Source organism: Bradyrhizobium sp. SZCCHNRI2009 (assembly GCF_032485115.1).
Classification (GTDB): Bacteria; Pseudomonadota; Alphaproteobacteria; order Rhizobiales; family Xanthobacteraceae; genus Bradyrhizobium.
In genome coordinates, this window is sequence record NZ_JAUEUH010000002.1 from 915,854 (window position 1) to 972,838 (window position 56,985).

51 protein-coding genes and 1 tRNA gene (2 of these 52 only partly in view) are annotated in these 56,985 nt (G+C 64.4%); 40 read left to right on the forward strand and 12 right to left on the reverse strand.

Features of this window, described 5'->3' with window-relative positions:
• From QX041_RS11785 to QX041_RS11795, 3 genes are all read left to right on the forward strand, one after another.
• Positions 1-417: the end of a S49 family peptidase gene (locus QX041_RS11785; protein WP_316165391.1), read on the forward strand. It extends 438 nt beyond the left edge of the window; only the last 417 of its 855 coding nucleotides appear in the window; its start codon lies beyond the left edge, outside the window; it ends in the stop codon at positions 415-417.
• Between the two features lie 127 nt (positions 418-544).
• On the forward strand, positions 545-1,855 hold the full coding sequence (locus QX041_RS11790) for a phage major capsid protein (RefSeq protein WP_316165392.1): 1,311 nt from the start codon (positions 545-547) through the stop codon (positions 1,853-1,855).
• A 72-nt stretch (positions 1,856-1,927) separates the two neighbouring features.
• On the forward strand, positions 1,928-2,380 hold the full coding sequence (locus tag QX041_RS11795) for a hypothetical protein (protein ID WP_316165394.1): 453 nt from the start codon (positions 1,928-1,930) through the stop codon (positions 2,378-2,380).
• Positions 2,381-2,451: 71 nt separating this feature from the next.
• On the opposite strand, the gene QX041_RS11800 is transcribed toward QX041_RS11795, so the two are convergent.
• The gene (locus QX041_RS11800) at positions 2,452-2,652 is read right to left on the reverse strand and encodes a hypothetical protein (protein ID WP_316165395.1); all 201 of its coding nucleotides are present in this window, start codon (positions 2,650-2,652) and stop codon (positions 2,452-2,454) included.
• 206 nt (positions 2,653-2,858) lie between these two features.
• Between QX041_RS11800 and QX041_RS11805 the strand changes: the two genes are divergently transcribed.
• From QX041_RS11805 to QX041_RS11875, 15 genes are all read left to right on the forward strand, one after another.
• Positions 2,859-3,434, forward strand: a complete 576-nt coding sequence (locus QX041_RS11805) for a head-tail connector protein (protein ID WP_316165397.1) — start codon at positions 2,859-2,861, stop codon at positions 3,432-3,434.
• 6 nt (positions 3,435-3,440) lie between these two features.
• Positions 3,441-3,800, forward strand: a complete 360-nt coding sequence (locus QX041_RS11810; protein WP_316165398.1) for a head-tail adaptor protein — start codon at positions 3,441-3,443, stop codon at positions 3,798-3,800.
• Entirely contained in the window at positions 3,797-4,201 is a 405-nt protein-coding gene (locus QX041_RS11815; protein WP_316165399.1) for a DUF3168 domain-containing protein, read from the forward strand. Before QX041_RS11810 ends, QX041_RS11815 begins: the two co-directional genes overlap by 4 nt.
• Before the next feature lie 33 nt (positions 4,202-4,234).
• Positions 4,235-4,738: a hypothetical protein gene (locus QX041_RS11820; RefSeq protein ID WP_316165401.1), complete on the forward strand. Its 504-nt coding sequence runs from the start codon at positions 4,235-4,237 to the stop codon at positions 4,736-4,738.
• A gap of 48 nt (positions 4,739-4,786) precedes the next feature.
• Positions 4,787-5,215 (forward strand): phage tail tube protein, encoded by a 429-nt coding sequence (locus tag QX041_RS11825; protein WP_316165402.1) that lies wholly within the window; start codon positions 4,787-4,789, stop codon positions 5,213-5,215.
• A 56-nt stretch (positions 5,216-5,271) separates the two neighbouring features.
• A complete protein-coding gene (locus QX041_RS11830; protein WP_316165403.1) occupies positions 5,272-5,799 on the forward strand; it encodes a hypothetical protein in 528 nt (175 codons plus the stop codon).
• Positions 5,796-6,254, forward strand: a complete 459-nt coding sequence (locus QX041_RS11835) for a gene transfer agent family protein (RefSeq protein WP_316165404.1) — start codon at positions 5,796-5,798, stop codon at positions 6,252-6,254. The genes QX041_RS11830 and QX041_RS11835 overlap by 4 nt, the downstream gene beginning before the upstream one ends.
• Before the next feature lie 139 nt (positions 6,255-6,393).
• Positions 6,394-8,367: a hypothetical protein gene (locus QX041_RS11840; protein WP_316165405.1), complete on the forward strand. Its 1,974-nt coding sequence runs from the start codon at positions 6,394-6,396 to the stop codon at positions 8,365-8,367.
• Complete coding sequence (locus tag QX041_RS11845; RefSeq protein ID WP_316165406.1) at positions 8,367-9,098, forward strand: hypothetical protein; 732 nt, start codon at positions 8,367-8,369, stop codon at positions 9,096-9,098. The genes QX041_RS11840 and QX041_RS11845 overlap by 1 nt, the downstream gene beginning before the upstream one ends.
• Complete coding sequence (locus QX041_RS11850; protein ID WP_316165407.1) at positions 9,095-9,706, forward strand: hypothetical protein; 612 nt, start codon at positions 9,095-9,097, stop codon at positions 9,704-9,706. The genes QX041_RS11845 and QX041_RS11850 overlap by 4 nt, the downstream gene beginning before the upstream one ends.
• Before the next feature lie 3 nt (positions 9,707-9,709).
• Positions 9,710-10,186 carry a DUF6950 family protein gene (locus QX041_RS11855; protein WP_316165408.1) on the forward strand — a complete coding sequence of 159 codons (477 nt, stop codon included), beginning with the start codon at positions 9,710-9,712 and terminating at the stop codon, positions 10,184-10,186.
• Complete coding sequence (locus QX041_RS11860; protein ID WP_316165409.1) at positions 10,179-11,792, forward strand: phage tail protein; 1,614 nt, start codon at positions 10,179-10,181, stop codon at positions 11,790-11,792. The genes QX041_RS11855 and QX041_RS11860 overlap by 8 nt, the downstream gene beginning before the upstream one ends.
• A 1-nt stretch (position 11,793) precedes the next feature.
• On the forward strand, positions 11,794-12,903 hold the full coding sequence (locus QX041_RS11865; protein ID WP_316165410.1) for a hypothetical protein: 1,110 nt from the start codon (positions 11,794-11,796) through the stop codon (positions 12,901-12,903).
• Between the two features lie 21 nt (positions 12,904-12,924).
• On the forward strand, positions 12,925-14,208 hold the full coding sequence (locus tag QX041_RS11870; protein WP_316165411.1) for a hypothetical protein: 1,284 nt from the start codon (positions 12,925-12,927) through the stop codon (positions 14,206-14,208).
• Between the two features lie 212 nt (positions 14,209-14,420).
• Positions 14,421-16,361: a hypothetical protein gene (locus tag QX041_RS11875; RefSeq protein ID WP_316165412.1), complete on the forward strand. Its 1,941-nt coding sequence runs from the start codon at positions 14,421-14,423 to the stop codon at positions 16,359-16,361.
• Between the two features lie 53 nt (positions 16,362-16,414).
• Here QX041_RS11875 and QX041_RS11880 read toward each other — a convergent pair whose 3' ends face one another.
• Positions 16,415-17,437: a hypothetical protein gene (locus tag QX041_RS11880; RefSeq protein ID WP_316165413.1), complete on the reverse strand. Its 1,023-nt coding sequence runs from the start codon at positions 17,435-17,437 to the stop codon at positions 16,415-16,417.
• A 311-nt stretch (positions 17,438-17,748) separates the two neighbouring features.
• On the opposite strand from QX041_RS11880, the gene QX041_RS11885 reads away from it, so the two are divergent.
• The 8 genes from QX041_RS11885 to QX041_RS11920 all read left to right on the forward strand — a co-directional run bounded on the left by QX041_RS11885 (position 17,749) and on the right by QX041_RS11920 (position 22,294).
• Positions 17,749-18,693 (forward strand): hypothetical protein, encoded by a 945-nt coding sequence (locus QX041_RS11885; protein WP_316165414.1) that lies wholly within the window; start codon positions 17,749-17,751, stop codon positions 18,691-18,693.
• 34 nt (positions 18,694-18,727) lie between these two features.
• Positions 18,728-19,087, forward strand: coding sequence for a hypothetical protein (locus QX041_RS11890; RefSeq protein ID WP_316165415.1), 360 nt, complete (start codon positions 18,728-18,730; stop codon positions 19,085-19,087).
• A gap of 5 nt (positions 19,088-19,092) precedes the next feature.
• On the forward strand, positions 19,093-19,578 hold the full coding sequence (locus tag QX041_RS11895) for a hypothetical protein (protein WP_316165416.1): 486 nt from the start codon (positions 19,093-19,095) through the stop codon (positions 19,576-19,578).
• Positions 19,579-19,658: 80 nt separating this feature from the next.
• Entirely contained in the window at positions 19,659-19,976 is a 318-nt protein-coding gene (locus tag QX041_RS11900; protein ID WP_316165417.1) for a hypothetical protein, read from the forward strand.
• Positions 19,977-20,037: 61 nt separating this feature from the next.
• Positions 20,038-20,601 (forward strand): sterol desaturase family protein, encoded by a 564-nt coding sequence (locus tag QX041_RS11905; protein ID WP_316165418.1) that lies wholly within the window; start codon positions 20,038-20,040, stop codon positions 20,599-20,601.
• Positions 20,601-20,954: a hypothetical protein gene (locus tag QX041_RS11910; RefSeq protein ID WP_316165419.1), complete on the forward strand. Its 354-nt coding sequence runs from the start codon at positions 20,601-20,603 to the stop codon at positions 20,952-20,954. The genes QX041_RS11905 and QX041_RS11910 overlap by 1 nt, the downstream gene beginning before the upstream one ends.
• Positions 20,951-21,223 (forward strand): hypothetical protein, encoded by a 273-nt coding sequence (locus QX041_RS11915; RefSeq protein ID WP_316165420.1) that lies wholly within the window; start codon positions 20,951-20,953, stop codon positions 21,221-21,223. Before QX041_RS11910 ends, QX041_RS11915 begins: the two co-directional genes overlap by 4 nt.
• Positions 21,224-21,454: 231 nt before the next feature.
• Positions 21,455-22,294 carry a DNA adenine methylase gene (locus tag QX041_RS11920; protein ID WP_316165456.1) on the forward strand — a complete coding sequence of 280 codons (840 nt, stop codon included), beginning with the start codon at positions 21,455-21,457 and terminating at the stop codon, positions 22,292-22,294.
• Here QX041_RS11920 and QX041_RS11925 read toward each other — a convergent pair.
• The 4 genes from QX041_RS11925 to QX041_RS11945 all read right to left on the reverse strand — a co-directional run bounded on the left by QX041_RS11925 (position 22,283) and on the right by QX041_RS11945 (position 24,695).
• Positions 22,283-22,633, reverse strand: coding sequence for a hypothetical protein (locus QX041_RS11925; protein ID WP_316165421.1), 351 nt, complete (start codon positions 22,631-22,633; stop codon positions 22,283-22,285). The two genes, QX041_RS11920 and QX041_RS11925, sit on opposite strands and share 12 nt — an antisense overlap.
• A 92-nt stretch (positions 22,634-22,725) precedes the next feature.
• A complete protein-coding gene (locus QX041_RS11930; protein ID WP_316165423.1) occupies positions 22,726-23,589 on the reverse strand; it encodes a right-handed parallel beta-helix repeat-containing protein in 864 nt (287 codons plus the stop codon).
• A gap of 314 nt (positions 23,590-23,903) precedes the next feature.
• A complete protein-coding gene (locus tag QX041_RS11940) occupies positions 23,904-24,344 on the reverse strand; it encodes a hypothetical protein (RefSeq protein ID WP_316165425.1) in 441 nt (146 codons plus the stop codon).
• Positions 24,345-24,618: 274 nt separating this feature from the next.
• Positions 24,619-24,695 (reverse strand) — tRNA-Arg (locus tag QX041_RS11945).
• Positions 24,696-25,169: 474 nt separating this feature from the next.
• On the opposite strand from QX041_RS11945, the gene QX041_RS11950 reads away from it, so the two are divergent.
• The 6 genes from QX041_RS11950 to QX041_RS11975 all read left to right on the forward strand — a co-directional run bounded on the left by QX041_RS11950 (position 25,170) and on the right by QX041_RS11975 (position 36,366).
• Positions 25,170-30,386, forward strand: a complete 5,217-nt coding sequence (locus tag QX041_RS11950; protein ID WP_316165426.1) for an alpha-2-macroglobulin — start codon at positions 25,170-25,172, stop codon at positions 30,384-30,386.
• The gene (gene pbpC / locus QX041_RS11955) at positions 30,383-32,611 is read left to right on the forward strand and encodes a penicillin-binding protein 1C (protein ID WP_316165427.1); all 2,229 of its coding nucleotides are present in this window, start codon (positions 30,383-30,385) and stop codon (positions 32,609-32,611) included. Before QX041_RS11950 ends, pbpC begins: the two co-directional genes overlap by 4 nt.
• Positions 32,612-32,662: 51 nt before the next feature.
• On the forward strand, positions 32,663-34,405 hold the full coding sequence (locus tag QX041_RS11960; RefSeq protein WP_315711840.1) for a glycosyltransferase family 39 protein: 1,743 nt from the start codon (positions 32,663-32,665) through the stop codon (positions 34,403-34,405).
• Positions 34,406-35,197, forward strand: coding sequence for a phosphatase PAP2 family protein (locus QX041_RS11965; protein WP_315711842.1), 792 nt, complete (start codon positions 34,406-34,408; stop codon positions 35,195-35,197).
• 93 nt (positions 35,198-35,290) lie between these two features.
• Positions 35,291-36,028 (forward strand): glycosyltransferase family 2 protein, encoded by a 738-nt coding sequence (locus tag QX041_RS11970; RefSeq protein ID WP_315711843.1) that lies wholly within the window; start codon positions 35,291-35,293, stop codon positions 36,026-36,028.
• On the forward strand, positions 36,028-36,366 hold the full coding sequence (locus QX041_RS11975) for a lipid-A-disaccharide synthase N-terminal domain-containing protein (RefSeq protein ID WP_172109779.1): 339 nt from the start codon (positions 36,028-36,030) through the stop codon (positions 36,364-36,366). The genes QX041_RS11970 and QX041_RS11975 overlap by 1 nt, the downstream gene beginning before the upstream one ends.
• A 65-nt stretch (positions 36,367-36,431) precedes the next feature.
• Here the strand turns inward: QX041_RS11975 and QX041_RS11980 are convergent, their stop codons facing one another.
• Positions 36,432-38,135, reverse strand: coding sequence for a Na/Pi cotransporter family protein (locus QX041_RS11980; protein WP_316165428.1), 1,704 nt, complete (start codon positions 38,133-38,135; stop codon positions 36,432-36,434).
• Positions 38,136-38,254: 119 nt separating this feature from the next.
• Positions 38,255-39,448: a cystathionine beta-lyase gene (metC, locus tag QX041_RS11985; protein ID WP_315711845.1), complete on the reverse strand. Its 1,194-nt coding sequence runs from the start codon at positions 39,446-39,448 to the stop codon at positions 38,255-38,257.
• Positions 39,449-39,764: 316 nt separating this feature from the next.
• Between metC and QX041_RS11990 the strand changes: the two genes are divergently transcribed.
• Genes QX041_RS11990 through QX041_RS12005 form a run of 4 tightly spaced genes read left to right on the forward strand, consistent with a single transcriptional unit; the run spans position 39,765 to position 44,298 of the window.
• Complete coding sequence (locus QX041_RS11990) at positions 39,765-40,781, forward strand: amino acid ABC transporter substrate-binding protein (RefSeq protein WP_315711846.1); 1,017 nt, start codon at positions 39,765-39,767, stop codon at positions 40,779-40,781.
• Positions 40,782-40,809: 28 nt separating this feature from the next.
• Positions 40,810-42,015, forward strand: coding sequence for an amino acid ABC transporter permease (locus QX041_RS11995; protein WP_315711847.1), 1,206 nt, complete (start codon positions 40,810-40,812; stop codon positions 42,013-42,015).
• Complete coding sequence (locus tag QX041_RS12000; RefSeq protein ID WP_315711848.1) at positions 42,012-43,532, forward strand: amino acid ABC transporter permease; 1,521 nt, start codon at positions 42,012-42,014, stop codon at positions 43,530-43,532. Before QX041_RS11995 ends, QX041_RS12000 begins: the two co-directional genes overlap by 4 nt.
• 22 nt (positions 43,533-43,554) lie before the next feature.
• Entirely contained in the window at positions 43,555-44,298 is a 744-nt protein-coding gene (locus QX041_RS12005; protein WP_315711850.1) for an amino acid ABC transporter ATP-binding protein, read from the forward strand.
• Between the two features lie 64 nt (positions 44,299-44,362).
• Here the strand turns inward: QX041_RS12005 and QX041_RS12010 are convergent, their stop codons facing one another.
• The 4 genes from QX041_RS12010 to QX041_RS12025 form a co-directional block, all read right to left on the reverse strand.
• The gene (locus QX041_RS12010; RefSeq protein ID WP_315711852.1) at positions 44,363-45,397 is read right to left on the reverse strand and encodes a cysteine synthase A; all 1,035 of its coding nucleotides are present in this window, start codon (positions 45,395-45,397) and stop codon (positions 44,363-44,365) included.
• 81 nt (positions 45,398-45,478) lie between these two features.
• Positions 45,479-46,711: a cyclopropane-fatty-acyl-phospholipid synthase family protein gene (locus QX041_RS12015; protein ID WP_315712616.1), complete on the reverse strand. Its 1,233-nt coding sequence runs from the start codon at positions 46,709-46,711 to the stop codon at positions 45,479-45,481.
• Positions 46,712-46,819: 108 nt separating this feature from the next.
• Positions 46,820-47,665: a DUF1365 domain-containing protein gene (locus QX041_RS12020; RefSeq protein ID WP_315711854.1), complete on the reverse strand. Its 846-nt coding sequence runs from the start codon at positions 47,663-47,665 to the stop codon at positions 46,820-46,822.
• Between the two features lie 7 nt (positions 47,666-47,672).
• Positions 47,673-48,986 (reverse strand): NAD(P)/FAD-dependent oxidoreductase, encoded by a 1,314-nt coding sequence (locus tag QX041_RS12025; protein WP_315711856.1) that lies wholly within the window; start codon positions 48,984-48,986, stop codon positions 47,673-47,675.
• Between the two features lie 366 nt (positions 48,987-49,352).
• Between QX041_RS12025 and QX041_RS12030 the strand changes: the two genes are divergently transcribed.
• The 4 genes in view from QX041_RS12030 to QX041_RS12045 are tightly spaced (at most 29 nt apart) and all read left to right on the forward strand, a layout consistent with a single transcriptional unit that may run on beyond the window.
• On the forward strand, positions 49,353-50,807 hold the full coding sequence (locus tag QX041_RS12030; RefSeq protein WP_315712618.1) for an efflux transporter outer membrane subunit: 1,455 nt from the start codon (positions 49,353-49,355) through the stop codon (positions 50,805-50,807).
• Entirely contained in the window at positions 50,797-52,197 is a 1,401-nt protein-coding gene (locus QX041_RS12035) for an efflux RND transporter periplasmic adaptor subunit (protein ID WP_315711857.1), read from the forward strand. Before QX041_RS12030 ends, QX041_RS12035 begins: the two co-directional genes overlap by 11 nt.
• Before the next feature lie 29 nt (positions 52,198-52,226).
• Complete coding sequence (locus tag QX041_RS12040; protein WP_316165429.1) at positions 52,227-55,355, forward strand: efflux RND transporter permease subunit; 3,129 nt, start codon at positions 52,227-52,229, stop codon at positions 55,353-55,355.
• Positions 55,355-56,985: the 5' portion of an efflux RND transporter permease subunit gene (locus QX041_RS12045; protein WP_316165430.1), read on the forward strand. It continues 1,474 nt past the right edge of the window; 1,631 of the gene's 3,105 nt are visible here — the first part of the coding sequence; the start codon lies at positions 55,355-55,357; its stop codon lies beyond the right edge, outside the window. The genes QX041_RS12040 and QX041_RS12045 overlap by 1 nt, the downstream gene beginning before the upstream one ends.

Below are 56,985 nucleotides of genomic sequence, written 5' to 3' on the forward strand. Positions count from 1 at the left end.
ATCGTGATGATGCCGTCCGCCGATGTCGGCTCGATCGGCGCAATGGTGATGCATGTCGACTACTCCAAGGCGCTGGAGGATGCCGGCATTACGGTGACCATGATCCGCTCGGAGCAATCGCCGAAGAAGAACGAGGCGCATCCGTTCGGCCCGCTGTCGGATGAAGCGCGGGCCAACCTGCAGTCGCGCGTCAACGATGCCGGCGCCGAGTTCATCCGAGCCGTCGCATCCGGGCGACGGGTGACGCAGGCCAAGGTGAAAGAAGAGTTCGGCCAGGGCCGCATGTTCGGCGCCCGCGACGCCGTTGCGCGCGGCATGGCCGATCGGGTCGCGACCCTCGACCAAGTCATCGCCGGCATGGTCGCGCGGATGCCAGCACGGTCGTCGCGTCGGCGCTCGGCGCTGGCGTTCGATTAGATCAGGTCAAACTTCGCAAATTGCGAACATTTGGTTGCTCCGCCCGCGTCCGCCCGGACAGCGGGACCAAGAGCCTCTGTCTCTGTCCGGGCGCTCTTACTTCCCTCACAACAGGAGTTGCGGTCCCATGAAGGATCTCAAGAAACTGCGCGCGTCCCGTGCCGACAAGGCAAAGCTCGGCAAAGGCAAGGTCGATCGCCTCAATGTTCTGCTCGACAAGTCCGATCTGACCGAGGCCGAGCAGGCCGAGCTGACCAAGCTTGAGGGCGAGGTCGACGCGCTCGAAACCGAGGTCAAGCAGCTCGATGCCGAGATCGCCGCCGAGGAAAAGAAGGCTCAGCGCGTTCGCCTGTTCGGTGCCCAGGCGGCCGGCGGACCCGCGCTCGCGACCGTCGTCAACGACAGCGACCCGACGCGAACCGGCGGTTTCCGGAACCTCGCCGAGTTTGCGGTGGCCGTGCGCAATTTCCAGGTCTCCGGCATTGCCGATCCGCGCATCACTGGTGCGGCCTCCGGCTATCAGCAGAATCAGGGATCGTCGGGTGAAGGTGTCCTGGTCCCGACCGAATGGCGCGAGCAGATCTGGGCGCTGGTGTTCGCCGACAACGACCTGCTCGGTTTCTGCAATCCGGAGCCGACGCAGGGCAACACGGTCGGCATCGTCAAGGATGAGACCACGCCCTGGGGCGCTGCCGGCGTCCAGGCGGCCTGGCGCTCGGAAGGCACGCAGATGATCGCCAGCAAGGCGGCGCTGACGCCAACGATCCTGCAGCTGCACGAGCTGTATGCGTTCGTGCTCGCGACCAACGAGGTGCTCGACGACGCGCCGCGGCTGCAGAACCGCATCACTGTGCAGGCCGCACGCGCGCTGCGCTGGAAGCTGTTCGAAGCCGTGTGCTTCGGTGACGGCAACGGCAAGCCGCTCGGCTTCATGAAGTCGCCTGCGCTGGTGACCGTCGCGGCAGAAGGCGGCCAGACGGCGGGAACGATCGTGACCGCCAACATCCTTAAGATGATGGCGCGTCTGTTCGAAATGCCCGGCGGCAATCCGATGTGGCTTGCCAACCGCGACACCATCCCGCAGCTCGGCACCATGACGATCGGCAACAACGCAGCGTATCTGCCGATCAACCAGGCGCTGACCGGTTCGCCGTTCAAGAACATCCTGGCCGGCGACCCGCTGCTGTTCAACGAGCACTGCCAGACTGTCGGGACCGCCGGTGACATCGTGCTGGCCGATCTCTCCGGCTACGCGCTGGCGACCAAGCAGGGCGGCGGCATCGACTTCGCGGCCTCGATCCATCTGTTCTTCGACCAGAACCTGACCGCGTTCCGCTGGATCATCCGCGCCGGCGGCCAGCCCTATCTGTCGGCTCCGGTCGGCCCTGCGAAGGGCACCAACACCAAGTCACACTTCGTGGCGCTCGCCAGCCGCTGATGACATCGCGGGCCGCGCGCAAATCCCGCGCGCGGCTCTTTCGCCCATCGCCAAACACCAGGACACGCTTTCATGACCGCAGCTCCCGCACTTCTCCCGTCCCAGCGCGTCGCGATCGTCGGCGCCGTTCCGCCGCAGTCGGCGTCCGCGGTCCAGACCTCCGGCTGGATCGATGCCACCACCTTTCACAACTACTTGTCCATGGTGCAGCTCGGCGCCGTCGGCGCCTCGGCGACCGTCGACGCCAAGCTGCAGCAGGCGACCGACAATAGCGGCACCGGCGCCAAAGATGTGACCGGCAAGGCGATCACGCAGTTCACCAAGACCAACAGTGACGACAACAAGCAGGCCGTGATCAACCTCAAGCAGGAGGATCTCGACTTCAACAATGGCTTCAAGTGGTTCCGGTTGTCGATCACCCCGGCCGTAGCGGCCACGATGATCGCCGGAACCGTGTTCGGTGTGGACGCGCGCTACGGCTTCGCCTCCGACAACAAGGCGGCCAGCCAGGCGCAGATTATCTAACGCGAGCCGATGATGGCATCCCGGCCGTTCGGTCGGGATGCACGTCTCCAGCTCATGCTACTGGCTCGCGTTTAGTTGGAAGACCGATACAGCGGGCTGTCTTCGGCGCGACGCGACTTCAGCAGTAGACGAACATGGTCGTAAGCTGGATCGGGCGGGAAGTTGATCAGTAACGTTGCTGCGCTTCCACGTCGAAATGAAGCGATGGCCGCAACAGCTGCTGAAACAGGAATAGCCGCCAGTGCGTCAAGAATCAGCTGATTAAACAACATGATAGTCCTTATGATTTCTACTCTAATACGTGCAGTTTCGCACAATTTGGCGGTCCAATCCACCCCGACGCGCACGATACGTTGGCCCTTCGCATCATTATCGCCGCAACTGGTCTGCCAAGGTAGATCCGCAGCGCTTCATTTTCCCTCGTCATCCGCGCAGCCCGGCCTCGTGCCGGGCTGCGGAGTGCCGCAAGAGACCTATCATGCTTCGCACCATCGCAGCCCCCCAATTCGATCCGGTCACGCTCGAGGAAGCGAAAGCGCATCTGCGCGTCGACTTCGAGGATGACAACGACCTGATCACGGGCTTCATCGCCGCCGCGACCCTGATGGCGCAAAGCGTGGTGCAGCGGCGTTTCGTGACGCAGACCCTGGAATGGCCGGTGCTCTCCTGGCGCCGCCTGGTCGACGGCCTGCCGATCGCGCCGGTAGCCCGGGGCGAAGTCATCGGCATCACCTATACCGGCCTCGACAACGCCACGGCGACGCTCGCGGTTGATCAGTACGTGGTGCAGACCAAGGGGCCAACGGTCCGCATTGTCCCGCCGCTCGGCGTGATCTGGCCGATCGTCAATCCACGCGCCGCAGAGCCGATCGTCATCGAATTTAAGGCAGGCGAGGCGGTCGACAAGGTCGCAGCCAATATCAAGACGGCCATCAAGATGATTGTTGGCCATCTCTACGAGAACCGCGAAAGCGTCGTTGCCTCGGCCCGTGCAGCCGCAATCGAGCTGCCGCAAGGTGCGCAGGCGCTGCTGTTGAGCGAGACCTGGGAGTAGAGCCAGATGTCCGGCGGAGCGCTGCGCTATCTCCTGGCTTTCGACCGCCGCCGCGGCGTCGACGATGGCGCTGGCGCGGTCGAGAGCGAGTTCGTCGAGCAGTTCCAGATCCAGGCCGAGCTGCAGCCGCGCTTTGCCGGCGAGGCGGTGCAGCAGGCGCGGCTGCAAGGGCAGTCGACCTTCACGGTGGTGGTGCGGTCCTGCCGCGACACGCGCGCCGTCGGCACCGATTGGCGGGCGCGCGACGTCCGCAGCGCCGCCGATCCCGATGCGCAGACCGTTTACGCGATCACCTCCGGCCCGATCGATGTCGAGGGCAAGAACCGCTATCTGGAATTCCTGATGCAGACCGGCAAGGCGCCATGACGACGATGGTCGATCCGACGCTCGCGGTCCAGGCAGCCGTGGTGCGCGTGCTGCGCAACGCGGCGACTGTGGCCGGCAGCCGCATCTTCTGCCCGGTGCCGATGGGGTCCGAGTTTCCCTATGTCTCGATCGGGCAGATCCAGGTCATCAATGAGCGTTACGAGGGCCTCGAGGGCGCACTGATCCATCTCACGCTGCATGCCTGGTCGCGCAGCGAAAGCCGCGTCGAGGTCCGGACCCTGGCGGCGCAGATCGTGGCTGCGCTCGACGGCGCCGAAGGCGTGCTGACCGGGCCGGATCTGCAGCTCAACAGCTGCATGTTCGAAAACGCGCTCCATCTCGACGATCCCGACGGCAAGACTGCCCATGCGGTCCTGACGTTCCAACTGCTCACCGACTGATCTTCCCTCACGCTGCAGAAGGACTCCTCGACCATGTCGACGACCATGACCTCCGTCATCAAGGCCTCGATCAACGTCGTCAGCAAGAAGGCGCTGGATGGCCGCGATGCCGTCGATCGCATCCCGGACCTGTCCGACATCGTGCTGTCCTACGGCGCCGGCTACGGCAAGGCGGATATTTCGTTCTCGGACGATCGCGCGCTGTCGGTCTCGACCTCCGAGAACCTCGATCTCTATGGCGTGTTGCTCGATGCTTTCGGTCAGCTCATCAACGCAGGCAAGATCAAGGCGATCCTGATCGACAATCAGGAGACGTCGTCGGGAACGCTAACCGTCGGCGCCGCGGCATCGAACACCTTCAACGGTCCGTTCTCCGGTGCGACATCGTCGATCGACATCAAGCCCGGCGATCGGGCGGTGTTCGTGAGCCGCACCGGCTGGCCGGTGACGTCGGCGACCGGCGACATCCTCAAGGTCGCCTGCGGTGCGCAGGGCTCGGCAGTCTACCGCGTCACCATCGTGGCGTCGTCGTCTTGATCCGGCGCTCCGCCGTTCTGAACCCCTTTCATTCCGGAGCTATCGTCCATGGCCAAGGCCCAAACGCTTCTGTTCTCCAAGTTTCTGGTCTCCCTCGGCGATGGCAATTCGCCGGAGACCTTCTCGGCACCGTGCGGGCTCAACTCGCGCAGCTACAATCGCACGGCGGCCACCAACGAGACCAATGTGCCCGATTGCGACGATCCGGACGCACCGTCCTGGCTCGATCGCGATGTCGTTTCGATGTCGGCAAGCGTATCCGGAGCCGGTGTCGTCGCGGACGAGGACTACGATACGTGGGAACTCTGGATGAGCTCGGGGGCGACGAAGAACGTCCAGATCAAGCTCGGCAACCGCGTCACGATCGGCCCATACAAGTGCACCAAGCTCAATCTCACCGGCCAGCGCGGCAACCGCGTGACTTTCGATGTGACGCTCGACAGTGATGGCGAGATCCCGCCGCTGCTGGCGCCGTGATCGGATGAGACGGGATCGCCGGGTCAATCCCGGCGACGGCCAACGGAGAGACGTCGATGGGCTCCAACAACGCATCCCTGCGCAACTTCAAGGCGGCGAATGCCGACCTGGTCAAGAGCGTGCGCAAGAACTTTCATGAGCTGGCGCTGGCGCAGGCGGCGGAGCTCACAGGCGACATGAAGCGCGCGATCGAGCACAACGTGTCCGGAACCTTGCAGGCCAGCGTCCGGTACGAGGACCGGACCAATGCCGACGGCAGCCGGGTGACGGTGCTGGTCATGGCCGGCGGCCCGGCCACGATGAAGGATGGCTTCGACTACGCGCTGGCGGAGGAGTTCGGCACCACCAGGCAGGCGCCGAAGCCGTTCTTCTATCATACCGCGCGCTTCTATCGGATGGGCGCCATGCCGCAATATCGCGAGACGCTCGACGAGACGATCAAGGAAAACGAGATCGTGCGGCGGACGATGCAGAACAACAACTATACGATGGCGCAGGGCGGGCATGGCGAGGTCGTCATTTCGGTTGGGCATCGCGGCGCCGCCAAGGTGCAGACGACGTACAAGGGCAGGCAGGTCACATGAGCGCGGACGGCGGCATCAGCTTTTTCTGGGGCGACGACGAGCACCGCTTCCGGCTCGCGATCGGTCAGTTTCGCGAGCTGCAGGAATGCATCAACCTGCGCCGGATCAAGCTGGGTGCCGGCATCGTCGGCCCGATGATGCTGCTCAACGCACTGCGCACCTCCGACGCCTGGCCTGACGATGTCCGCGACATCATCCGGCTCGGCCTGGTCGGCGGCGGCATGGAGCCGAAGGATGCGCACCGGCTGCTGCGGACCTATTTCGACGACGTCGATCGCTATCCGCCGCTGACGCATATGCGCCCGGCCTTCCTGATCCTGACGGCCGGGTTCACCGGGCCGATCGAGGCCAGAGATGATGCCGACGCGCAAAAAAAAAGCGCGGCGGGGATGACGACGGCGACCCCGACGCCGCAATCGACTTCGGACGCATCTACGGCACCGGCGCCGCCCTAGGCTTCGCGCCCGATCAGGTCGACCGCTGCTCGTTCTGGCAACTCGGCGTCTGTGTCGACGGCTTCAACAAGGCGAATGGCGGCGAGGACAAGATCGATCCGCCGACCGACGCCGAATTCGATGCTCTCCTGGAAAGCGCATGACCGATCTCGTCGTCCAGCTTGGCGCCAGGCTCGACCAGTTCGCGGCCGACATGAACAAGGCCGGCGACCTCGCCGACGGTGCGATCAGCCGCATCGAAGGGGCGTTCTCGAGCCTCAATCCGGGGCTCGGCGGGTTGGCCACGTTCGGCACCGTGATCGCCGGCGCCGCCGGCTCGCTCGGCGCAATGCTGGCCGGGCTGAAGGCCGTCAATTCCGAGCTCGCCAACATCGGCAAGGAAGCCGACTACGTCGGGCAGACGACCGAGCGCTTCCAGCAGATCAAGTTCGGCGCCACGCAAGGCGGCGTGTCGTCGTCGGATGCGAGCGCTGATCTCAAGCACGTGGCCGATCTGCTGGCGGATGCGAAGACCAACGAGAACTCGCTGACCAAGATCCTCGATGCCAACAACATCAAATATCGCGACCGCAACGGCGCGATCATGGACATGAACGGCTTTCTCAAGGCCGCAGGCGAGCTGATCGGGCGCTTCGATTCCATTCCGGAAAAGACCAAGGCAGCCCAGATGCTCGGCCTGTCCGCGGGGTGGGTCGACGCGCTGAAGGGTGGCCCCGCGGCTTTCGAGGCTATCGCGTCGAGCGCTAACGCGGCCGGCGTCATCATCGACGGCCAGACCATCGCCAAGGCCCGCAATTTCGACGAGGCCTGGAAGAAGTCGGCCGATCAGCTCGGCCTGCAGTTCAAGGCGGTCACAGCCGACGTCGCGTCCTGGCTGGACGATCTCGTCGACCGCGCGGCAAAGCTGGTGGATGGCCTGAACCGCGCAGCCAATATCCAGCCGGGATCGGGGCAGGGCGCCTTCAATGCGATCGCGGATTCGATGGAGATCCTGCGCAAGGATGCCGCAGGCCTGCCGCAGGACTTCGAGCAGCTCAACCGCGTCATCGAGCACTACAAGTCGTTGAGCGCGGAGAAGCAGGATCCCGTTCTGCTCGCCGGCCTCGAGGAAATGCGCGACAAGGCGCAGCAGGCGGCGAACGCGCTGCGCGGCGTCGAGCTGCTGAAATCGGCGGCAGCCTTTCCCGAGGGCGTGCCGACACCTCAGGCGCGGCCGGCCGAGGCCAATGCCAAGACCGGTACCGGAGTCATCCCTTCGCGTAAGACCGACAGCGGCAGTGGGCGCGATCAGTTCGATACGACCGTCGATCAAATCACCAAGCGCACCGCGACGCTGAAAGCCGATACCGCAGCAGTATTCCAGAACAATGCCGCGCAAGCGCAGTTCCGGGCCGAGTTTCAGGAGCTGACCGCGATCATGCGCGACCATGGCGAGGTCACGCAGGAGCAGATCGACAAGTATGAGGCGCTGCGCGGCTCGATGTCGGCGCAGGAGGCGCTGACGGCTGCCGGCATCACGCTGACCAAGGAGCACAGCGCGGCGTTCCTGTCGTCGTCGCAGTCGATCGCCCAGGCCACGGCGGCCTATGACGCCGCGGCCGAGAAGCTGCGCAACATCAACTCGGCCTCGTCGCAAATCGGCTCGGCGCTGTCGACCGCGTTCGCCGATGCTGTGCTCGAGGGCAAGAAACTCGACGATGTGCTGTCGAGCCTGCTGAAGACGCTGGCCAAGCAGGGCATCAACTCGCTGGTCGGCTCGATCTTCAATGCTCCGGCCTCAGGCGGCCTGTCGCCGTTCGCTTCGGTCCTTAGTGCCATCATCCCGAAATTCGCCGATGGCACGGATTCCGCGCCGGGGGGGCTTGCCCTGGTCGGCGAGCGCGGGCCGGAGCTGGTCAACCTGCCGCGCGGCGCGCAGGTCTATCCCAACGCGGTGACCAAGCAGATGACGTCGGGAGCTCAGATCAGCAACGTGTTCCACGTCGCCGGCGACGTCTCGCCGGGAACGATCAACCGGCTGCAGTCCATGGTGGTTTCGGCGCATCGCAAGGTCGACCGGCTGTCGCAGTTTACGGTGTCCAACCAGCGGCTGCAGGCGACGGGAGTGGGCTGATGGCCGTTCCCTACTTCCCGCGGGCTCTCCTGCGCGAGAAATCGCACAGCTGGAATCTCGGCGGCCATGCAGCGACACCTGGGGCCACGGCCGACAGCACGGCCGTTGTGGTGCGGTCCGATGGCGGCGGCTATTGGATCGCGACCATGAGCGACGTCAGCCTCGGCGCGCGTGCGGTGGGGCAGGGACGGCAGCGCCAGCGCAATGCGACGCTGCTGTGGCGCGCGGTGCGCCAGGTTGCCAAGGGCGGTGCGGCGCCGATGACCGTCTGGTGCAACGATGCGCAGGCGCGGCCGTGGCCGGCCGGTGTGCCACAGGGTGCGCCGCCGGCCGTGCCACACGGCGACGATGCGCCGTTCTCGGACGGCAGCGAATATGAGCAGGCGATGATCGACATCATCTGCGGCGCAGCAGCGCTACGCGCAACGTCACTCGGCATCATCATCAATCGGGCCGGCAGCCTGGTCGGCGGCGAGCGCTTCTCGATCAACCACGATACCGTCGGCTGGCGCCTCTACGAGATATCGACCGTGGTCTATTCGGACGCGACGCATGCGACCATCGGCTTCAATCCACCGCTGCGCGAGGACGTCGTCGCCGGCACCGCGCTCGAGTTCGATCGCCCACGCTGCACGATGCGCCTGGCAACGCCCGGCGCCATGGACCTCGCCGAGCAGCCCTGGACCTTCAACAGCGTGACCGTCCAATTCGTCGAGGCCACTGCGACATGACCTTCAACGACGCCGAGCTTGCAGCGCTGGAATCCGGCATGCAGCGGCTCGGGCTATTCTTCCGGCTCGACGTACAGCCGGTGGTGAGGATCTGGCTTGGCGTCGGCAAGATCCGGCCAGGCGTCAACGCTTATGATCCTTCCGGCGCGGAATACAAGGGGCTAGGCGAAATCGCCGAGCTGCCACCGTTCAAGCAGCTGACGAATGGCGCCGCCGAACGCGTCACCTTCACGCTATCAGGTGTCTCCGGCGACGTGCTGAAGATCGCTTCGTCGGGGGACGCCGAGCAAGTCAAGGGCACGCGGTGCGCTCAGGGCTTTGCGATCATGGACCAGGAATGGGCGCTCCTCGGCCCCGTGCATTGGTGCGCCAACTACACGGCCGATTATCTGGGGATTACCCAGGAGCCGGTCGAGGAGCTCGGCGGGGTGATCGTGCGCACGGTGCAATTGTCGTGCGGCACCTTGTTGACGTCACGCAAGCGGCCGTCCTTTTCGTACTTCTCCGACCCAGACCAGCGCGCGCGCTCGCCCGGCGATCGCTTCTGCGAGCGCACGCCGCTCTACGCCAACCAGTTCAACATGGCCTGGCCGACGTTCCAGGTGTGATACATGACCCTCGCAGACTATCTCGCTTCGCTGGCGCACAAGCGCTGGGCGCCGGGCACGCTTGACTGTGGGGTGTTCATGGCCGACTGGGCGATCGCCTGCGGCCGGCCGGACCCGATCGCCGACGTCCGCGGCAGCTACGACAGCGAGCGCGGCTTTCTGCGCATCCTCCGCCGCGAGGGCGGCTTCGCAGCGTCCTGCACGGCGCGTCTGGCGCGCATTGGCGCCATTGAGGTAGCAGAGCCCACCGCTGGCGATTTCGCCGTCGTGCTGGCGCCGTACGCGGTAAGACGCGGCAAGCTGCAACAGCGGCCCACCGGCGCGATCTGCGTCTCGCCAACACAACGTGCGGTGATCACCTCTGACATGGGTGTAGTCATCGCCGGTGAGGCCGAGTTGCCACTGGTGAAAGTGTGGCGTTTGGCCGAGCTGATGGATAGCCCGGTTAAGTCCGGCGCTGACGGACAACGCAATGGCTGAGACAGTTGGCGCTCTCATCCTGTCGGCGATCGGCGCCACCGAAATCGCCAGCGTAGCCGTCGTCGGCAGCGTCACCGTGGCGACGGTGGTCGGCACCGCGGCGCTGATCGGCGCCTCGATCGGGCTGCAATATGCGCTGGCTGCAGGCAATCGCGGCGATACGCCGAAGCCGGAGGAGGGGTCTCAACCGCTCAAACAGGCGATCCCGCCGCGCATCAAGGGCTACGGCACCAACCGCCTCGCCGGCTATTACATGCTATTCGAGGCGCACGGCAACCCGCCGGCGACGGCCTACATGGTGTGCGCGCTGCATCAGGGCCGCATCTCGGCCTATCGCGGCTTCTACCTGCATGACGACGCGCTGACGATGTACCTCGACATCACCCATGGCGGCGTCAGCCAGGTCGCGCCCTGGGATTCTCATGGACGCTATCAGAACGTTCAGTTCGAAGTGTTCCTCGGCGCGGCCTCGCAGACCGCCTCGGTGCAGCTGACGACCAGCGGCAGCGCAATTCCCGGTATCTGGTCAACGGATCACCGCGGCGACGGCGTCGCCAACATGGTGGTGATCTGCGGCGGCGATGCCGACCCGAAGAACTTCTCCAATTCCTATCCGCATAATCTTCCGGTGCCCTCGGCGATCTGTGACTGCGCGCTGATCTGGGACCCGCGCGACCCGGCGCAGAGCCGCACCAATCCGGCGACCTGGACCTTCTCAAAGAACCCCGTGCTGCAACTCATCGATTATCTCACCTCGGATGAGGGCGGCCTCGGTCTCGACTTTGCAACCGTCATCGCGCCGAACCTCGCCGCCTGGATGGTCGAGGCCAGTATGTGCGATCAGGCGGTCGATACGGCGACGCCAGGGGTGCAGGAGCCGCGCTACCAGTCCAACGGCTGGTTTACCTACGACAACACACCTGCGGACATCATCGGCGGCATTCTCGCTACCTGCGATGGCTGGCTGGGGGAGACCGGCGACGGCGCGCTGGCGATCGTGGTCGGTGTCTACCGGGCTCCGACGGATCCGCCGATCACGGAAAAGCATATCGTCGGCTTTGCGCTGTCGTATGGCCAGGCCGACGAGCAGCTCATAAACCAACTCGACATCTCCTATACCGATCCGGCCCAGAACTATGTGACCGTCGCGGCCAATCCCTGGCGCGACGAAGCGTCAATCTCAGCGGTCGGCGAAGCCAAGCCGAAGCCGCTTGAGCTGAAATGGGTGCATTCCTACACTCAGGCGCGCCGGCTCGCCGATCGCGCCATGCAGCGGCTCAATCCGCGCCTGACCGGGTCGTTCAGCACGACGCTGTACGGCCTGCGTTACCTCGGCCGGCGATGGGTGCCGATCAAATATCCCTTTATCTCGGGCCTGCAGGACAACGTCGTCGAGATCCAGAGCGCCGAGGTCGACCTGAAGCGAGGTCGCATTACCTGGCAGTTCAGTCTGATCGCGACCTCCGAGATCGAGGCATTCGATCCAGGCGCCGACGCCAATACCCCGCCGGTGGTGCCACCGATCATTCCGCAGGTCCGTTTGCTGCGCGAGAATTCGACGCCGCTCGTGCGCGAGGATGGATCTTACTACATGAGGGAATCCTGATATGGTCGGCAAGATCTCCGACGATGCCGATGTTGGAACGCTGACCGGCGCGGAGCTCATCCCACTGGTCTCTGCCGGCGTCAATGGCCGTTCGTCACCCGCGGGCATCGCGAGCTACCTCGCGAGCCTAGCGCTGGCGCTGACGAACAAGACCATCAATGCCGCCAGCAACACGATCAGCAACCTCGCACTATCGACGTTCGCCTCAGGGGTCATTGACACCGACGGCACGCTGGCCGCGAATAGCGATACCAGGCTGGCGACGCAGAGGGCGATCAAGACCTACGCCGATGCGCTGATCGCCGCCAATGACGCCATGGTGTTCAAGGGTGTCATCGACTGCTCGGCCGGTCCGAACTATCCGGCCGCCGATCGCGGCTGGACCTACAAGGTCTCGGTCGCCGGCAAGATCGGCGGCGCCTCCGGCGTGAATGTAGAGGTCGGCGATACCCTGATCTGCATCACCGACGGCACGGCCTCCGGCAATCAGGCCACGGTCGGCTCGGCATGGACCATCATCCAGGTCAATATCGACGGCGCCGTGACCGGCCCCGCGTCATCGACGGACGGCAATTTCGCGCTCTTCAATGGTGCGACGGGCAAGATCCTCAAGGATTCCTCTGTCGCGATTGCTAGCGCGGGGCAGCTCATCGCCGGCACGGCGAACAAATTAGTCGATGCGGCCGTGCGGGCGAATACGCCTTGTTTCCTTGCACATAAGAACGGGACGGATCAGACAGGCGTTGCGAGCGCCACGTTTACGACGGTCACGTTTGGCACCGAGGTCTATGACATTGGCAGCTACTTCGCTTCGAACGCATGGACGCCGCCGGCCGGAAAGAATCATCTGAGTGCAGTCGCGAACTTTAGCGGTACGATTGCGGCGGGAAGCAATTGTCAGGTGATCCTGATGAAGAATGGCGCCGCGATCGCACAAAGTCCATGCAATCCGTTCACGAATGCAGGCGGCTGCTCGGTATCCATCGACGACATCGCGAACGGCACCGACGCCTACACGCTTGCCGTCTACGTCACGACCTCGTCGGGGACGGCAACCGTACTCGGAAACAGCGCACAAACCCGCTTTTCCGGCCACTGGATGTGTCCGTAACGCCAAAATTGGAGCTGCCAAATGGTCTATATCGCTGATCAGGTGTTTCGTGACTATGAGACCGACGGCGTACCCGCGTCCGGAGCGCATAAGCCGGTCAAATCGGAGATCCGTGGTCTCTTGGATCAGTACAAGGAACCGCAATTCAGCGGGCTTACGTTCTATGTGCGTCCGGACGGCAACAACGCAAACGATGGCCAGACCAATTCGGGTGGCGGCGCGTGGCGCAACATCAACTATGCGCTAGCCTACGCGCGCGACAAGTTCGACCTGCGTTCCAATATCGTCAGTATCGTTGGATCTGGTACGTTCGACGAAAACGTTGTCGTGACCGGTCCAGCCGTGGGCGATGCTGGTGCCGGCCTGGTCTTGCGAGGCCCGTCTGGCAATCCCGATGACTTCGTCATCAGCCCGTCGTCGGGAAGTGCTGTTCTTGCTGATTGGGGTGGAACGCTCAATCTCCAGAATGTTCGCATCAAAGCTCTCGGAGGGGCGGGCGTGCAGGCGATCCGTCATTCGCGCTTGATCATGACCAATCCACGGTTCGATAACTGCGGCGACACCCAGGTATATGCGTCTCGTCATGGCTATGTCGAGATCGATGGCGACTACTCCATCGTCGGCTCTGGCGGCGCAACGGCGCGGCACCTCGAGGCAACTCACCACGGCAATATCCGATGGACCGGAAATGCACAGACATGCACGATCACCGGAGCGCAACAGTATCTCTATTTTGCGAATTGCGAATCCCAGGGCGATATCACCGTTACATCGAATCCCGTCGGCGTCGTCACCTATACCGGCGGCGCGGTCACGGGTATCCGTCATCGTATCGTTTCCGGCGGCATGATCCAATGGGTTGCGCCGATGGGCGGCAGCTACACCGCGTTCCCAGGTTCTGTGGCGCCATTCTGCGACGCGGATTCGAGCTTCTCGCTCGGTCAGACCAAGCCGCTGGCCCTGGTGCAGAGCTTCACCTGCGATATCTCGGTGGCCGGCTCGCAATCCATCACCGGGCTCGGTTTCAAGCCGCGGGGCCTGATCGTCATGGGCGGCGTCAACGGAGCTGCACGGGCATCTTGGGGATTGGCCGGTGCCGGCAGCGGCATGATCGAATGGTCTCACGGGATCACAGCCAACTCGTTCGTCTCGGCGATAAGTCAGTTGATTGGAATGGTCGTGGACGCATCCAATTATTCGATCGCCACGCTGACATCGTTCGATGATGATGGCTTCACCATCAGCTGGACCAAGACGGGCAGCCCGACCGGAACGGCAACGTTGACCTTCATGGCCTTTCCGTAAGGCCGAAGTGTCCAAATTTGGCAGATGGGAGCATTGGCGGGTGATTTCGAGATAGTCCGCCGACTGAAAGTGGTCAGAATGGGGCGAACCACGTAGACTCCAAGTTGATGCGACGATATAGTACGCTGGAGGGATGCAGAGGTGTTTTTGTGCCGGACCATGGTTATCTTTGACTTCGGGCCGGTCCGCCCTTTCGTTTTGGGGGAAAGTGATTGACGATGCTCGGTCTAAGGGATCCGAACCCTCCAGCGTTAGACATTGCGGTGCTTACTCCGGTTTGGGGAGAGCGCTACATTACAGAATTCGCCGAGGTTGGTTTTCTATCCCTATTGTCTCGCCACAATCTCGAATTGGTCTGCGAGCGACACAATGTCGAGTTGGTATTCTTGACCACGGAAGGCGGCCGTGAGCGATTTGAAGGTCTTGATGCGATCCAGAGAGCCAAGTCGATCTGTTCTGTTCGCTATTTAATGATCGATGATCTAATCACCTCAGCCAATTATGGCGTGACCCTAACCCTGGCATTTGCCAGGGCGATCAAGTCGTTTGGCGAACGGCAAACGTCGACTGCGTTCATCTTCTTCAATTCCGACTTCGTCTTGAGCGACGGGTCGTTGTCGACCGTGGTGCAGCGGCTCGAGGAGGGGTACCGGTGCATCATGGCTCCTTCCCTGCGGGTCAACGCTGAAGTAGTTTTTCCGGCTTTGTCGAAACAAGCTGCGGCGTCCGAGCGGGGCCTAGAGGTGACCTCGCGCTCTATGGTGGAGTTGGCTCTCCGTAATCTCCATTTGACCGTGGTGGGACGCACTCTCAATCAGGACTTTGTTCATTGCGCTCAGTGGGGGCAGTTCTATTGGAGGGTTGACGAGCATACGCTCATTGCGGCCCATCACTTAATCTTCATGATGGCGATCGCTCCCGAGAAGCCACTTGGGATCGTTAATTCTTACGTTGATTACTGCTTTGTGCCTGAGATGGTTCCGTCAGGTCAGTTTGCATTGATGGACGATTCCGACGAGTTCTTCATGATCGAGCTACAAGCGAAGGCGCAGGAACGGGAGATGCTCCGCTGCGGCCATCCTGACGTGAAAGGGATCTATCGCGATCTATCAGAGTGGACGACCGCAGAGCATCGTCGCTTCGCGCAGGTGCCCGTGGTGTTTCACGCGAAGGACATTCCACCGCAGGCGTTGGCCGTAAAGGAAATGGCGCAAGCCTTCGTCGAGTCCATCCAGGCAAAGCTTGTTAGGATGCCGGTTAACCACGCTTTTCACGACTATTGGACGCAAGGCGTAGCTGCATGGATTGCGCACAAACGGCTCGACGATGGTGGCCTTTTTAAGCTTCCCCCGGAGCTACAGGGGCAACTGAGCCCCAGAAGGAGACGGCGGAGTCGGTGGAACTCAGGCCTCAAGGAGAGGACGACACGCTCGCTTGATCGTCTCGATAAACAGCTGTTCGGAGTGCCGATCTGGCATCATCGATGGTGCGATACGAGGGCAATCGATCGACTTGTGAAGGAATCCAAAGACAGCGTCTATGTCTATTCGCTGCAGGTTGTGGAAAGCTGCCCTTCGAATGTGCGGATGTTCACTTCAGTGGATGAGCTTGCTCAAGCAGCTAAAGCCGACAGGATTAAGCATGTCGTATTGCATGTGCTTCGCTCGCAAGTGCATTCGCTTCGTACGCTGCTCACTGCTCTAGAATGTGCGAGTGTGTTTCCCCAGGAGATCACTGTTTTCATCGATCATCTGGATAGCGAGTTCGAATTGAGCAACTTCTCGTTCGAACTCGCGCAGTATGCGAGCGACATGCTGCCGGATGATTGGTTGGCCTATGATGTATCGGCACGGTTTACTGGAGGTTCGTTCCGCCATCGGGCCATGCGTGTTGAAGGACGCTGGTGGCGCCTATTTCTTCGGTCGTCGTCCCGACTAACGTCCACCTTTGCCGGGACGATCTGGCTTGTGTTGAGGATTCTAACGACGTCGAGCAATGTTTGGAGCAAGCGCAACGCCAATCCTTGCCCGCAATATTGTAGCTCTGCGATGCTGACGTTACGTCGACGGCGCAGGTCCCAAGCGATTGTTAGAGAGAGTAGCTCCCTTCAAAGCGACAATCACATGGGGGCGCCCGGCGAAGCGCTGGTGTAAGTCTGGCGGTGTGAGGGGGCGTCCTAATTGCGCCTAGCCGGGGGCGATAGCCCTCACTTCGGTATCCGCTGGAAGCCGATGCGACGGAGTGCGCGTCGCCCGATCTCGTCGACGAGGGTCCATCCCTGTACGTCCCTATAGTGGGTGATTGGCTGCGGTTCCAGTTCAGGAAGAGGTTCTGGTTCTGGCGGCGGTTCAGGCGTCGGCGGAGCGACCGAGGGAACGGCCATGCCGGAAGGGGTGATGAACAGGTAATCATCATGATAGATGAAGGCATCATCAGTTGATCGAGCCGGATGAGGGCGCGGGTTGGCTTCGATCGCGGCAAGCTTCTCCGCAAATCCGTCCCAGTGATCGCGGTACTGATGCTGGACTGGGCTGTGATCCCATGTCGATTGTTCACCCTTCTCCGCAAATGCGACCAGCGCCATGGTGTATGGCGAAGTGAAGTTGGCCGGCTGCAGCTGTCCAGGCCGCATCCGGGTTAGGTCGGGCGTGAATGCGTTCATGCGGCCGTCAGGATGGTAGACGAACACATAGACCCTCGCATCGGAGAATCCATTGGTGACGAAGTAGTCCAGCAGCAGATGGGCCGTCGGAATGATATAAGGTCCGTGCGTGTTGCTGGCGACATTGACGGCGACGAGCCGACCACCGGGCCTCAGCATCCGAGCCTCGTTGCGCAATACTGTGGCGGGATCAAAGACATTGTCGAGGGTTGAACCGTCCAGGATAAAGTCGGCGATACGTTCGAGTTCCTGCGGAATCGGCTTTGTCAGGTCATGCACGATATCGGCGCCTTCATAGGGACTGACGTCGAGAGCTTTCACCTTGGATAGGCCGAGGAGACGAAAGAAATCGCGGTCCGAGATGTAGTCGGAACTGGAAAGCCGTGTTTCGGCGTCGACCACGAAATCGATATCGGGGATTGGTATGCCGGCATCCTGGATAAGGAGCTGGGCATGCTCCGGCGTGAAGAACATGGTTTGGCGGCCAAGCATCAACACGTCGCCGGTAATCTGCCGATAAGCATGTTCTCGGGCAATGACGGACGCCACCCGGTGTTCAATTCCCATCGTCAATCCTTTTGAAAAACATTCAAAAACGCGCCAGCCCATGGGGCACCGGAATAATCGTTGGGCGCCTCCATGCTTAGCGGGTTGCATTCCGGGCGGCAACCGTCAATTGCGCTGGCGTCGACCGTCGCGTTGCCCTGACATGGTAGCGAGGGTTGGCCAGATCGGTGCGCAAGCACGACAGGGCCGTCTAAAGCCGACGATAGAAGCCGCCTTCGGGTGGCTTTTTGTTGTGTGGGGTATAGGGCGCTGAACGAGCGCCGATCGGCCGAAGCGACGGCCTCCGTTGTTCCCGACAAGCTGGAGATCCCATGATCGAGCTGACGCGCGAGAGCCTCGCGCGCGTGTTCCCGCGCGCGCCTCAGGCTGTGATCGAGGCCTTCGTGGCCAAGCAGGACGTGCTGACCAAGGCCGGCGTCAATGCGACGCGGACACGGCTTTCGTATTTCTTCGCCAATATCGAGCACGAATGCGCGGGCTTCGCGCTGAAGGGCCTCGAGGAGAGCCTGGCCTATACGCCGGAGCGGATGGCAGAGGTCTGGCCCAGCCGCTTTCCTGGCGGTGCGGCGGCTGTGCGGGCCCGCTTTGGCACGGCACCGGGCTGGCAGCTCAAGGCGTTCGATGAGATCTACGGCAACCGCATGGGCAACCGCCCGGGCAGCCATGACGGCTCGACCTATATCGGCCGCGGCGGCCCGCAATGGACCGGCCGCGACGGCTACAAGGCCTGCCAGGCGCGCACGGGCGTGCCAGCGGTCGACCAGCCGAAGGCAGTCTCTCAGCTCGATCTGCAGCCGGAGATCTGCGCCGCATTCTGGGACTGGAAGGGCCTCAATGCCAAGGCCGACGCCGGCGATTTCAAGGGCTGCGTCAAACTCTGGAACGGCGGCAGCAACGGGCTGGCGGACCGGCTGCATTTGATGGCCGGCAATGATCCGATCATCGCGCGCATGCAGAGCGTCGACCGGATCATGCCGGTCGCCAAGGCCATGCCGGGCGCGCCGCCGACGGCCAAGCCGCCAAAGGACGTCGTCGACGCCGCGACGGTCAAGGAACGCCGGGTGCGAACCGCGGCGGCCGGCGCAGCCGCAGCGGGCGCCGGCAACGAGAGCGCCAAGCAGGCGGGCGCAGCGGCGCATGTCGCGCTGCCGACGCCAGTGATGGCCGCCGGCATCGGCTTCGCGATCGCGGCCGTGATCGTCGCGACCGTGCTGATTGCCCGAAAACAGCAGGCGGTCCTCGCCAACTGGTTCTGATCTCCAACATCATCTCGACAGAAAGGATCTGGTCATGTCGATCGTGCTCATCGTGTTGCCTGGCGTGATCGCTGCGTATCTCATGTTCCTCCGGCCGCGGCTCGCAGCCTATCCGGCCTTCGTCCAGTTCTACCGCGAGGCGGACGGATTCTGGGGCAAGGTCTGGGCTGTCTGCGGGCGGTCGCTGACTCTGGCGTGGTCCTACGCGATGATGTCCATCGGCTTTCTGCTCAATCAGCTCGACGGCATCGCGGCGCTGCTCGGCGATCCCGACCTCAAGGCGCAGGTGGCCGACATGCTGCACGCTGACCCGAAATATCTCGGCTATTTCACGATGGTGGTGTCGTTCGTCACCATCGCCTCGCGCCTGCGCTCGCTCGCGAAGGGGATGTAACGCCGATGTTTACCTCGATCCTCGGCACGCTCGGCCTGCCGTTCATCAACAAGTTCTTCGAAACGGCCGCCAGCATCTTCGTCTCCTACAACAACAAGCAGATCAGCAAGGAAGAGGCGATCGACAAGCTGCTGGCCGCGATGCTGCAGGCCGCCCGCGACATCGAGGTCGCGCATGCCGAGGCGCTGACCAAGATCCTGTCCGAGTTCTACGGTGCGATGAAGTCCTCGCGCATCATCCGCATCGGCTGGCTGGTCACGCTGCTGTCCCAGGTGTTCGTGCTGTCCTGGGCGCAATGGGCGGTGCCGTTCCTGATCTGGACCTATGGCGGATCGTACCCGTCGAACGGCGAGCTGGTGCAATGGGCCTATCTCTTGATCGCATTCCAGCTCGGCGGCGGCCCGATCATCCTGCGCGCCGGGCCCGGCAAGGGCTCGATCGTGGCCGACATGCGCGCGGCGACGATCAAGCAGAAGGGTGAGGGCGGCTGACGGGCGCGCTCTCTGCGTTGAGGTGCGTCATCGGAGGCAATGCGCGCCTGATGGGGCGGGCCAACAGGTGGGAATGACAGGTGAGCCAATCGGACAAGGGCGCTGACAAGACGGTCAGCGAGAAACTCGTCGACAGCGTGCTGCTCCGGGCCTGGTCACGGGCCAGCATGATCATCGCGACCTGCGTGCTGCTGCCGATCGGGTTCTCGATCGGCAACCGCGCCATCTCGTCGATGGACCAGATCGCCGACAAGCTCGACCAGATGCGGATCGCGCAGATCGAGCAGTCCGCCAAGATCGAGGCCCTGCGCATGCAGCTGACGGTGCAGCAGCAGGGCCTCTCCGATCACGAGGCGCGCGTGCGTCAACTCGAGCGCAGTCCAGTTCTGCGTCAGTAGTTCCAATAGTTCGTCATGCCCGAGCTCGACCCGGGCATCCATCAAACAAGGGACATCCTCGATGACGTGGCTCATCCAGGCCGCGCGGCTGGCGCTGCGCGGCGGTGCCTTTGCGCGGCCGAACTGGCTGTTCTGGCTCGACTTCATCTTCTATCCCGCGCTCGCGGCCGTGCTGATGGCGGCGCACCGCGACGATCTCGGCTGGGCCTGGGCCCGATGGGCCGTTGCCGGCTTTCTCGGCTTCACCCTGGTCGAATACTGGATGCACCGGCTGCCGCTGCACGGGCTGCTCTATCACGGCGCGCACGAGCGGCATCACACCCATCCGGCCGAATATGTCGTGTTTCCGATCTGGTACACGCCGCTGATCTTCGCCGCTGCGTGGGCGGTTCTGCCGCTGCCGGCGTTCACCGGCTTCGTGCTCGGCTACTGCTGGTTCATGGCGTGGCACCATGTGCTGCACCATGTCGACCTCAATCGCCTGCCGCGGCTCGTCCGCCGCTACGCGTTGTGGCATCTCGCCCATCATCACGACGCGAGCTGCAATTTCGGCATCACGCTGCCGGTGTGGGACTACGTGTTCGGCACCTGGCGCGCGGCGCCGCTGGCCGGCGGGAGGTCGTGATGCTGTCCGCCATCGCCGTCCTGCTAGCCACCGTCTCGCTCTGCATCGTCATGATCGGCCTGTTCGGCTGGGGACCGCCCAGCGCCGGCCACGGCACTGCCGGCCAGGCCGCCGTTCGCATCGTGCTGGTTCTCGTCGGCGTCGCCGCCCTGATCGGCGCCGCCGCGCTGTTCGCCGTCGGCCGGCCGGCGCATGCCCGCGATCTCGGCCAGTGGGGAGAGGTCGACCCGGGCTTACGCGCCCCACCCGAGATGAGCGAGCGGGCTCACTCCTCGTCATGGCCGGGCTTGACCCGGCCATCCATCGATCCGCGCCGGCCGGAAGCCGGCATCAAGCAAGGAGAAGACCGATGACGGTCCGAGCAAAGTTCTTTGTCGAAGATATCCGTCACAACGATGTGCCAGGGACGGATCAGTACGCAACGATCACGATGAAACCGGTGTTCGGCACCTATGCCGATGGCGACGTCGAAGGCACCAACAAATCGTGGTCGAAATGGACGCCTTCGGGCCATCTCTCGATCACCATCACCAACCCAGATGCGATCGACGCTTTCGAGAAGGGCAAAGCCTACTATCTCGATTTCACTCCCGTTCCGGTGCCGGTCGATACGGAAGGGTAGAGGGAGACCCAGGCCCTCTCACCAAACCCAAGTTGCTCACGATCTCGCCCGGCGACGCATGCCCGCGTCGCCGGGCTTTTTATTGTGGCGGGGGGCAGGAGCGTTAGCGCGCTCCAGACCACGGGACCAAGTTTTGAGATAGGGCCCGCCCGACGACCAATCGCTCAGCGCCGGCCCGCCGATCGCCATTGTGGCGCGGCAAGGCTTGCAGAAACGTTGAGCTGTTTTCAAATGTTCCAGGAGAGACGAGAAGTTGCGCCGGTGCGGCCAGCGGCCGCCTATATCGGCGGCAAGCGGCGGCTGGGCGAGATGCTGGCGCGCCGCATCGAGGCGGTGCCCCATGAGACCTATGCTGAGCCGTTCGTCGGCATGGGCGGCGTATTCCTGCGCCGGCGATGGGCGCCACGGCGAGAAGTGATCAACGATGTCTCCCGAGACGTCGCAACCTTGTTTCGGATCCTGCAGCGGCACTATCCGCAGTTCATGGAGACGCTGAAATTCCAGATCGCATCACGGGCGGAGTTCGAGCGGCTGGCGGCGTGCAACGTCGATACTCTCACCGATCTGGAGCGTGCTGCGCGGTTTCTCTACCTGCAGCGCATGGCGTTCGGTGGCAAGGTGTCGGGGCGCGCTTTTGGAGTCGAACAATCGGGTGGAGCGCGCTTCGATGTAGCGAAGCTCGGTCCGCAGCTCGAGGCTATCCACGAGCGTCTCTCCAGCGTCGTGATCGAGTGTCTGCAATGGTCGGACTTCATCGATCGCTATGACGGCCCGGGCACGCTGTTCTATCTGGACCCGCCATATTGGGGCTCCGAGGCTGATTACGGCGCGGGGGTCTTTGGTCCGTCCGATTTCGGGCTCATCGCGCAACGGCTATCGTCGATCGCCGGTCGGTTCATGTTGTCGGTCAACGACGTGCCGGAGACGCGCCAGGCGTTCGCACACTTCGGCATCGAGCCGGTGTCGACGCGCTACACGATCTCCGGCAAATGGATGGACGTCGCTGAAATTCTGGTGACCGGCCCGTCATCCGAGCCGCTGCCCGTGGTCCGCGATTTGCTATCGCTTTGAGGGTCGGCCGCCGGATTCCTCGGCCATCGCGTCCATCAGCTTGCGCACGTCCGTCAATCGTAGCGTGCCGTCGGACGGCCGCAGATATTCGCGCAAGGCGCGCAGCTGGCGCACCGCGATTGCATCTTTTGCCTGGCCGGTCCGCGCGGCGATGTAGGCTTCGAGGTCGTGTGTGAATTCGTGCGCGAACTCCGGTATCGAGCGGGGGCCCAGGCCATGTGAGCGTCGCCCGTGCGGGGGATAGGGGAGCCCAGGCGCCTTAATCCAAATCCAGTCCTTCACCGAGCGGCCCGGCGCGCGGCGACCTCCCGCGCGCCGGGCTTTTTCACGCGCGCACATCTCGATGTGGGCTCGGCGCGGTTTGGGGCTTTGATTTCGGCCGGCGAAATGAATGGCTTGGCCCAGACGAGCGAAAGCTGGGAAGTTCGGGGTCAGTTCAACGGGATGCCGGTCAACGGTGTGCCGTCGGTGGCGTTGAAGGTAATGGAGTTGTTCTTGAAGGAATAGACCGCTCCACCGGAGGTCTGGCTGACGCCGGTCGTGTTGCCCTCAAAGGCGGAACCGCTAATGACGACGCTTGCTCCGGTGCCGCTGGCGGACAAGCCGACGCCACTGAAGACGGATGTGGTGTTGTTGACGATCAAGCCGATGGAGGGCTTGCCGGCGGGCACTGTCGCCGAGATGCCGGAGGTAGAGCTGTGGGTCACCAGCACATTGGATATCGTCCCGGACAGGGTACCCGTCGCATTAACCGTCGAGAACGTGATTCCGGTCGCGTTGGCCTTCAGGCTCGAATGCGAGATCAAGACCTGCGCATTAACGTTCGCCGGCGCAACTGCGATGCCGCTTTGCGAGAAGTTCTCGATGCTGCAGTTCTCGACGGCCAGCTTCTGGCCGCCGAGAAAGTTGATTCCGTTGAGGCCGAGCGTGGTGCCGGCGCCGTTAATGCTCAGATTACGCAGGATGACGAGATCCGTCGCGCCCGCATTGACGTTGATGCCATTGGTTCCGGAGGCGAGGACCGAGGCCTCGGTACCGCCGCCGTCAATCGTGATCGACTTGGTGATCGTCACGCTTCCGAAACCGCCGGGATCGAGCACATCAATTTCACCGCCGGCTGCGGTCTTAGAAATCGCGCCCGCGAATGTTTTGCAAGGCGCGGTGCGGCTGCACGGATTTGCGTCGTCGCCGACGCCGGACACCCAGGTTCGCGTCGCCTGCGCGCTTGCCCCTGTCGGCAGCAGCGCCATGATGGCAAGGCACATTATCGGAAACAAACCCCGAAGCTTCGACATGATCACCTCCTGACATGCGATGAATGCACAATTGCGCGCATGCTCAATGGCTATGGGTCTCACAACTCAAGGTTTGGTTCAGGCGACGTCTCAGCCTTACGTAAGACGGAGCCGGACGGGGCGAGGCTAGAACATCAACGGCAGCGCCTCGACGATTGCGACGATGCTGCCCGCATCGATCTGATCCGGCGTGGACGGACAGGTTGCCAGTGCGGTCGTGATCCGGCGCGACGCCGAACAGGCGGCGGATCGCGTCGACGTTCCTGGTCGTGGAGTAAAGATTGCACATTAGCGGCGAGGCCCCAGGTTCGCGCTCATCGCGGCGTGGCCATATGGCATGAATAGATGTGCGGCTCGACCGTGCGGAGGTCGATCGGCGTCCTGCAAAAGCATCGTGAGCGGCCGGAGTCGTTTTGCGTCGGCATTCGGCATCCGGCGTCCCACATCGCGTATTTCCATACAGTGAAGGCGTGATGGCGGCGCCAGTCCTCGAAATCGGCCGGCGAGCGGCGAGACACAAAGGTGGTCCACGCTGCCTCGAACGACTGGCGGGCCTGCTCGAAGGTCGGGGCGGTGCCGATCACTTGCTCGTCGGGATGACAACCGGGATAGAAGCCGCAGAACCACTGCCATTCCGCGGTGCCGAACGGGTTGCCGACCCGCTTGGAGATCGCGCCGGCCTCGATGTCGCCGAAGTAGATGCGCCAGCTTTCGTCGCGCGCCTGGGGATTTCGGCGTCGGGTGAGGGTGCTCATACAGCATGATTCCAGCGCACCGCCAGGATGTGAAGCCGCTACGTCTTGAGGGTGTAGGCCCTCGGGGCACTAGCCCTCCCGAGTGGCTGTCGAAGCCGCATTATGTTGCCGCACGCTGCCGATCAAAGTCCGGGACTTTTTCCGGGAGAATCTGTCCTCATCGGTCCCAGAATGTCCACTCTGGTCCGCTTTTGTTTCGCTGCAGATGACCAGCGCATCGACGCGGATGCGCTTGAAAATGTCTATTATTTCAGGCTTTTCTGCAGAAAGAAGGTGGCGATCCCAGCAGGACTCGAACCTGCAACCCGCGGAGTAGAAATCCGCTACTCTATCCAGTTGAGCTATGGGACCGGCGTCGCGAGACGAATATCGCCCGGTGACCATCCCAAGATGAACGTCCGGAGGATGAGCGTCATGGGATAGGTGCCGGGGGCAAAGCCCGGCCGGCGCGCTTTCCATAGCACGGGTCATATGAAAAATCTTCCGTTTCGCCAAGAGCGGCCGAACCCGACGGAGGCCCGGCGAGACCAAGCGGAGGCGGAGGTGGGTCTATCGCCCCATTTGCGCGTCAGCGGCGCCGGATCGACGGCCGCCGCGGCTTGTCTGTATGCCATGTCCTGTGAATTGCCCGTTGATGAACAGATTTTCCTGTCGCATGTGCGTGCCGATGGTCGCGCCTGGGACGGGCCGCTCGCCGGTCCGCTGCAACCTTTGCCATCAGTCCGTCACCATTTCGCGTCCATTCTCGCCACGAATCGGCCAAACACGGACATCTCTCCGCGTGTCCGGAACAGCCGCCCCAATCGCCGTCCAAGGAGCTGCCCCATGATCGGTCTGGTTCGCGCCGCCGTCCTCTGCGCCATCATGGCGCTCGGTCTTGCTTCTGCCCACGCCGCCGACAAGGCGTTCAAGCGCGACGACCTCGCCGATGCCGCGATCAAGCTGGAGGCGCAGATCAAGAGCGAGGCGGGGGCGGTGAACAAGCCGCTGGCGACGCTTCGCACCGATGCCGACGCGGCGCTGCGGCGGAACGACCTACGGACCGGCCTGCAGATCCTCGGGCAGATCGCGACCGCTGCGCCGGATGATTCCGGTAACTGGCTGCGGCTGGCGCACACCGTGCTCAACCAGATCAAGCCGATCAATCCGTCGGAGCAGACCTTCCTCCTGGAGCGGGCCTCGACGGCGGCCTACATCGCCTATCAGCGCGCCGGAAATGCCGGCGAGGAGGCGGATGCGCTGGCCGTGCTCGGCAAGACCATGGCCGAGCGCAAGCTGTGGCGGCCAGCGCTGGATACGCTCAGGATGTCGCTCGAGCTGCGTGAGGTGGCCGATGTCCGTGGGCAGTATGAGCGGATGCGCGACGAGCACGGCTTCAAGCTGCTCGACTACACCGTGGATTCGGACTCGGCGAGCCCGCGCGCCTGCTTCCAGTTCTCCGAGGATCTCGCCAAGCGCACCGACTTCTCGCCGTTCGTGGCCCAGGCCGGCAATGACAAGCCGGCGCTGACCTCGGAGGACAAGCAGCTCTGCGTCGAGGGTCTCAAGCACGGCGAGCGCTACAACATCAATCTGCGCGCCGGGCTGCCGTCGGGCGTCAAGGAGAGCCTGCCGAAATCGGCCGAGTTCAACATCTATGTTCGCGACCGCAAGCCGTTCGTGCGCTTCACCGGCAAGGCCTATGTGCTGCCGCGCATCGGGCAGAAGGGCATTCCGCTGGTCAGCGTCAACACGCCGGCGGTCACCGTCAACGTGTTCCGGATCGGCGACCGCAATTTGATCAACACCGTCATCGACAGCGACTTCCAGCGGCCGCTGTCGAGCTATCAGCTCACCGATCTCGGCAATGAGCGCGGCATGAAGGTGTGGAGCGGCGAGCTGTCGACCGCGATGACCCTGAACCAGGACGTCACCACGGCCTTCCCGGTCGATCAGGCGCTGAGCGACATGCAGCCCGGCGTGTATGTGATGACGGCGGCGCCGAAGGGGCCGACGAGCGGCAATGACGAGGACGGCGGCCAACTCGCGACGCAATGGTTCATCGTCTCCGATCTCGGAGTCGCCGCGTTCTCCGGCAATGACGGCATTCACGTGTTCGTCAATTCGCTGGCCTCGACTGATCCGGTCGCGCGCGCCGAGGTGCGGCTGGTGGCGCGCAACAACGAGATCCTCGCGACGCGCAAGACCGACGACGCCGGCCACGTGCTGTTCGAGACGGGCCTGGCGCGTGGCGAGGGCGGGCTGTCGCCGGCGATGCTGACCGTGTCGGGCGAGAAGACCGACTATGCCTTCCTCAGCCTGAAGACGTCAGCCTTCGACCTGTCCGATCGCGGCGTCGCCGGGCGCGAAGCGCCCACGGGGCCGGACGCTTTCGTCTATTCCGAGCGCGGCGTCTACCGCTCCAACGAGACGGTCTACCTCACCGCGCTGCTGCGCGACGGCAAGGGCAATGCCATGACCGGCACGCCGCTGACGCTGGTCGTCGAGCGTCCCGACGGCGTCGAGTTTCGCCGCGCGGTGCTGCCGGACCAGGGCGCCGGCGGCCGTTCGTTCAGCGTGGCGCTGAACTCGGCGGTGCCGACCGGCACCTACCGCGTGCGCGCCTTCACCGACCCAAAGGGGACGGCGGTCGGCGAGACCACCTTCATGGTCGAGGATTACGTCCCCGAGCGGCTGGAATTCGATTTGAGCTCCAAGGACAAGCAGATCAAGGCTGAGACTCCGGTGGAGGTGAAGGTCGACGGCCATTTCCTCTACGGTGCGCCGGCCTCCGGCCTGCAGCTCGAGGGCGACCTGCTGGTGACGACCGCGCCCGAGCGGCCGGGGTTCCCGGGCTACCAGTTCGGCGTCGCCGACGAGGAGAGCGCCTCCAACGAGCGCTCCCCGATCGAAGGCATGCCGGAAACGGACGAGAAGGGGGCGGCGACGTTCCCGGTGAGCCTGCCCAAGCCGCCGTCCTCCAGCCGGCCGCAGGAGGCGCAGATCTATGTGCGCCTGGCTGAGACCGGCGGCCGCGCCGTCGAGCGCAAGCTGGTGCTCCCCGTGGCGCCCAAGGCGGCGCAGATCGGCATCAAGCCGTCGTTCTCCGGCAAGAGCGTCGGCGAGGGCGACAAGGCCGAGTTCGACGTCGTGTTCGTCTCGCCGGAGGGCAAGACGCTGGCGCGAAGCGGGCTGCGCTATGAGCTGCTGAAGATCGAGTCGCGCTACCAGTGGTACCGGCAGAACTCCTATTGGGAGTATGAGCCGGTGAAATCGACGCGGCGCGTCGGCGACGGCGACGTCACGATATCAGCCAACAAGCCGGCGCGGCTGAGCTTCCAGCCGGAGGCCGGGCGCTATCGCCTCGACGTCAAGTCGGCGGATGCCGACGGCCCGGTGACGTCGCTGCAGTTCGATGTCGGCTGGTACACCGACGGCAGCGCCGACACGCCGGATCTCTTGGAGACCTCGCTCGACAAGCCGCAATACCAGTCCGGCGAGAGCATGATCGTGACGGTCAATGCGCGCACTGCCGGCAAGCTGACGGTCAACGTGCTCGGCGACCGGCTACTGACGACGCAGACCACCGAGGTCAAGGAAGGTACCAACCAAGTCAAGCTTGCGGTCGGCAAGGATTGGGGCACCGGCGCCTACGTCGTCACGACGCTGCGCCGTCCGCTCGATGCGTCCGCGCAGCGCATGCCGGGCCGCGCGCTCGGCGTCGCCTGGTTCGGCATCGACAAATCAGCGCGCACGCTCAACGTGGCTCTGACGCCGCCTGCGCTGGTACGTCCGGGCTCGGCGTTGAAGATTCCGGTCAAGGTCGGTGGGCTCAATCCCGGCGAGGACGCCAAGATCGTGATCGCGGCGGTCGATGTCGGCATTCTCAACCTCACCAACTACAAGCCGCCGGCGCCCGACGATTACTATCTCGGCCAGCGCCAGCTCTCCGCGGAGATCCGCGACCTCTATGGCCAGCTGATCGACGGCATGCAGGGCACGCGCGGCCAGATCCGCTCGGGCGGTGACAGTGGCGGAGCCGAGCTGCAGGGCTCGCCGCCAACGCAGAAGCCGCTGGCGCTGTATTCGGGCATCGTGACCGTCGGGCCCGATGGCACCGCCGAGGTCAGCTTCGATATCCCGGAGTTCGCAGGAACTGCGCGGGTGATGGCGGTCGCATGGAGCGCCACGAAAGTCGGCCGGGCGAATGTCGACGTCACCGTGCGCGATCCGGTGGTGTTGACCGCGACCTTGCCGCGCTTTTTGCTGAGCGGCGACCGCGGCACGCTGTCGTTCGACCTCGATAACGTCGAGGGCGCGCCCGGCGACTATGTCGTCGGCGTCAAGGCCAGCGGCCCGGTCAAGGTCTCCGGCAATGCCAACGTCACGCTGAAGCTCGCCGCCAAGCAGCGGGCGTCGTCGACGCTGCCGCTGGATGCCAGCGGCACCGGTACGGCGCAGCTCGACGTCGATATCAAGGGCCCCAACGGGCTGGCGCTGGCGCGGCACTATCAGCTCGACGTCAAGCCGGCGACCCAGGTGCTGGCGCGGCGCTCGATCCGCACGCTCGCGAAGGGCGAGAGCCTGACGCTGACATCGGACATGTTCAATGATCTCGTGGCGGGCACCGGTACGGTGTCGCTGTCGGCGGGACTGTCGACCGCGCTCGATGCGGCGACCATCCTCAAGGCGCTCGACCGCTATCCGCATGGCTGCTCGGAGCAGATCACCAGCCGCGCGATGCCGCTGCTCTATGTCAACGAGCTCGCAGCCGGCGCGCATCTCGCGATGGACACCGAGGTCGACCAGCGCATCCGCGACTCGATCGACCGCTTGCTGGCGCGTCAGGGCTCCAACGGCTCGTTCGGCCTGTGGTCGGCCGGCGGCGACGATCCCTGGCTCGATGCCTACGTGACGGATTTCCTGACCCGCGCCCGCGAAAAGGGCTTTGCCGTGCCGGACGTGCTGTTCAAGAGCGCGCTCGACCGCGTCAGAAACTCGGTGGTCAATGCCGAGGAGCCGGAGAAGAGCGGCGGCCGCGATCTCGCCTACGGCCTCTACGTGCTCGCGCGCAACGGCGCGGCGCCGATCGGCGACCTGCGCTATCTCGCCGACACCAAGCTCGGCAATCTCGCAACTCCAATTGCCAAGGCGCAGCTCGCCGCGGCGCTCGCGCTGGTCGGCGACCGCGCCCGCGCCGAGCGGGTCTATGCGGCAGCCGCCGACAGCCTCGCGCCGAAGCCGGTGCTGGTGTTCGGCCGCACCGATTACGGCTCCGACCTGCGTGATGCGGCGGCATTGGTGTCACTGGCCGGCGAAGGCAATGCGCCGCGCGCGACGCTGACGCAGGCGGTGACCCGCGTCGAGGCAGCGCGTGGCCTGACGCCGTACACCTCGACGCAGGAGAATGCGTGGATGGTGCTGGCGGCGCGTGCGCTCGCCAAGGAGACGCTGACGCTCGATGTCAACGGGCAGGCGGTGAAGCAGGCGCTGTACCGCAGCTACAAGGCGGCTGAGCTCTCGGGCCAGCCGCTGAAGATCACCAACACCGGTGATGCGCCGGTGCAGGCGGTGGTCTCCGTCTCCGGCTCGCCGCTGACGCCGGAGCCGGCGGCATCGAACGGCTTCAAGATCGAGCGTGGCTACTACACGCTCGACGGCAAGCCGGCCGATATCAGAACCGCGAAGCAGAACGACCGTTTCGCTGTCGTGCTGAAGGTCACCGAGGCCAAGCCGGAATACGGGCACATCATGGTGTCCGACTATCTACCGGCGGGGCTGGAGATCGACAATCCGCATCTGGTGTCGTCGGGCGACAGCGGCACGCTGGACTGGATCGAGGACGGCCAGGAACCGGTCAATACCGAGTTCCGCGACGACCGCTTCACCGCCGCGCTCGACCGCGCCGCGGATTCCAAGTCCGTGTTCACGGTCGCCTATGTGGTGCGGGCGGTGTCGCCGGGCAAATACGTGCTGCCACAGGCCTATGTCGAAGACATGTACAATCCCTCACGCTATGGTCGGACCGGTACGGGCTCCGTGGAGGTCCGCGCGGCGAAATGAGCGAGGGTGGAACGAGTGATCGTGAGTTGGGTGGCCGGACGGTGCCGCACACTCCGTCATGCCCAGGCTTGACCCGGGCATCCATCGCTCGCGGCGACGAAGGCGCGGCTGGCCGGGACAAGCCCGGCCATGACCCGAGGAGATGGCGGAGCGTCAAACGGCCGCTCGCGGGCGCGCTGTTCTTGTTCGTCGCAGTCATCCTTGCCTTCACCGCCTACACCATCTCCCTCGGCCCCCTGCCGCTGCGCGAGGCCAAAGCCGTGTCCACCAACGTCGTCGACCGCCACGGCAAGCTGCTGCGCGCCTATGCGATGGCGGATGGGCGCTGGCGGCTGCCGGTCAGCGCGAAGAAGGACGTCGATCCGACCTATTTGAAACTGCTGTTCGCCTATGAGGACCAGCGCTTCTACGACCATCACGGCGTCGACCCCCGCGCGCTGGCGCGCGCCACGATCCAGCTCGGCGCGCACGGCCACATCGTGTCGGGCGGCTCGACCATCACGATGCAGCTGGCGCGGCTGCTCGAGCCCAGGCGGCAGCGCTCGCTGCACGCCAAGCTCAGGCAGATCGTGCGCGCGCTCGAGCTCGAGCGAGAGCTGAGCAAGGACGAGATCCTCGATCTCTACCTGACGCTCGCGCCCTATGGCGGCAATCTCGAAGGCATCCGTGCCGCCTCGATCGCGTATTTCGGCAAGGAGCCGAAGCGGCTGTCACTGGCGGAAGCGGCACTCTTGGTGGCGCTGCCGCAGTCGCCGGAGACGCGGCGGCTCGACCGGCATCCGGAGGCCGCTCGACGCGGCCGCGACCGCGTTCTCGACCGCATGGTGTCGGAGAACGTGATCTCCGCCGAGGACGCGGCGCAGGCGAAGGCGCAAGCCGTGCCGGCCTTCCGCCAGCCGATGCCGATCCTGGCGCCGCATGCTGCCGACCAGGCCTCGGCGACCGTCAAGGATCAGCCGATCATCCGCCTTACGCTGGATGCCTCGCTGCAGAAGGTGCTGGAGCCGCTGGCGCGCGATCGCGCCATCGCATTGGGACCGAACGTCTCGGTCGGCATCATCGTGGTCGACAATGACAGCGGCGACGTGCTCGCCCATGTCGGATCGGCCGACTATTTCGACGAGAAGCGGGCAGGGCAGGTCGACATGACCCGCGCGGTGCGTTCGCCAGGATCGACCCTGAAGCCGTTCATATATGGGCTCGCCTTCGAGGACGGCTTCGTGCACCCGGAGAGCCTCATCGAGGACCGCCCGGTGCGCTTCGGCTCCTACGCGCCGGAAAATTTCGACATGACGTTCCAGGGCACGGTGCCGGTGCGCAAGGCGCTGCAACTGTCCCTGAACGTTCCCGCCATCGTGCTGCTCGACCGTGTCGGCGCCAGCCGGCTGTCGTCGCGACTGAAACAGGCCGGCGGCAATTTGGTGCTGCCGAAGGACGAAGCCCCAGGCCTTGCCATGGGCCTCGGCGGCGTCGGCGTGACCCTGCAGGACCTCGCCCAGCTCTATGCCGGATTCCCGCGACTGGGCACCACCAGGCCGATGCGTGAGATCATGACCGGGGAGGGCACCGACGATGCCCGCGAGCCGTTGCGGCTGATGGATTCGGCGGCCGCCTGGCAGGTCGGCAACGTGCTGCTGGGGACCCCGCCGCCGGAAAACGCAGCCCGCAACCGGATCGCCTTCAAGACCGGTACCAGCTACGGCTATCGCGACGCCTGGTCGGTCGGTTTCGACGGCCGCGTGACGATCGGCGTCTGGGTCGGCAGGCCCGACGGCGCGCCGGTGCCCGGCCTGATCGGGCGCGTCGCCGCGGCGCCGATCCTGTTCGACGCTTTTGCCCGCAGCGGCAAGCTGCCGGCGACACTGCCAAAGCCGCCCAAGGGTGCGCTTGTCGCCAGCAATTCAAAGTTGCCGCTGCCCCTGCGCCGGTTCCGGCCGGTCGGAGAACTGGTGCGGACCGGCGCGGAGCAGGCGCCGCACATTCAGTTCCCGCTGAACGGCTCCCGCATCGATGTCGACCGGTCCGCCGGTCCCGAGGCGTCGGTGATGCCGGTGAAAGTGTCCGGGGGCGTGCTGCCGCTGACCATGCTGGTCAATGGACTAGCCGTCGGCGAGATCGACAGCCGGCGCCAGCGCCTGATCGATCCGCCCGGGCCCGGCTTTGCCCGCCTCACCGTGATCGATGCCACGGGCGCTGCGGACACAGTTGTGGTCAGAATCCAGTGAGGGTTCGCTAAGCGGTTGTCGACATAGCGGTTTCAGCGTATTCGGAACCCCATGGTCGAGACCTTTGCCCGCCCCCGTTTTGGAGAGCCGCGCGAGCCGAAGAACCTGGTCAATCCAGGCAATCGGCTGGCGCGGATGATCGATGTCGTCACCGTGAGCCACACCAGGGCGGTGACGTTCCTGCTCGTCTGCGGGCTGCTGTTGTTCCTGCCGGGCTTCTTCACCATCCCGCCGATCGATCGCGACGAGGCGCGCTTCGCCCAGGCGACCAAGCAGATGGTCGAGAGCGGCGATTACGTCGATATCCGCTTCCAGGACGACGTGCGCTACAAGAAGCCAGTCGGCATCTACTGGTTGCAATCGGCTGCGGTCGAGACGGCGTCGGCGATCGGTCTGCCGCGTGCGCAGCTGCGCATCTGGGTCTACCGCATTCCCTCGCTGATCGGTGCCATCGGCGCGGTGCTGCTGACCTATTGGACCGCGCTCTCCTTCGTGACACGGCGCGGCGCCGTGTTCGCCGCCCTGCTGATGTGCTGCTCGGTGCTGCTCGGGGCGGAAGCCCGGCTCGCCAAGACCGACGCGATGCTGCTGTTCACCGTGGTGGCTGCGATGGGTGCGCTGGCCCGCGTGTATCTGTCGTGGCAGCGCGGCGAGGATCCGGTGCATCCACCGTGGGGACCGCCTGCGATCTTCTGGACGGCGCTCGCCGGCGGCATCCTGATCAAGGGCCCGCTGATTCTGATGTTCGCAGGACTGACGATCGTGGCGCTGGCGATCATGGATCGTGGTGCCGGCTGGCTATCGCGTCTGCGCCCTCTATGGGGACTGATGTGGATGCTGGTGCTGGTGCTGCCCTGGTTCGTGCTGATCTTCCTGCGCGCCGGCGACACCTTCTTCGCCGATTCCGTCGGCGGCGACATGCTGAGCAAGATCGGCGCCCAGGAGTCGCACGGCGCACCGCCGGGACTTTATCTGCTGCTGTTGTTCATCACCTTCTGGCCCGGCGCGCCGCTGGCCGCTATGGCGGCGCCTGCGGTATGGCGCGCGCGGCGCGAGCCGGGGGCGCAGTTCCTGCTGGCCTGGCTGCTGCCGTCCTGGGTCGTGTTCGAGGCCGTCCTGACCAAGCTGCCGCATTATGTGCTGCCGCTCTATCCGGCAATCGCCATCCTCACCGTGGGCGCGCTGGAGCGGCGGGTGCTGGCGCGCAACTGGCTGCGGCGCGGCGCCGCCTGGTGGTTCGCGATTCCCGCCATCACATCGGTGGTGGCCGTGATCGGCGCCATCATCGTCACGCACCAGCCGGTGTTCCTGGCCTGGCCGTTCGTGGCGGCGTCGCTGATTTTCGGCCTGTTCGCCTGGTGGCTCTATGACGACGGCCGTGCCGAGCGCTCGCTCTTGAATGCCGGCGTGGCGGCGATGTTCCTGGCGTTCGTGGTGTATGGCGCCGTGCTGCCGGCGCTGACACCGCTGTTTCCCAGCGCGGAGATTGCGCGCGCGCTGCGCAACGTGGTCTGCGTCGGGCCGAAGGCGGCAGCGGCAGGTTTCCACGAACCTAGCCTCGTGTTCATGACAGGAACCTCGACGCAGCTCACCGACGGCTCGGGGGCGGCCGACTTCCTCAACCATGGCGCGTGCCGCTTCGCGCTTGTCGAGCAGCGCACCGAACGGGCGTTCGTGCAGCGCGCCGAGGCCATCGGGCTGCGCTACAACGTCGCCAAGCGCATCGACGGCTACAACATCTCGCAAGGCCGCCCGGTCTCGATTGCGATCTATCGTTCGGAAGGCACCGAGTAGATGTCGGCGCCAGACACGCCCTCGCTGTCGTCAGGCTATCTCGCCCAGCTCGCGCTGGTCGGCAAATTCTCGTTCGGCCGGCTGGTTCGGCGGCCGCAGACCGCGCCGGACGCTGCGGGCCGGCAACGCCTGCAACGCGAGCTTCTCCTGCTCGGTGCCATCGGCCTGAGTGTGGTCTCGGTGCTGATGTTCACCTTCGATGCCTACGAAATCGGGCTGATGCCGGCGCGTGGAACACCGAGCCTGTGGCCGGTGCGCATCATCACCGAATTCGGCCAGGACGAATACGTGCTGGGACTGCTGGCAGTGGGGGTCGTCGCGACGATCCTGATCGCGCCGTTGTGGCCTGAGGCTTCGCGCAGCCGCCTTCTGAACTTTGCGACGCATGTTCAGTTTTTCTTCTTCGCGGTTCTGCTCTCCGTGCTATCGGCCCAGGTGTTGAAATATATCATCGGGCGCGGCCGTCCCTTCGTCGGCGGCAAGGCCAACGCGTTCAATTTCGAACCCTTCAACGGCACGCCGGCCTATTTCAGCATGCCGTCGGCGCATGCGGTGACCGCCTTCGCGCTCGCATTCGCCATTGCGGCCGTCTGGTCGCGGCTGCGGATACCAATGTTCATCTATGCCATCGTGATTGCCCTGAGTCGGCTGGTGCTGCTGGCGCATCATCCAAGCGATGTGGTCGCCGGCGCCGTGGTCGGATTGGCCTGCGCCATGCTGGTCCGCTACTGGTTCGCAGCACGACGGCTGGGCTTTCGCCTGGGCAAGGACGGCCAAATCGTACCGCGCTAAAGGGGTTGATAGGCGGCCCCAAGCCCCATAATAAGCCTCCGCCGCATCGCCCGGGGCAGGAACCGGTCCAGTCACGCCATCGCGAGTCTCATCTTGTCGACCGAAACCCCCGTTGCCGTCTCCATCGTCGTTCCCGTGCGCAACGAGGCCGGCAACATCACGCCCCTGATCACCGAGATCGCGGCCGCGCTCGACGGTCTCTGGGCCTATGAGATCATCTACGTCAACGACGGCTCGACCGATGACACCGCGCAACGGCTCGCCGAGGAGATGGCGCGGCGGCCGAACCTGCGCGTGCTGCGCCATGAGAAGTCGTCCGGGCAATCGGCGGCCGTCAGAAGCGGCATCCGCGCGGCCCACGGCGCGATGGTTGCGACGCTGGACGGCGACGGGCAGAACAATCCCGCCTTCCTGCCCGACCTCATCGCTGCGCTCGAAAAGGGCGGGGCGGGTGTCGGCCTCGTCGCAGGCCAGCGCGTCGGTCGCAAGGACACCGGCTTCAAGAAACTGCAATCGCGGCTTGCCAACAAGATCCGCAATGCGGTGCTGCATGACGGCACCCGCGATACCGGCTGCGGCCTCAAGGCGGTCCGCCGCGACGTCTTCCTGATGATGCCGTATTTCGATGGTCTGCACCGCTTCCTTCCCGCCCTGGTGCGGCGTGAGGGCTACGACATCGCCTACATCGACGTGACAGATCGACCCCGGCACTCCGGTGTCTCGAACTACGGGTTCTTCGACCGGCTCTGGATCGGGATCATGGATCTCGCCGGCGTGTGGTGGCTGATCCGCCGCAAGAAGCCGACGCCGGTTGTGATCGAGGTAAAGTAATGCTGATTCAATTCGGGCAGGCGTTCAGCAACTATCTCTACGACATCTTCATCGCCAAATTCGATTTCTGGCTGGTGTTCGGCCTCGCCGCCCAACTGGCCTTCGCCGCGCGCTTCCTTGTGCAGTGGATCGCCAGCGAGCGCGCGGGCAAGAGCGTGGTGCCCCTTGCCTTCTGGTTCTTCTCGATCGGCGGCGGCCTCATGACGCTGATCTATGGTCTCGTCAAACGCGAGCCGGTCATCATCTTCGGCCAGTTGCTGTCGAACATCATCTACGTCCGCAACGTGATGCTGATCTTCAAGAACCGTCAGCGCGAGTCGCAGACGCTGAGCAATTGACCGGAGCGGGCTTCAGGTTCACAGGGCGGATGTGCCGTCGCCCGTTCGTGGGGCCGTCCTGCGCCTCAGCGCGGCAGCGGCCGGGCTGAGGACCGGGGCAGGGGCACGGGCACGGTGGTCGCCACGCTGTCAGCCGCCTCGCCGCGGCGCGTCGCAACCTCGCCGGCGGCATCGAGCACAGGATAGGCGACCGAACAGATGTGTGAGTGGATCCGCCTGAGGTCACGCAGCACGTCGAGATGCAGTGAGGTGGTTTCGAGCGTCTCCGAGCGGCCGTCGCGCAGACGTTCGAGGTGCCGCTCGGTCGCGCCGAGCTCGGCGTTGCGGAGCTCGGCTTTCTGATCGAGCAATTGGTGCGCCTGCTGCGCATCGCCGGACATGAAGATGCCGAACGCGACGCGGAGCGCCTCCATGATCTGGCGGTGAAAGGCCTGCAGCTCGTCGGCCCCCTCCGCGGAGAATTGGAACCTGCGCTTGATCTTCTTGGTTGCGAGCTCGCTCAGGTTCTTGTCGATGATGTCGCCGATGTGTTCGAGGTTGATCGCGAAGGAGATGATCTCCATCGCCCGCTTGCCCTCGCGATCGTCCAGGCTGCCCCGCGTCAGCTTGGTGATGTAAAGCTTGATGGCTTCGTCGAGCCGGTCGACGACATTGTCCGCGCGTGACACCTGATCCACGAGGCCACGGTCGTTGGTCATCATCGCGGTCATGACATTGCGCAACATGGTCTCGACCAGATCGCCCATGCGCAGCGCCTCGCGCGCCGCGTCCGCAAGCGCCAGCGACGGTGTCTCCAGCGCGGTCTCGTCGAGGTAGCGCGGCTTGGCGGGATCGACTTCGGCCGGGCGGTCGGGGAACAGTCTGACGAGCAGCTTCTCGATGCTGCCGAGCAGACCGATGAAGACCAGCGCCGTGCCGAGGTTGAATGCCATGTGAAACTGCGCGGTCAGCTTCGACAGATCCGGCTGCCATTGCTGCAGCTGAGCCGCGAGCGGATGCAGGAAGGGTGCGATCAGCGCGACGCCGATGATGCGGTTGAGGAGATTGCCGACGGGCAGGCGATAGCTCGCGGGATTGTCGCGCCGGGCGCCCTCGAACACCGGGTTGACGGCGCTGCCGAGATTGGCCCCGAGCACCAGTGCCATGGCCGCATCGGCCGTGATGAAATGCGCATAGGCCAGCGACATCACCAGCAGCACGCTCGCGACGCTGGAATGCACGATCCAGGTGACGGCGGCGCCGAAGATGATGCACAGCGTGACGTCGGCGGTGATCGCCTGCATGAACACGCGCATCGCCGGCGCCTCCTCGGCCGGCGCGAGCGTGTCGATCAGGATATGGAGCGACAGCAGCATCAGGCCGAGGCCGATCGACACCCGGCCGAGATCCTTGATGCGCGATCGCGGCCCGCTGCGGAACGCCACCAGGCCGAGCACGAACAGGATCGGCGCGACGGCCGCGACGTTGAACGACAGCACCTGGACGATCAGCGTGGTGCCGATATTGGCGCCCAGCATGATCGCCATCGCGGGGATCAGGCCGACGAGGCCTTCCGCAGCAAAGGAGGTGGTGATGAGCGCCGTTGCCGTGCTGCTCTGGAGAAGCGCGGTGAGGCCGAGTCCGGCCGCGAGGGCGCTGAAACGGTTCCGCAGCGCTCGCGACAGCAGCAGCCTGAGATCCGGGCCGAAGGCGCGCAGGATGCCGCTGTGGACCATGTGAAGGCCCCACAGCAGCAGCGCCACGCCACCCATCAGATCGAGCAGAACCATGATTCCCGTTCGTTCCCGCTTGTCTTCAGACCAAGGCTACGCCCAATCGGCCGGGGATCAACGCCAATTTGGCGGCCCCGGTTGCCCGATCGCGCGGCGCTCCGCCCCTGCAGGCGTGGTCAAGCGGCGTTGAACGCGGCAAAGCCGCGATCGAGATCGGCCTTGAGATCCTCGGTATTCTCGAGACCGATGTGCAGCCGCAATGTCGGACCGCCGGGTGCCCATGTGGTCGCCGTACGGTAGCTTGCGCAGTCGAACGGGATCGCCAGGCTCTCGAAGCCGCCCCAGGAATAGCCCATGCCGAACAGCGTGAGCGTGTCGAGCATGGCGTCGACGGCGGCCTGCGCCTTTGGTTGCAGCACGATGCTGAACAGGCCGGAGGCGCCGGTGAAATCGCGCTTCCAGATCGCGTGCCCCGGATGGCTCTCCAGCGCGGGATGCAGCACCTCGATCACCTCAGGACGCGCGGCGAGCCAGCGCGCCATCTCCAGGCCTGACCGGTGATGCTGCGCCAGGCGCACGCCAAGCGTCCGTACGCCGCGCAAGGCCAGGAACACGTCGTCCGGTCCGGCGCAGACGCCGAGCAGGCGGATGCCCTCGGAGATCAGCGGCCACGCCTTCGCATTGGCCGAAATCGTCCCGAACATGATGTCGGAGTGGCCGCCGATATATTTGGTGGCCGCCTGCATGCTGATGTCGACGCCCTGATCGAGGGAGCGATGGTAGAGCGGCGTCGCCCAGGTGTTGTCGTCGATGACCAGCGCGCCGTGCGCATGCGCAACCGCGGCAATGACGGGGATGTCCGGCATTTCGAAGGACTGCGAGCCCGGCGCCTCGACAACCACCGCGCGTGTATTCGGTTTGAGCAGTTGCTCAATTCCTGCGCCGATCAAGGGGTCGAAATAGGTCGTCTCGACGCCATAGCGTGCCAGCATGCCGTTGCAGAAATTGCGGGTTGGACGATAGATGCTATCGCACACCAGAACGTGGTCGCCGGCCTTGAGCACCGACAGCAGGGTGGTCGAGATGGCGCCGAGGCCTGACGGCGCGATGCCGACGCCGGCGCATTGCGGCCCCTCGAGCGCCATCAGCACTTGCTGCAGCGCCTTCGTGGTCGGGGTGCCGTGGCGGCCGTACTGGAATTCGCCGCGGTGTGCATGCAGATCTTCAGCCGTTGGATACAGGACCGTTGAACCATGAACGACAGGAGGATTCACGAATCCGTGCTGCGCTTTCGTGTCCCGCCCCGCCGTGACCAGCCGTGTCTCGACGTTTTGTCGCACCGCCGCAGCGGGGTCGTTCGATGATGCCATTCGCGTGTCTTTTCTCTTTGAACCTGCCGGGATAGCTGGAAATCAGGCCGCACTGCGGTCGTTAATAACAGAATGCAGAACAGGCCCGTCAACCCCTTGACCCGGACCGCCAGTCGTTCTGTGATGCCGGCGCAATTCGATCGCTGCACGTTGAGGGGCTTGCCGCGATTTCCGCTTCATCTCGCATGCACGGCTCCGTCGTGCATGGCGCGCGCCATATTCTTGGTATGGCGTTTGCAGAGGCGGATTCAGGTCGGCCCCTCCTACGCGCTGAGATTCATCGCTCCCCAAGGACGACCCGCGAAAGGCTGTATTTATGAAACGCGTCACTCTGGCTCTTACTCTTGCTCTCGCCCCGGTGCTGGCGAGCGTCGGCGCCCAGGCCGAAACGCTCAAGACCGTCAAGGATCGCGGCATGCTCGCCTGCGGCGTCAGCCAGGGCCTTCCTGGCTTCTCGGCGCCCGACGACAAGGGCAACTGGACCGGGCTCGACGTCGACGTTTGCCGCGCCATTGCCGCCGCGATCTTCAACGATCCGACCAAGGTCAAGTTCGTTCCACTGTCCGCCAAGGATCGCTTTACTGCACTGCAGTCGGGCGAGATCGACGTGCTGTCGCGCAACACCACCTGGACCCTGTCGCGTGACACCTCGCTGGGCGCCAATTTCGCCGGCGTGACCTATTACGACGGCCAGGGCTTCATGGTGAAGAAGGCCCTGAAGGTCAATTCGGCGCTCGAGCTCAACAGCGCCTCGATCTGCGTGCAGACCGGCACGACGACTGAGCAGAACCTCGCCGACTACTTCAAGGCCAACAAGATGAAGTACGAGGTGATCGCATTCGCCGGCCAAGACGAGACCATCAAGGCGTACGAATCTGGCCGTTGCGACGTCTTCACGACCGACGTTTCCGGCCTCTACGCCGAGCGGCTGAAGCTCGCCAATCCGGCCGATCACGTGGTGCTGCCGGAAGTGATCTCGAAGGAGCCGTTGGGCCCGATGGTCCGCCATGGCGACGACCAGTGGTTCGACATCGTCAAGTGGACCTTGTTCGGGCTGGTGACGGCCGAGGAGCTCGGCGTGACGCAGGCGAACGTCGATGAAATGGCCAAGTCGGACAAGCCGGAGTTCAAGCGCGCCTTCGGCACCGACGGCAATCTCGGCGAGCAGCTCGGCCTCACCAAGGACTGGTTCTACCGGATCGTGAAAGCGGTCGGAAACTACGGCGAGATGTATGATCGCAACGTCGGCGCCGGCTCCAAGCTGCAGATCGCGCGCGGTCTGAACCAGCTCTGGAACAAGGGCGGCCTGCAATACGCGCCGCCGATCCGCTGATCACTGCACGATAGCGGGGCTGCGGCGAATGAGCATCGAAGCAAGGTTACCGCCTACGCAATATGGGCTTCGGCTGAAGCGCATGCTGGGTGGCAAGGCAGGATGGAACGGCATCATCCTCCAGATCCTGTTCGTCGCAGTGCTGGTGTGGGTTGGCTACGAGATCGTGGCCAACGCACGCAGCAACCTCGCCACCCAGCGGATCACGTCGGGCTTCGGCTTCCTCAACAATACGGCCGGCTTCGACGTCAACCAGACCCTGATCAGCTACTCCGGCTCCGACAGCTACAGCCGCGTGCTGATCGTCGGCGTGCTAAACACGCTGCTGGTCTCCGTCATCGGTATCGTGCTGGCGACCATCCTTGGCTTTCTGGTTGCGCTTGGCCGCTTGTCACCCAACGTATTGCTCTCGCGGGTCTCCGGCGCCTATGTCGAGCTGATCCGGAACCTGCCGCTCCTGTTCCAGATCCTGTTCTGGTATCTCGCGGTGTTGGCGGCTCTGCCCGGACCGCGGCAGAGCATCTCTCTTTTCTCGACCTTCTTTCTCAACAACCGCGGCTTCATCGTTCCGCGCCCGATCGAGGAGCCCGGCTTCACGCCGTTCGCGATCGTGCTCGGTGTGGCGATCGTGGTCTCGATCGGTCTGCACTATTACGCGCGGCGTGAGCTGTTCCTGCGCGGCCATGTGATCCGGATTTGGCCCTACCTGCTGGGGCTGCTGATCGGCCTGCCGCTAATTGCAATGCTCGTGTTCGGCGTGCCGATTTCGTTCGAGGTGCCGGCGCTCAAGGGATTCAACTTCGCCGGCGGCTCCCGCATCATTCCAGAGCTCGTTGCGCTGACCCTGGCGCTCACCATGTACACGGCGTCGTTCATCGCCGAGGTGGTACGGGCGGGAATCCTCTCGGTCCACAAGGGACAGATGGAAGCGGGGCTCTCGCTTGGACTGAGCCGCGGCACCGTGCTGCGCCTGATCGTCGTGCCACAGGCGCTCCGCGTCATCCTGCCGCCGCTGACGAACCAGTATTTGAACCTGACCAAGAATTCCTCGCTCGCGGTCGCTATCGGTTATCCCGATCTCGTGTCGGTGTTCGCGGGCACGACGATGAGCCAGACGGGGCAGGCCATCGAGATCATCGGAATCACGATGGGCGTCTATCTGGCGCTGTCGCTGATTACGAGCGCGATGATGAGCTTCTATAGCTGGCGGCTTGGGAAGAGACTTGGCGCATGACCGACATCACGGCCTCAACCTTCATCCGTCAGGACATGGCTGGAGAACGCCCGGCGCCCATCAAGACGACCGGTTTCGTCGGCTTCGTCCGCACGAGGCTGTTGAACTCGCCGACCAATATCCTGCTCACCCTGGTGAGCGCACTGTTGATCTGGTTCACCGTGATTCCGGCGGTCAAGTTCCTGCTGGTCGACGCGGTGTGGGTCGGCAAGGACCGCGATGCATGCCTGGCGCAGAACGCCGGCCATCCGGTCGGCGCCTGTTGGCCCTACATTTCGGCGAAGTTCAGCCAGTTCATGTACGGCTTCTACCCGGAGGCCGACCGCTGGCGCGTCAATCTGACCTATGTGCTGGCGGTGGTGCTGCTCGTGCCGCTGCTGATTCCGCGCCTGCCGGCCAAAGGCCTTAATGCGGGTCTGTTCTTCTTCGCGCTGCCGATGGTCGCGTTCTTCCTGCTCTATGGCGGTGGGCTGGAGGGCTTCGGCGTGAGCTGGGCCACAGGCACCCTCCAGCTGTTCGTCGAGAGCATCGATACGGCCGGCAACGCGCTGGTGCGCGCCGGCGATAACGTGCCGGTGGTCGGCATGCTGCTGTGGCTGCTCGGCAAGCTGGTCGTGCTGATCGGAACGCTCGCATCGCTCGTGATCTGGCCGCTGGTCTGGATCCGCAATGAACTGCAGCAATCTCACCAGCCCGTGTGGAATGATCTCGCGCTCTCCGCGATCATTGTCACCGCGCTGGTGTTCATCATCGGCGGCGGGAGCAGGGCGCTGCGCAGCGTCATCGCCACGGCCGCGACCTTCGCCGGCATCGCCATCGTCATTGCGATCATGGGCCTCGATCGCGGCGGCCTTCCCATCGTCGACACAAGGCTGTGGGGCGGCATGCTGGTGACGCTGGTCGTCTCGGTGATCGGCATCGTCGCGTCGATGCCGATCGGCATTGCGCTTGCACTCGGCCGCCGCTCGACCATTCCACTGATCCGCGTCTTTTCGATCGCCTTCATCGAGCTGGTGCGCGGCGTGCCGCTGATCACCGTGCTGTTCTTCGCCACCTACATGCTGCCGCTGTTCCTGCCTGGCAATGTCAGGGTCGACGGCCTGGTACGGGCGCTGATCGGCGTTGCGCTGTTCTCCGGCGCCTACATGGCCGAGGTGATCCGCGGCGGCCTGCAGGCCATTCCGCGCGGCCAGGCGGAGGCGTCGAGCGCGCTCGGCCTGTCCTGGTGGAAGACGACGAGCTTCATCGTGCTGCCGCAGGCGCTGCGCCACGTCATCCCCGGTATCGTCAACAGCTTCATCTCGCTGTTCAAGGATACCTCGCTGGTCTCGATCGTGGCGCTGTTCGACTTGCTCGGCAGCCTCAAGGCTTCGTTGGCCGATCCGGTCTGGGCGACACCGACCACGGCTTTCACCGGCTTTGCCTTCACAGGAATGATCTACTTCGCCTTCTGTTTCGGCATGTCACGCTACTCCATGCTGGTCGAGCGCCGCCTCAACGCGCACCGGCGCCATTGACCCAGAGATCGTCGAGAGATCCATGACTGCAAATTCGATCGTCAGCATTTCCGCCCTCAACAAATGGTACGGCGAATTCCACGTCCTGCGCGACATCAACCTCTCCGTCGGAAAGGGTGAGCGCATCGTGATCTGCGGGCCCTCGGGCTCGGGCAAGTCGACCCTGATCCGCTGCATCAACGCGCTGGAGGAATTCCAGGAGGGCGAGATCAATGTCGACGGCATCGATCTGGGTCCGAATCTCAAGCGGGTGGACGAAGTCCGCCGTGAGGTCGGCATGGTGTTCCAGAGCTTCAACCTGTTTCCGCATCTGACCGTGCTGGAGAACTGCACCTTGGCTCCGATCTGGGTGCGCAACATCCCGCAGAAGGAAGCCGAGGCGACTGCGATGAAGTTCCTGGAGCGGGTCAAGATCCCGCATCAGGCGCAGAAATATCCGGGCCAGATGTCGGGCGGTCAGCAGCAGCGCGTTGCCATCGCGCGCGCGCTGGCGATGAACCCGAAGGTCATGCTGTTCGACGAGCCGACCTCGGCGCTCGATCCCGAGATGGTCAAGGAGGTGCTCGACACCATGGTCGATCTCGCCAAGGAGGGCATGACCATGCTGGTCGTGACCCACGAGATGGGTTTTGCACGCGAGGTCGCCAACCGCGTCGTGTTCATGGACGCCGGCCAGATCATCGAATCGAACACGCCGCAGGAATTCTTCGCCAACCCGCAGCATGCGCGCAGCAAGCTGTTCCTGAGCCAGATTCTGCGGCATTGATGAGGAAGCGAATCGGGACTTGCGAATAGGGCGAGAAATTCTACTCGCTACTCGCTACTCGCCCTCAAACGAAAGGCGGCTTGATCCCGCTGCGCCGCTCCAGCCAGGCCGGCACCGGCAGGTTCTTCGAACGCATGAACTCCGGATTGTACAGCTTCGACTGATAGCGCGCACCGGAGTCGCACAGGATGGTCACGATGGTGTGGCCGGGGCCGAGCTTCCTGGCGAGTTGCACCGCGCCAGCGACGTTGACGCCGGTCGAGCCGCCCAGGCACAGGCCTTCATGCTGCACGAGGTCGTAGATGGTGTTGACGGCGTCCTCGTCGGACACCAGGAACGCGTCGTCGACCTTGGCGGTCTCGATCACGGGCGTCACACGACCGATGCCGATGCCTTCGGTGATGGAATCGCCGGGCGTCGATTTGACGACCCCGTTCTTGAACCATTCGTACATCGCGAAGCCGTGCGGGTCGGCACAGGCGGTGACAATGTCCTTGTTCCTGTCCTTCAAATAGCGGCTCGTGCCGGCGATCGTGCCGCCGGTGCCGACCGCGCAGATGAAGCCGTCGACCTTGCCGTCGGTCTGCTCCCAGATCTCGGGTCCCGTGGACTCATAATGCGCCTTGGCGTTGTCGAGGTTGTTCCACTGGTCGGCGAACAGCACGCCGTTGGGCTCGGTCTTGCGCAGTTCGTCGGCGAGCCTGCGGCCGACATGCTGATAGTTGTTGGGATTGCTGAACGGCAACGCCGGCACCTCGACCAGCTCCGCGCCGCACAGCCGCAGCATGTCCTTCTTTTCCTGGCTCTGCGTCTCCGGAATCACGATCAGTGTGCGATAGCCACGCGCGCTGGCGACCACGGCCAGACCGATGCCGGTGTTGCCGGCAGTGGCCTCCACCACGAGGCCGCCGGGCTTGAGATCGCCACGCCTCTCGGCCTCCAGGATCATCCACTTGCCGGCGCGGTCCTTGACCGACTGGCCCGGGTTCATGAACTCGGCCTTGCCGAGAATGGTGCAGCCCGTCGCCTCCGAGGCGCGCTTGAGCTTGATCAGCGGTGTGTTGCCGATCGCCGCGACGACGTCGTTATGAATGGTCATTTTGCAGATACCGTAGGAGTTTCCTCGAGCACACTTAAGAGGACCCTAGCCTGATATCCAGGGGAGCGTAAGCCGGCTGGATCAGCCCCCCGATTTCGCAAAGACGACCTGGCGAACATCGATATTCCCGGAGAGGAAACCCGCTTCGCAGTAGGACAGATAATATTCCCAGAGCCGCCTGAAGCGCTCGTCGAATCCGGCGGGCGTGAGGTCCGGCCAAGCCTCTCGGAAGTTATTTCGCCAGATCGCAAGCGTCCTGGCATAATCTTCCCCGAAGATCCGCTCGCGGATGACGGGTATGCCAAAGCGGTCGCCGAGCGACTTCAGAATCTGCGGTGTCGGCAACATGCCGCCGGGAAAGACGTAGCGCTGGATGAAGTCGACCTCGCGGCGGTAGTGCTGGAACAGGCTGTCCTGGATGGTGATTGCCTGGACACCGGCCAGTCCGCCCGGCAGCAGGCGGTCTCGCAGTTGCGAGAAATATTTCGGCCAGAACTGTTCGCCGACCGCCTCGATCATCTCGATCGAGGCGATGCGATCGTAGTGGTCACGCTCGTCCCGGTAATCCTGCAGGCGGATTTCGACCTTCTCGGCGAGCCCGGCCTCCTGGATGCGGCGCTGCGCGAAGTCGCGCTGCTGTTGACTGATCGTCAACCCAACGACCTTGGCGCCGAACGTCTTGGCGGCATATTCGGCAAAGCCGCCCCAGCCGCAGCCGATCTCGAGCAGCTTCTGCCCGGGCTTGAGATCGATCGCCTCGGCCAGCCGCTTGTACTTGTTGGTCTGCGCGGCAGTGAGGTCGGTGGTGTGCTCCTCGAACAAGGCCGAGGAATAGGTCATGCTCGGATCCAGCCATGCCGAGTAGAACGAATTCCCGATGTCGTAATGGGCATAGATGTTGCGCTTCGCCTGACGCTTGGTGTTGCGGTTGAACCAGTGCCGGACCAGCTGGGCAAACCGGATCAGCGGCTTGTCTTCCAGCATCGACTGCAGCAGGTGCTGGTTGACGCAGAACAGATAGAGAAACTGCGTCAGGTCCGGCGTATCCCAGTCGCCGTTCAGATAGGCCTCGGCGATGCCGATGTCGCCGCCATTGAGAAGACGCGATGCGAAGCCGTAATTGGCCAGGATCATTGCGGCGGCCGGCCCGGGCTCAACGCCGCCGAGCCGGATCACCCGTCCGTCCGGCAGGGTGACGTCGAGCGTGCCTTTTCGCAACCGCGAGCCGAAGCCGAGGGCAAGGCGGGGCAGGCGGGGAAGATCGGCAAGCACCTTGTCGATGGTATCAGGGGTGACTGGGATGACGTCCGGCATGGCAGGTCCACTCACGCAAACGGCTCCAGCCCACGTCCCCGTCGGCTGGCCGGTGCGGCACCTGTGCGGGCAGGGATCACGGACGCAGAGCGAGCCGGCCGTTTCCGGTCAGCGTCGTGACATATAAGCGTGGCTGCCGTTCCCCGCCAAGCCGGTATTGGTTCCAGGGCTTGCACTGATTTCGCCACGCGGGACGAGGCGGACGCCTTTGGCCCACAGCCGCAGTGCCTCCCAATGGATCGCGGCGAAGATTTTGACAGTCACCAGCGGGAGTGAGACGAAGGCTGCGAGCAGGGAGCCAGACGTCAGCCCGCGACGGCGGCCAGAGAAGGTTGCAGCGAGCAGGGGCCCGTCGGGGCCAGTTTCCAGAATCCGCAACTTGACCTTGTCGCCCGGCGGCACGACCCGGAAATGGTAGCGCATCGCCATGTCGATGAACGGCGAGACGTAGAAGGTCTTGTCCTGCGTCTGGCGCAGCCCTGCCGCGGACAGCTCATTGGATCTGACCGGCAGCACATAGGGCTTGATCTCGCCGTAGGTGTTGCGGACCTCGTAGATCATCAGCGCCAGGGTGCTGTCGCTGCGATAGCAGAAATAGACCGACAGCGGATTGAACACGTAGCCGAGCAGCCGCGGATAGCACAGCAGCAGCACGCGGCCGCCGCCGAGATCGATCCCCTGATCCGCCGCACAGGTCTGCGCATAGGCCAGCAGCGACGAGCCGTCGCGCGGACCGTGGTCGGCCTCGTGGAAGCTGTAGAGCGCGCGCCGATTGACCCCGAACAGCGAGGCCTGCCGGTCCGCCTGGTCGAGCCGGCCGAGATCGATCAGCAGGCTCATCACGCGATACCGGAAGCGATGCGTGGTCGGCCGCATGCGGGCATGCATGACCTCTCCGACATAGAGCGCGGCCGCTTCCGTTCGGTCATCCTGTCCCGAGTGATCCATGTCCATATCGCGCCTATTCTGCAGCCTCGGCGAGCTCGGTGGGAAACCCGCGCCATGGCACGCTCGCGCCGAGCGCCTCCGCCACGGCGAGACCCGAGCGCAGCCCGTCCTCATGGAAGCCGTAGCCGGTCCAGGCCCCGCAGAACCAAGTATGGCGCTGCCCCTGAATCGCTGCCAGGCGCTTCTGCGCCGCAAAGGCCGCAGCTGTATATTGTGGGTGCTCACAGATATATTTGCCAAAGGTCAGCTCCGGGGCCGGAGCGAAGGGTGGGTTGAGGCTGACGAACAGCGGCTTGGCGTCGTCGATGTCCTGCAGGTTGTTCATCCAATAGGTGACGGCGACGTCGTTCATGGGAACGCCCTCACGCTGCCAGCGCAGGAAATTCCACGAGGCCCAGGCGCGGCGGCGCTTCGGCATCAGCCTGCTGTCACGGTGCAGATAGATCGTGTTGGGCGAATATTTGATCGCACCGAGGATGCCGCGCTCCCGCTCGTCCGCGTCGGTGAGCATCGACAAGGCCTGGTCGCTGTGTGCGGCAATCACCACATGATCGTAGGTGTCCCGACGCCCGCTGCTGTCTTGAACGACGACGCCGTGGGCGGTGCGTTCGATGCTGGTCACGGCGCTGCCGAGCCTGATCTGGTTGCGGAAGCTCGACGTCAGTTTCTCCACATAGCGCCGGCTGCCGCCCTTGACGGTGCGCCAGACCGGACGGTCATATTGCAGCAACCTGTGGTTGCTGAAGAACGCAACGAAGTTCTCGGCCGGAAAGTCCAGCATCTCGGACGCCGGGGCTGACCAGATCGCGGCCCCCATCGGCGCCAGATAGTCGGTGAGCAGTCGCGGAGCGAAATGGTTGCGCCGGAAATAATCCCCGAGCGTAAGGCCATGCAGGCGGCCGGCCTTGAAGTCGGCTGTACTCTGCTCGTTGAAGGTCAGGATGTCCCTGAGCATCCAGAGATAGGATGTCGACAGCAGGTTGCTCGGCTGCGCGAACAGCCCCTTGGCGGTGTCGAGCCAGGTGTTTCCGCCACCTTTCCATTCGAAGCGGCCGGCATCCGCGGTGACGGCAAAGCTCATGCTGCTGTCGACCGTCTCGACCCCCAGATGGTCGAACAAGGCGGTGAGCTCAGGATAGTTCAGCTCGTTGTAGACGATGAAGCCGATGTCGACCGAGACCGGAGCGCCGTCATAGTCGATCGTCACGGTATGGCTGTGGCCGCCCGGACGGAGATCGCGCTCGTAGACGGTGATCGGATAACGTTTCGCCAAGGACCAGGCCGCGGCGTTACCCGCAATACCCGTTCCGACCACCGCAACTCGCATGAATGCCCCCTGAAGTTCACGTGCAAGTTACGGAGTCCCCGCCAAAGGGTTTCACGGCCGCGCTCGCCGCGTCACACCCCGGCCAAAACGGCATTCGACAGATGAAATCTTGGTAAGGCGGCAGCCGGGGGCCCGTGGCCCTGCCTGCACGAAACTCCGCTGATTTACGGGAGATTCGTCGATTCGGTGGACTTTATCGGCACCATCGCTGCTGGGGCGACGGGGAGCTGCAGGGCTGTCCGCCGCCGTGGGCTGCGGCTAGAATGATTCCCAAGACTACAGGGAAGCATCACGCCAGTGTCCATCGTGCCGATCGCCGTCGACGAGCCTTGCCGCGCGTCCGCTGACCCGCGGATCGTCGCCGGGATGCGGGAGCGCCGTGTGCCGGCTACCCTGCGGCGATTTGTCCACTGGCTGGCGGCGATCGGATTGGCGGCGAACTCGGCCGGCTGCCTGCTGACCCAGGATATTCCCGATCCGGCCCTCGACTTGCCCCAGCGCTACAAGGCGGCGTCCGGTTCCGATATGGCGGCGCCGCCGCCGCTGGATTGGTGGCGCGGCTTCGGATCACGCGAGCTGACCCAGCTGATGGAGGAGGCGCAGAGCGTCAACCTCGACATTGCCGCTGCTGTGGCAAGGTTCCGGCAGGCCGATGCGCTGGCGCGGCAGGCCGGCGCGGCGCTGCTGCCAAGCCTGTCGAGCACGGGGCAGGAGACCTATTCGCGCACGTCCGGGTCGAGCTCCAGCGGGCTCACCAATGGCGGCCGCGAGGTCGTCAATTACCAAGCCTCGCTCTCTGCGAGCTACCAGCTCGACTTCTTCGGCCAGAATCGCGACGCGCTGCAGGCGGCCGAGGAAACCGCGGTAGCCAACCGCTTCGACCGCGACGTCACGCAGTTGACGACGCTTGCCACCGTCGCCAATGCCTATTTCCAGGTGCTGGCCGCGCAGGATCGGATTCGGACGGCTGAGCGCAACATCGCCAGCGCCACGCGTGTGCTCGATGCCATCCGCGAGCGGCAGAAGGCTGGCACCGGCAACGATCTCGACGTCGCGCAGCAGGAGAGCGTGCTCGCCAATCAGAAGGCGGCGGTGCCGCCGCTGCGCCAGACGCTCGATCAGAACGTCAATGCCCTGGCCGTGCTGGTCGCGCGATCGCCCGAAGGCATTCGGGTCATTGGCGGCTCGCTCGATCAGATCAGGACTCCGCGGGTCACGCCTGGTCTGCCGTCGGAGATCCTGACGCAGCGTCCGGACATCCGCCGGCAGGAGGCCCAATTGGCATCGGCAACGGCCAATGTCGGCAGCGCGCGGGCGCAGTTCTTTCCGAGCATCCAGCTCACGGGCAACGGCGGCTACCAGAGCGCGGCACTGGTGTCGCTGTTTCAGCCGCATGCGGCGTTCTTCAGCCTCGCCGGCAGCCTGACCCAGCCGATCTTCGACGGCGGCCGGATTCTGGGCAACTTCGAGAACGCCAAGGCGCGGCAGGATGAACTGCTGCAGACCTACCGCAAGACCGTGATCCAGGCCTTCACCGACGTCGACAATGCGCTGTTCTCGATCAAGCAGACCACGATCCGACTGCAATTGCAGCGCCAGGTCGTCGCCGCCTCGCGGCGTGCGTTCGAATTGTCGGAGCAGCAGTTGCGCGCGGGAACTGCCGACATCGTGACCGTCTTGAATACGCAATTGACGCTGTTCCAGGCCGAGGACGCGCTATCGCAGGCGCAACTGGCGCGCCTGCAGGCGTTTGTGAGCCTCTACCAGGCGCTCGGCGGCGGCTGGGAGCCGCGCATGGAGAAGTCGGCCGATGCTCTTTAAACCGGACGAGAAGGGAGCAGCGGCAGTGAAGCGCGCGCGGTCCAGCGTGGCACGGCGACTGGTGTCGATCGCGATCACGCTGCTGATCCTCGGCGGCCTCGGCTATATCGGCTGGTCGGCGATGCAGCAGAAGCAGCAGGCCAATAACCGCTTCGCGCGGCCCGACCTTCCCGTTCCGGTCCTGGCTGCCTCGCCTGCCATCAAGGACGTGCCGGTCTATCTCGACGGCGTCGGCGCGGTGCGCGCGCTGAACACGGTCACGGTGCGCTCGCAGGTCGACGGCAAGCTGATCGCGGTCAATTTCGTCGAAGGGCAGGACGTCAAGAAGGGCGACGTGCTCGCGGAGATCGATCCGGCGATCTATCAGGCGCAGTACGATCAGGCCGTTGCCAAGAAGGCGCAGGACGAGGCGCAACTCGCCAACCAGAAGCTCGACCTCGCCCGCTACGAGCAGCTCGCAGCCAGCAATGCCGGCTCCAAGCAGCAGGCCGATACGCAGCGCGCGGTGGTGGCGCAGCAGCAGGCGCTGATCAAGGCGGATCAGGCCGCGATCGACAATGCGGCGACGACCTTGAGCTACACCAAGATCGTGGCGCCGCTCTCCGGCCGCGCCGGCCTGCGCCAGGTCGACCAGGGCAACATCGTTCATGCCTCTGACGCGACCGGCCTCGTCGTCATCACGCAGCTGCAGCCGATTGCGGTTCAGTTCAGCCTGCCCCAGCAGCAGATCATGCGCGTCAATGCGGCCGCCGCCAAGGGACCGCTCGCCGTCGACGTGTTCGGCAATGACGGCGTCACCGTCATTGACACCGGCACGTTGCGGGGCATCGACAACCAGGTCGATCAGACGACGGGCACGCTGAAGCTGAAAGCAGAATTCCCCAACGGCAGATTTCAGCTTTGGCCGGGACAGTTCGTCAATGTCCGCCTCAAGGTCGAGACCCTGTCGCAGGCGATCACGGTGCCGACGTCGGCCGTGCAGCGCGGGCCGGCAGGTACGTTCAGCTACGTGATCGGCGAGGGCGACATCGTCTCTGCGCATCCGGTGGCGGTCGTGCAGCAGAATGAGAGCGAGGCCGTGATCGCGAGCGGCTTGAGCCCGTCGGACCGTGTGGTGACGACAGGCTTTGCCAACCTCGCCGAGGGCGTCAAAGTGGTGGTCGGGCGCGCCGAGCAGACGCCGCAGGCCGATCTGGCGCCACGCAAACGCGGCCGCAATCCGCAAGCGAAGGATCAAGGCAAGGACCAGGCCAAGGAGGGCGGAGCTCCGCCTGACGGCGCGAAGGACGGCGAGCCGCGTCGCAGGCCTCAGGCCGCGGGCCAGACCGATGCCGGTGCAGCGCCCCAGGGAGGGAGTGAAGCAGGTCGCGGCGCGAAGGCGCAGCCATGACGCGACCGCAAGAGTGACGAGCAGTCGCGATGAGCGTCTCCGAACCCTTTATCCGCCGTCCTATCGCGACCTCGCTGCTCGGCGTCGCGCTGCTGATCGGCGGGCTGCTCGGCTATCTCGCGCTGCCGGTCTCGGCGCTGCCGCAGGTCGACTTCCCGACCGTCCAGGTGACGACGCAACTGCCGGGCGCCAGCCCCGATGTGATCGCCTCGCTGATCACGGCGCCGCTGGAGCGCCAGCTTGGCCAGATCCCGTCGCTCTCGGCGATGAACTCGACGAGCTCGTTCGGCGTCAGCCAGATCTCGCTGCAGTTCGATCTCGGACGCGACATCGATGGCGCCACGCAGGACGTCCAGGCGGCGATCAATGCCGCCGCCGGCGTCTTGCCGAAGTCGCTGCCCTATCCGCCGACCTACGCCAAGGTCAATCCGGCCGACGCACCGGTCATGACGCTCGCGCTGACCTCGGACACGATCTCTTTGCGCGCGATGAGCGACATGGCCGACACGATCCTGGCGCAGCGGCTGAGCCAGGTCTCCGGCGTCGGCCGCGTCTCGGTGCTCGGCGGACTCAAGCCCGCGGTGCGCGTGCAGGCCGACCTGGCGCGGCTCGCCGCCTATGGCATCTCGATGGAGGACCTGCGCGCCGCCATCGCAGGCGCCAACGTCTCCGGTCCCAAGGGATCGCTCGACGGTGCCCAGCAGGCCTATCTGATCACGGCCAACGACCAGATCGGAGCCGCCGACGCCTACAAGCCGATCATCATCGCCTACCGCAACGGCTCGCCGGTCACGATCGGCGATGTCGCAACGATTATCGATGGTCTGGAGAACGATCGGACCGGCGGCTGGTACCAGGGTGTCCCTGCGGTCATCCTCGACATCCAGCGCCAGCCGGGTGCCAACGTCATCGAGGTCGTCAAGCAGATTCGTGCCGAGATCCCGAAGCTGCAGCGCACGCTTCCCGCCGGCGTGAAGCTCGCCATCGTCAGCGATCGCACCGTGACCATCCGCGCCTCGGTGCACGACGTGCAGTTCACGCTGGTGCTCAGCGTGGTGCTGGTGACGCTGGTTGTGCTGCTGTTTCTGCGCTCGCTGCGCGCCACGATCATCGCCGGCGTCGCGCTGCCGCTGTCGCTGATCACGAGCTTCGGCGTGATGTACTTCGCCGGTTTCAGTCTCGACAATCTCTCGCTGATGGCACTCACCATCGGCACCGGCTTCGTCGTCGACGACGCCATTGTGATGATCGAGAACATCGTGCGCCACATGGAAAATGGCGAGAGCGCGATGAACGCTTCGCTGCGCGGCGCGCGCGAGATCGGCTTCACCGTGATCTCGCTGACCGTGTCGCTGATCGCGGTGTTCATTCCGCTGCTGTTCATGTCCGGGCTTGTCGGTCGCATGTTCCGCGAGTTCGCGTTGACCTTGACGATCGCAGTCGTGACGTCGGCGGTGGTCTCGCTGACCCTGACGCCGATGATGTGCTCGCGGCTGTTGAAGCATGCCAGCGAGGAATGGGTGCTGCCGGGGCTGAACGCCATCAGCCGCTTCATCGACCGCACGGTGGCGGTCTATCACCGCAGCCTGCTCTGGGTGCTCGACCGCCAGACCGAGACGCTCGTCGTGACCTTCGCGACCTTGGCGGCGACCTTGGCGCTCTACGTCGTCGCGCCCAAGGGCTTCCTGCCGCTGCAGGATACCGGCTCGATCACGGCGGTGACCGAAGCCGGCCCTGACGTGTCGTTCGCCGAAATGAAGAAGCGCCAGGCGGACGTCGCCGCCGCGATCCAGGCTGACCCCGACGTCGTCGGCGTCGTCTCGGTGATCGGCGCCGGATCGGTCAACCCGACCACCAATGTCGGCCGTCTCGTCATGACCTTGAAGCCACTCGGCGAGCGGCAGGACGGCGTCGCCGAGGTGATCGACCGGCTGAAGCAGAAAACCTCGGGCGTGCCCGGCATGACCGTGTACTTCCAGCCGGTCCAGGACGTGCAGATCTCGACCCAGGCGAGCCGCTCGCAGTACCAGTACACGCTGACCGGTGCCGATGCCGCCGAGGTGTCGAAATGGGCGAGGCAGCTTGTCGGAGAAATGCGCCGCGACCCTCTATTCCGCGACGTCTCCTCCGAAGCCCAGGAGGGCGGCCTGCGCGCGGAGCTGACCATCGACCGCCAGCGCGCCGGCCAGCTCGGCGTCAGCCTGCAGGGCGTCACCGACACGCTCAATGACGCCTTCGCGCAGCGGCAGATCTCGACGATCTACGGCCAGGCCAACCAGTACCGCGTGGTGCTGGAAGCGCTGCCGATGTATCAGCGCGACCCGTCGGTCCTGTCGAAGCTCTATCTGCCCGGCGCCGGCGGCCAGGTGCCGCTCTCGGCGGTGGCAAGCCTCAAGCGCACCACGGCGCCGCTGGCGATCTCGCATCAGGCGCAGTTTCCGGCGGTGTCGCTGAGCTTCAACCTCGCGCCCGGCGCGGCGCTCAGCGAGGCGGTCGACGCGCTTCATGCGACCGAGAACCGCATCGGCATGCCCGGCAGCATCATCGGCGTCTATTCGGGCGATGCCGCCGAGTTCGCCAAGTCGCTGGCCGGCCAACCCTGGCTGCTGCTCGCGGCCGTGATTACGATCTACATCGTGCTCGGCGTGCTCTATGAGAGCTACATCCATCCGATCACGATCCTGTCGACGTTGCCGTCGGCCGGCGTCGGCGCCATCCTGGCCCTGATGCTGTTCGGCCAGGATCTCTCGGTCATCGGCCTGATCGGCATCATCCTCTTGATGGGCATCGTCAAGAAGAACGCGATCATGATGATCGACTTCGCGCTCGAGGCGGAGCGTCACGAGAACCGCACCCCCTACGACGCCATCGTGCAGGCGTGTCTCCTGCGCTTCCGCCCGATCATGATGACGACCCTGGCCGCTCTGTTCGGCGCGCTCCCGCTGGCGATCGAGAGCGGCACCGGCTCGGAGCTGCGCTTTCCGCTCGGCATCTCCATCATCGGCGGCCTGCTGCTCAGCCAATTGCTGACGTTGTACACGACGCCGGTCATCTATCTCGCGCTCGACCGCATCAATCGTCGCTTCAAGCGCGCGCTGCCGCCGGCGCCGGACCTGCCGTCGCCGCCGATCGCAGGTGCGACCGAAGGCATCCAGTGATGGCCTCGATCTCCGAGCCGTTCATTCGCCGGCCGGTCGGCACCACGCTGCTCTCGATCGGCCTGTTCCTGGTCGGGATCGTCGCCTATATCTTCCTTCCCGTCGCACCGGTGCCGAACGTCGACTTCCCCGCGATCTTCGTCAGCGCGTCGCGCCCGGGTGCGGACCCGTCCGTCATGGCGGGGACGGTCGCGGCGCCGCTGGAGCGGCGACTCGGCGAGATTGCGGGCGTCAACCAGATCACCTCGACGAGCTCGCTCGGCACCACCAACATCCAGATCCAATTCTCGATCGGCCGCGACATCGACAAGGCCGCGCGCGACGTGCAGGCAGCCATCAATGCCTCGCTGTCGGACCTTCCGAGCGACCTTCCGGCGCTGCCGCGGTTCCGCAAGGCGAACACGGCCGCGGCTCCCGTATTCGTTCTGGCGCTGACCTCGAAGACGATGACGACGAGCGCTATGTACGACGTCGCCGACACCGTGCTGGCGCAGCGGCTGTTCCAGGTGCCCGGCGTCGGTAACGTCACTGTCAGCGGCGCCGATCAACCCGCCGTGCGCATCGCGCTCAATCCGGTCTCGCTCGCCAATGCCGGCATTTCGACCGACGATGTCCGGACGGCGATCATCAATGCCAATCCGATCGGGCCTGTCGGCATCTTCGAGGGCGGCCGCCAGAGCGAGACCATCGCCATCAACCGGCAGATGCGCAGCGCGGCCGAATTCCGCGACATCCTGATCAAGAGCAGCAATGGCAGCTTCGTGCGGCTGTCGGATGTCGCCGACGTCGAGGATTCCGTACGCAACGTGCGTTCGATCGCCTGGTTCAACAAGCAGCCAGCGGTGCTGATCCAGATCGCCAAGCAGGGCGATGCCAACGTGATCGAGACGGTCGACCGTGTGAAGGCGCTGATCCCGGAGCTCAAGCAATGGCTGCCGGCGGGCATCGAGATCTCCACTCTGGTCGACCGCACCGGGACCATTCGCGCCTCGGTCGACGACATGCAGTGGACCTTGCTCGCGACCGCCGTGCTGGTGATGGTCGTCGTATTCCTGTTCCTTCGCCGCTTGGTGCCGACGGTCGCGGCCGGCGTCTCGGTGCCGCTGGCGCTCGCCGGTACCTGCGCGGCGATGTGGCTCGCAGGCTTCTCGATCGACAATCTGTCACTGATGGCGCTCGCGATCTCCGTCGGCTTCGTCGTCGACGACGCCATCGTCATGATCGAGAACATGTACCGCAATCTCGAGCATGGCCTGTCGCCGATGCGCGCCGCGCTCGATGGCGCCCGCCAGATCGGCTTTACCGTGTTGTCGATCAGCCTTTCCTTGATTGCAGCTTTCGTGCCGTTGATCTTCATGGACGGCGTCGTCGGCCGTCTCCTGCGAGAGTTCTCGCTGACGCTGACCTTCGCAATCGTCGTGTCGACGTTGGTGTCGCTGACGGTGACGCCGATGATCTGCGCGCATTACATCAAGGAGACGCTGTCCGATCGTGCCACCTGGTTCGACCGTATCGTCGAAGGCGCGCTGTCCGGCATGGTCCGCTTCTATGCCTGGACGCTGCGCGGCGTGCTGGTTTATCCGTTTCTCACCCTGATCGTGTTTTTCGCCACCATCGCGCTCACGGTGAC

What these genes read in the sequence shown, in the direction of transcription:
- QX041_RS11790 (WP_316165392.1), top strand. Translation starts at nt 545, where the DNA reads ATGAAGGATCTCAAGAAACTGCGCGCGTCCCGTGCCGACAAGGCAAAG.
- QX041_RS11795 (WP_316165394.1), top strand. Translation starts at nt 1,928, where the DNA reads ATGACCGCAGCTCCCGCACTTCTCCCGTCCCAGCGCGTCGCGATCGTC.
- QX041_RS11800 (WP_316165395.1), bottom strand. Translation starts at nt 2,652, where the DNA reads ATGTTGTTTAATCAGCTGATTCTTGACGCACTGGCGGCTATTCCTGTT.
- QX041_RS11805 (WP_316165397.1), top strand. Translation starts at nt 2,859, where the DNA reads ATGCTTCGCACCATCGCAGCCCCCCAATTCGATCCGGTCACGCTCGAG.
- QX041_RS11810 (WP_316165398.1), top strand. Translation starts at nt 3,441, where the DNA reads ATGTCCGGCGGAGCGCTGCGCTATCTCCTGGCTTTCGACCGCCGCCGC.
- QX041_RS11815 (WP_316165399.1), top strand. Translation starts at nt 3,797, where the DNA reads ATGACGACGATGGTCGATCCGACGCTCGCGGTCCAGGCAGCCGTGGTG.
- QX041_RS11820 (WP_316165401.1), top strand. Translation starts at nt 4,235, where the DNA reads ATGTCGACGACCATGACCTCCGTCATCAAGGCCTCGATCAACGTCGTC.
- QX041_RS11825 (WP_316165402.1), top strand. Translation starts at nt 4,787, where the DNA reads ATGGCCAAGGCCCAAACGCTTCTGTTCTCCAAGTTTCTGGTCTCCCTC.
- QX041_RS11830 (WP_316165403.1), top strand. Translation starts at nt 5,272, where the DNA reads ATGGGCTCCAACAACGCATCCCTGCGCAACTTCAAGGCGGCGAATGCC.
- QX041_RS11835 (WP_316165404.1), top strand. Translation starts at nt 5,796, where the DNA reads ATGAGCGCGGACGGCGGCATCAGCTTTTTCTGGGGCGACGACGAGCAC.
- QX041_RS11840 (WP_316165405.1), top strand. Translation starts at nt 6,394, where the DNA reads ATGACCGATCTCGTCGTCCAGCTTGGCGCCAGGCTCGACCAGTTCGCG.
- QX041_RS11845 (WP_316165406.1), top strand. Translation starts at nt 8,367, where the DNA reads ATGGCCGTTCCCTACTTCCCGCGGGCTCTCCTGCGCGAGAAATCGCAC.
- QX041_RS11850 (WP_316165407.1), top strand. Translation starts at nt 9,095, where the DNA reads ATGACCTTCAACGACGCCGAGCTTGCAGCGCTGGAATCCGGCATGCAG.
- QX041_RS11855 (WP_316165408.1), top strand. Translation starts at nt 9,710, where the DNA reads ATGACCCTCGCAGACTATCTCGCTTCGCTGGCGCACAAGCGCTGGGCG.
- QX041_RS11860 (WP_316165409.1), top strand. Translation starts at nt 10,179, where the DNA reads ATGGCTGAGACAGTTGGCGCTCTCATCCTGTCGGCGATCGGCGCCACC.
- QX041_RS11865 (WP_316165410.1), top strand. Translation starts at nt 11,794, where the DNA reads ATGGTCGGCAAGATCTCCGACGATGCCGATGTTGGAACGCTGACCGGC.
- QX041_RS11870 (WP_316165411.1), top strand. Translation starts at nt 12,925, where the DNA reads ATGGTCTATATCGCTGATCAGGTGTTTCGTGACTATGAGACCGACGGC.
- QX041_RS11880 (WP_316165413.1), bottom strand. Translation starts at nt 17,437, where the DNA reads ATGGGAATTGAACACCGGGTGGCGTCCGTCATTGCCCGAGAACATGCT.
- QX041_RS11885 (WP_316165414.1), top strand. Translation starts at nt 17,749, where the DNA reads ATGATCGAGCTGACGCGCGAGAGCCTCGCGCGCGTGTTCCCGCGCGCG.
- QX041_RS11890 (WP_316165415.1), top strand. Translation starts at nt 18,728, where the DNA reads ATGTCGATCGTGCTCATCGTGTTGCCTGGCGTGATCGCTGCGTATCTC.
- QX041_RS11895 (WP_316165416.1), top strand. Translation starts at nt 19,093, where the DNA reads ATGTTTACCTCGATCCTCGGCACGCTCGGCCTGCCGTTCATCAACAAG.
- QX041_RS11905 (WP_316165418.1), top strand. Translation starts at nt 20,038, where the DNA reads ATGACGTGGCTCATCCAGGCCGCGCGGCTGGCGCTGCGCGGCGGTGCC.
- QX041_RS11910 (WP_316165419.1), top strand. Translation starts at nt 20,601, where the DNA reads ATGCTGTCCGCCATCGCCGTCCTGCTAGCCACCGTCTCGCTCTGCATC.
- QX041_RS11915 (WP_316165420.1), top strand. Translation starts at nt 20,951, where the DNA reads ATGACGGTCCGAGCAAAGTTCTTTGTCGAAGATATCCGTCACAACGAT.
- QX041_RS11920 (WP_316165456.1), top strand. Translation starts at nt 21,455, where the DNA reads ATGTTCCAGGAGAGACGAGAAGTTGCGCCGGTGCGGCCAGCGGCCGCC.
- QX041_RS11925 (WP_316165421.1), bottom strand. Translation starts at nt 22,633, where the DNA reads ATGTGCGCGCGTGAAAAAGCCCGGCGCGCGGGAGGTCGCCGCGCGCCG.
- QX041_RS11930 (WP_316165423.1), bottom strand. Translation starts at nt 23,589, where the DNA reads ATGTCGAAGCTTCGGGGTTTGTTTCCGATAATGTGCCTTGCCATCATG.
- QX041_RS11940 (WP_316165425.1), bottom strand. Translation starts at nt 24,344, where the DNA reads ATGAGCACCCTCACCCGACGCCGAAATCCCCAGGCGCGCGACGAAAGC.
- QX041_RS11950 (WP_316165426.1), top strand. Translation starts at nt 25,170, where the DNA reads ATGATCGGTCTGGTTCGCGCCGCCGTCCTCTGCGCCATCATGGCGCTC.
- pbpC (WP_316165427.1), top strand. Translation starts at nt 30,383, where the DNA reads ATGAGCGAGGGTGGAACGAGTGATCGTGAGTTGGGTGGCCGGACGGTG.
- QX041_RS11960 (WP_315711840.1), top strand. Translation starts at nt 32,663, where the DNA reads ATGGTCGAGACCTTTGCCCGCCCCCGTTTTGGAGAGCCGCGCGAGCCG.
- QX041_RS11965 (WP_315711842.1), top strand. Translation starts at nt 34,406, where the DNA reads ATGTCGGCGCCAGACACGCCCTCGCTGTCGTCAGGCTATCTCGCCCAG.
- QX041_RS11975 (WP_172109779.1), top strand. Translation starts at nt 36,028, where the DNA reads ATGCTGATTCAATTCGGGCAGGCGTTCAGCAACTATCTCTACGACATC.
- QX041_RS11980 (WP_316165428.1), bottom strand. Translation starts at nt 38,135, where the DNA reads ATGGTTCTGCTCGATCTGATGGGTGGCGTGGCGCTGCTGCTGTGGGGC.
- metC (WP_315711845.1), bottom strand. Translation starts at nt 39,448, where the DNA reads ATGGCATCATCGAACGACCCCGCTGCGGCGGTGCGACAAAACGTCGAG.
- QX041_RS11990 (WP_315711846.1), top strand. Translation starts at nt 39,765, where the DNA reads ATGAAACGCGTCACTCTGGCTCTTACTCTTGCTCTCGCCCCGGTGCTG.
- QX041_RS11995 (WP_315711847.1), top strand. Translation starts at nt 40,810, where the DNA reads ATGAGCATCGAAGCAAGGTTACCGCCTACGCAATATGGGCTTCGGCTG.
- QX041_RS12000 (WP_315711848.1), top strand. Translation starts at nt 42,012, where the DNA reads ATGACCGACATCACGGCCTCAACCTTCATCCGTCAGGACATGGCTGGA.
- QX041_RS12005 (WP_315711850.1), top strand. Translation starts at nt 43,555, where the DNA reads ATGACTGCAAATTCGATCGTCAGCATTTCCGCCCTCAACAAATGGTAC.
- QX041_RS12010 (WP_315711852.1), bottom strand. Translation starts at nt 45,397, where the DNA reads ATGACCATTCATAACGACGTCGTCGCGGCGATCGGCAACACACCGCTG.
- QX041_RS12015 (WP_315712616.1), bottom strand. Translation starts at nt 46,711, where the DNA reads ATGCCGGACGTCATCCCAGTCACCCCTGATACCATCGACAAGGTGCTT.
- QX041_RS12020 (WP_315711854.1), bottom strand. Translation starts at nt 47,665, where the DNA reads ATGGACATGGATCACTCGGGACAGGATGACCGAACGGAAGCGGCCGCG.
- QX041_RS12025 (WP_315711856.1), bottom strand. Translation starts at nt 48,986, where the DNA reads ATGCGAGTTGCGGTGGTCGGAACGGGTATTGCGGGTAACGCCGCGGCC.
- QX041_RS12030 (WP_315712618.1), top strand. Translation starts at nt 49,353, where the DNA reads ATGCGGGAGCGCCGTGTGCCGGCTACCCTGCGGCGATTTGTCCACTGG.
- QX041_RS12035 (WP_315711857.1), top strand. Translation starts at nt 50,797, where the DNA reads ATGCTCTTTAAACCGGACGAGAAGGGAGCAGCGGCAGTGAAGCGCGCG.
- QX041_RS12040 (WP_316165429.1), top strand. Translation starts at nt 52,227, where the DNA reads ATGAGCGTCTCCGAACCCTTTATCCGCCGTCCTATCGCGACCTCGCTG.